Genomic DNA, 55,150 nt, shown 5'->3' on the forward strand with positions numbered 1-55,150 from the left:
GCGCGGGGGCCCCCCCCCAGTCCACGTCCCCCCGCCCGCCCCCCCCCCACCCCTACGCGGGCAACCGGCACAGGTGGGGGGGGTGTCCGGGCGCGGGGGCTGTGGCGGGTCCCCCGCAAACCCCCCACGCTCGTCGAACACCTTCTTCGCCACGAACGTGGCGTTCAGGGCCCGCGGGAAACCGCAGTAGCCGGCGGAGTGCAGCAGCGCCTCGACGATCTGCTGGGGCGTCAGACCCACGTTCAGTGCCGCGTTGACGTGCACCTCCAGCTGGGGCTCGCAGCCGCCGAGCGCGGTGAGCATCCCCAGCGTCACCAACTGGCGGTCCCGCGGGGCCAGTTCGGGCCGGGAGTAGATCTCGCCGAAGCCCCAGGCGACGATCTGGTGGCCCATCTCGGGGCTGATGTCGGCGAGCGAGTCGATGACCCGCTGCCCGACCTCGCCATCGACGCTCCGCAGCACCGCAAGGCCCTGGGCGAAACGCTCTTCACGGGTGGTGCCGTCCGTCATGTCATACCCTCCATTAACCTTCGAATAAGCTGGAATTCATTCCACCACTTTCGGTGATCGCACAACCGGACGTATTCCCCCTCTGTCTAAAAGGGCGCAGTGAATTGCTGCGAATGGACGCACGGGGATGAACCCCCGGACGGGGGGCCCGAATTGCACCGCGGTATGCCAAGACCTCGACGGGCCGCGGCCGGACTCGCGGCGCTGATCACCGCCGTCGTCTTCTGCGCCGCCGACGCCGTCGCCCGCAGCTACCCCTTCGGCCCCCGCACCCGCACCGTCAACGACCTGGGCAACCAGTACGTGCCCCTCCACGCCCACCTGTGGGACCTGCTGCACGGCAGGGCCGACGGCGGGCTCCTGGTCAACTGGCAGTCCGGGTACGGCAGCAGCTTCCTGCCCGACCTCGGCACCTACCTCACCAGCCCCTTCGCCCCGCTCGTGGCGCTGTTCCCGCGGGACGAGATCGACCTCGCGGTGTACGTGATCACCGTGCTGAAGGTCGCGTGCGCCGCGGCCGCCATGGCCTGGCTGCTGCTCGCGCTGCGCCCCGGCCGCTGGTGGGCGGCGGGGCTCCTGGGGGCGTCGTACGCCCTGTGCGGATGGACCGTGGCCGCGGCCGTCTACAACCTCATGTGGCTCGACGGCCTCATCGCCCTGCCGCTGCTGTGCCTGGTCGGCGAATGGATTCTCCAGCGGCGCCGACCGCTTCTCGGGGTGCTGGTCGTGACGGCGGCCTGGATCGCCAACTTCTACACCGCGTACATGGCCACCCTCGCCGCGGGACTCGTCCTGCTGCTGCGCCTCACCCTCTCCGGCCACCCGGCTCGCCGGAAGGCCGCGGTGGCGGGCCGCGCCGGGCTGACCGTGGCGCTCGGGGTGGGCCTGGCCGCACCGGTCGTCTCGGTGATCTACTTCGGCACCACCCACGCCTCCCCGGGCAGGTTCACGCGGTTCAATCCGGTGGGGGGCGAGGACCTGCTGGCCCGGCTGCTGCCGACGACGTACAGCTTCGGTTCGCCGGCGCTCTACGTCGGCACCACCGCCCTGCTCCTCGCCCTCGCCCTGCCCTTCCACCGGGCGGCCCCCCGGCGGGTGCGAGCCGGGTGGAGCCTGCTGGTGACCGCGGTGATCCTGTCGATGCAGTGGGACCCGACCCATCTGCTCTGGCACGCCTTCGCCGCCCCGCAGGGCAGCCCCTACCGGCAGGCCTTCGTGGTGTGCGCGCTGCTGGTGATGGCGGCCTGGCACTCGCTCTCGTACGGCGTGCCCACCCCGCGCGCCCTGGGCGCGGCGGCCGGCCTGCTCGCCCTGCTCGTGGCCGTCGCGAGCCGGAGCGGGCTCGTGCACCAGATCGCGTGGCCGGTCCTGCTGCTCGCCGTCGCGGGCACGGTCGTCGGGCTGGCGCTGCTGGGCGTGGCGAGCGGTAAGGGCGGATGGCGTCCGCTCGGTGAGCGTGCCCGCCGTCTCCTCGGCGTCGGTGACCGTCGTCCGCTCGGTGGCGTTGTCCTGCGTCTTCTCCGCGTCGGCGACCGGCGTGGGCTCGGCAAGGGCGCTCGTCGCCGCGTGCTGGTCGCGTGCGCCGCCGTCCTGCTCCTCGGTACCCAGTTCGGCGAGACTGTCGCCACATCGGCCGTGGCCTCCCGGCTGCGGCTCGCGCATCTGGACGACTACGCGCCCTGGGGCGACCGGCAGCAGCGGCAGGAGGAGGCGGTCGCGGGGGCCGACGGCTGGCCGCGCTACCGCACCGACCCGGGCCGGGAGCAGACCGTCGCCAACGATCCGATGCTCGTGGGCGGCCAGGGCGCCCAGTACTACAGCAGCCACACCTCCGACGTGCTCCTGCGCACCCTCACCGCGCTCGGTGGCGGCTGGACCTCGGGCGGCCGCAGTCTGCAGAGCCTGGACAACTCCGTCACGGACGTGATCTTCTCCGTCGGCGCCCGGGTGCACTCCCCGCCGGACCCGCACCAGAGCCGATACCCGGAGGCGGGCGGTCGGGTGACCGTCACCCGCCAGGACGTGCCGCCCCTGGTGACCGTACGGCCCACGACGACCAGCGGCCCCGCCTTCGGGCCCTCGCCCTACCGCAACCAGGAACTGCTGCTCGGCGCCCGCGTCTACTCCGTGCCCGGCCTCACCGTGCGCCCCGAGACCCTCGCGGCCCGGTGCCCGGCCGGCAGCGAGGTGTATCTCTGGGCCCCGCGCTTCTGGGGCACGGCCCGGCTCGCCGGTGCCCCGGGGCCGGTCGGCCGCTTCAGGGCGGACGCGAGCAGGCGCGCCGCCATGCAGCGCCTCGGCACGGTCCCGCCGTCCGGCCGACTGACGATCGACCTGTCCGCGCACCGCCCCGGCGTGATCCCGGACGGCGCGGTCGGCTGCCTGGACACCGGCGCGCTGCATGACGTCGTCCAGCGGCTCAGGTCCACCGGCGCCACGGAGGTCACCGTCTCCGACGGCACGATCCGGGCGGAACTCCCCGCCGGGAGCACCGGGACCGCGGTCGTCGCGGCCCCCAGGATCGCCGGCTGGCGCTGCGCGGCCGGCGACGCGGCGGGGGAACCCGCGGGGGACTACCACGGGCTGGTGTCCGTGCCCTTGGGCGGCGGGTCGGACTCCGTCACCTGTACGTTCCGTCCACCCGGTCTGCGGCTGGGGCTGACGGTCGGGGGAGCGGCGCTCTTGTCCCTGCTGCTGCTCGCCGCCCTCGGCGTCGTCCGACGATCACCCAAGATTGCATAAACGTGCATCGCTGCGTATAGTCATGCCATCCAAGAGGAGGGTGACATGGCGGTACGTGCGGCAGTGGCCGGAGCGAGCGGTTATGCGGGCGGCGAGGCCCTGCGGCTGCTTCTGGCCCACCCCGAGGTCGAGATCGGTGCCCTGACCGGCAACTCCAACGCCGGCCAGAAGCTGGGCGCCCTGCAGCCGCATCTGCTGCCGCTGGCCGACCGAGTGCTCCAGGAGACCACCCCCGAGGTGCTCGCCGGGCACGACGTCGTGTTCCTCGCGCTGCCCCACGGCCAGTCCGCCGCGGTCGCCGAGCAGCTCGGCCCGGACGTCCTGGTCGTCGACATGGGCGCCGACTTCCGGCTCAAGGACGCGGCCGACTGGGAGCGGTTCTACGGCTCCCCGCACGCCGGGACCTGGCCCTACGGCCTCCCCGAACTGCCCGGTGCCCGTGCCCGGCTCGCGGGGTCCAAGCGCATCGCGGTGCCCGGCTGCTACCCGACCGCCGCCACGCTGGCCCTCTTCCCGGCCTACGCCGCCGGGATCGCCGAGGCCGAGGCCGTGATCGTCGCCGCCTCCGGCACCTCCGGCGCGGGCAAGGCGCCCAAGGCGCATCTGCTGGGCAGCGAGGTCATGGGGTCCATGACGCCGTACGGCGTCGGCGGCGGCCACCGGCACACGCCCGAGATGATCCAGAACTTCAGCGGGGTCGCGGGGGAGCGGATCACCGTCTCCTTCACCCCGACCCTCGCCCCGATGCCCCGCGGCATCCTCGCCACGTGCAGCGCCAAGGCCCGCGCCGGAGTCACCGCCGAGTCCGTCCGCACCGCCTACGAGAAGGCGTACGCCGACGAGCCCTTCGTCCACCTCCTCCCCGAGGGGCAGTGGCCCGCCACCGCGTCCGTCTACGGTTCCAACGCCGTTCAGGTGCAGGTCGCGTACGACGAGACCGCCGGCCGCATCATCGCGATCAGCGCCATCGACAACCTCGCCAAGGGCACCGCCGGCGGTGCCGTACAGAGCATGAACATCGCCCTCGGTCTCGACGAGACCACCGGGCTTTCCACGATCGGAGTCGCACCGTGAGCGTCACGGCAGCCAAGGGATTCCGGGCGGCGGGCATCGCCGCCGGAATCAAGGAGAACGGCAACCCCGACCTGGCCCTCGTGGTCAACGACGGACCCCGCCGCGCCGCCGCCGGTGTCTTCACCTCCAACCGTGTGAAGGCCGCCCCCGTCGTGTGGTCCGAACAGGTCCTCAAGGACGGGCAGTTGACGGCCGTCGTCCTCAACTCCGGCGGCGCCAACGCCTGCACGGGCCCCAAGGGCTTCCAGGACGCCCACGCCACCGCCGAGAAGGTCGCCGACGCTCTCGGCATCGGCGCCATCGAGGTCGCCGTCGCCTCCACCGGCCTCATCGGCGTCCTGCTCCCGATGGACAAGCTGCTGCCCGGCGTCGAGACGGCCGCGGCCCAGCTCTCCGAGCACGGCGGCGAGAAGGCCGCCATCGCCATCAAGACCACCGACACCGTCCACAAGACGTCCGTCGTGACCAAGGACGGCTGGACGGTCGGCGGGATGGCGAAGGGCGCGGGCATGCTCGCCCCCGGCCTCGCCACCATGCTGGTCGTGCTCACCACCGACGCCGACCTCTCAAGTGACGTCCTGGACAAGGCTCTTCGCGCCGCCACCCGCACCACCTTCGACCGCGTCGACTCCGACGGCTGCATGTCCACCAACGACACGGTCCTGCTGCTCGCCTCGGGTGCCGCCGAAGTCACCCCGGCCCACGACGAGTTCGCCGAGGCCGTACGGCAGGTCTGCGACGACCTCGGTCAGCAGCTCATCCGGGACGCCGAGGGCGCCAGCAAGGACATCAAGGTCGAGGTGGTGGGCGCCGCGACCGAGGAGGACGCCGTCGAGGTGGGCCGCTCCATCGCCCGCAACAACCTCCTCAAGTGCGCCATCCACGGCGAGGACCCCAACTGGGGCCGCGTGCTCTCCGCGATCGGCACCACCAAGGCCGCCTTCGAGCCGGACCAGCTCAACGTAGCCATCAACGGCGTCTGGGTCTGCAAGAACGGCGGCGTCGGTGAGGACCGCGACAACGTCGACATGCGCTACCGCGAGGTCCACATCGTGGCGGACCTCGCCGCGGGCTCCGCGACCGCCACCATCTGGACCAACGACCTGACCGCCGACTACGTCCACGAGAACAGCGCGTACTCGTCATGAGCGGCCCCACGCGGAAGCACACCGCCCTCCCCAAGGCCCAGATCCTCATCGAGGCGCTGCCCTGGCTGGTCCGGCACAACGGGAGGACCGTCGTCATCAAGTTCGGCGGCAACGCCATGATCGACGAGGACCTGAAGCGCGCGTTCGCCCAGGACGTCGTCTTCCTGCACCACGCCGGCCTCAAGCCGGTCGTCGTGCACGGCGGCGGCCCGCAGATCAGCGCCGCCCTCGACCAGCACGGCATCGTCAGCGAGTTCAAGGCCGGCCTCCGCGTCACCACCGAGGACGCCATGGACGTCGTACGGATGGTGCTCGCCGGACAGGTCCAGCGCGAGCTGGTCGGGCTCCTCAACCAGCACGGGCCGCTGGCCGTCGGGCTGACCGGCGAGGACGCGCACACCATCACCGCCACCAAGCACCAGCCCGAGATCGACGGCGAGTTGGTCGACATCGGGCGGGTGGGCGAGATCACCGCGATCGACACGGGCGCGATCGAGGCACTCCTCGCCGACGGCCGCATCCCGGTCGTCTCGTCGATCGCCCGGAGCCAGGACGACGGACATGTCTACAACGTCAATGCTGATACGGCGGCTGCGGCACTCGCGGCTGCTCTGGGAGCGGAAACTCTCATGGTCCTCACGGACGTCGAGGGCCTGTACGAGGACTGGCCCCACTCCGACGAGGTGATCAGCCGTCTCACCGCCTCCCAACTGGAGAAACTGCTGCCGGAGTTGAGCTCCGGCATGGTCCCCAAGATGGAGGGCTGCCTGCACGCCGTGCGCAACGGCGTCACCACCGCCCGGGTCATCGACGGGCGGGTCCAGCACTCGATCCTGCTGGAGATCTTCACCGACGAAGGCATCGGCACGATGGTCGTGCCGGACGCGCAAGAGGGGGATGGGGAATGACCGACAATCAGGAGCTCACCCAGCGGTGGCAGGGCTCGCTCATGAACAACTACGGCACCCCGCGCCTCCCCCTCGTCCGCGGTGAGGGCCTCAAGGTCTGGGACTCCGCGGGCAAGCAGTACCACGACTTCGTCGGCGGCATCGCCACCAACGCGCTCGGCCACGCCCACCCGGCCATCGTCGACGCCGTGAGCAGGCAGATCGCGTCCCTCGGGCACATCTCCAACTTCTTCATGGCCGAGCCGACGATCGCCCTCGCCGAACGGCTGCTCCAGCTCTTCGGCCGGGACGGCAGGGTCTTCTTCTGCAACTCCGGCGCCGAGGCCAACGAGGCCGCCTTCAAGATCGGCCGGCTGACCGGGCGCGGTCACATGGTGGCCACGCAGGGCGGCTTCCACGGCCGCACCATGGGCTCCCTCGCCCTCACCGGCCAGCCCGCCAAGCAGACGCCGTTCCTGCCGCTGCCGGGTGACGTCACCCACGTGCCCTACGGTGACGCGCAGGCGCTGGCCGCCGCGGTCACCGAGGACACCGCGTTCGTCGTCATCGAGCCCATCCAGGGCGAGAACGGCGTCGTGGTCCCGCCCGCCGGCTACCTCAAGGCGGCCCGGGCGATCACCGCGGCCAAGGGCGCGCTGCTCGTCCTCGACGAGGTGCAGACCGGCATCGGCCGGACCGGGCACTGGTTCGAGTACCAGGCCCACGAGGGAGTACTGCCGGATGTCGTGACCCTCGCCAAGCAGCTCGGCGGCGGACTCCCGCTCGGCGCGACCGTCGCCTTCGGCCGGGCCGCGGAACTGCTCCAGCCGGGCCACCACGGCACGACCTTCGGCGGCAACCCGGTGGCCTGCGCCGCGGGACTCGCCGTGCTCGACACCATCGCCGGTGAGGGCCTGCTGGAGAACGTGAAGCGGCAGAGCGCCGCGCTGACCGACGGAATCGAGTCGCTGGGGCACCCGCTGGTCGACCATGTCCGGGGCTCCGGGCTCCTCCTGGGTATCGTGCTCACCGAGCCGCTCGCGCCCCAGGTGCAGCAGGCGGCTCAGGACGCCGGTTTCCTGGTGAACGCGCCCGCCCCCGATGTCGTACGGCTGATGCCGCCGCTGAACCTCGGCGACGACGAGGTGGCTGCGCTGCTCCAGGCGCTGCCCGGCGTTCTTGACGCGGCCCACGGGGACGGATGATCCGGAGAAATGAGACGTCGATGAGCCAGGCGCAGGAGCATGAGCAGAACGGGGCGGGCGGGCCTGCGGTGCCGCAGACCCGCACGGCGCGGCACCGCCGGATCGTGGACATCCTCAACCGGCAACCGGTGCGGTCGCAGAGCCAGTTGGCGAAGCTGCTGTCCGACGACGGGCTGAGCGTCACACAGGCGACGCTCTCCCGGGACCTCGACGAGCTCAACGCGGTGAAGATCCGCAACAACGACGGTGACCTGATCTACGCGGTGCCCAGTGAGGGCGGGTTCCGTACGCCTCGGGCGCCGCTCGGGGAGTCCGCGAAGGAAGAGCGGATGCGGCGGTTGTCGCAGGAACTGCTGATCTCCGCGGAGGCTTCGGCGAACCTCGTGGTGTTGCGGACGCCGCCCGGTGCTGCGCAGTTTCTGGCGTCGGCGATTGATCAGGCCGAGCTGCATGACATTTTGGGGACCATCGCGGGTGACGACACGTTGTTGTTGATCAGCCGGGATCCGGTGGGTGGGCAGGCGCTGGCTGAGCACTTGTTGCGGCTGGCTCAGAACGGGCATTGAGCGTTGTCGGGTGCGGGTAGGTGGGGGCTGGTCGCGCAGTTCCCCGCGCCCCTTAAAAGCCTTTCACCCGAGCCTTGCTGCCAAGCCGCCCGTACATCTCACCTCGTCGCCCGCTGTGATCAAGAGTGCCTCTACGTCCGGTAGGCCCTCCAGCCAGCGCAAGCCCTCTCGCGAACCCATTGCGAACGCCGCTGTTGCCCAGCAGTCCGCCCAGGTCACGCTCGGGGTCACCACCGTCACCGCCACCAAGTCGGTGACCGCCGAGCGGCCCGTGCGGGGGTCGACGATATGGGCGCCGCGTTCCGCCGTGCCGGATGTCGCCACGGCCAGTTCACTCACGCCCGCCGCCGAGACCACCGCGGCCAGGCCCCCCGGGCGGAGCGGGTCCGCCACGCCCACCCGCCACGGGCGCTGCGGCCCCGGCGTTCCCAGCAGCTGTACATCCCCGCCGCCGTTGAGGCTGACCCCGGTCGCGCCTGCCGTCATGACGCGTCTGGCCGCGCGCTCCACCGCCCAGCCCTTGACGATGCCCGTCGGGTCGAGCCGGCCCTCGTAGCGGAGGCTGAACCAGCCGTCGCTCAACCGTTCGGCCTCCGCGCCCAGTTCGAGGACCTCGGCGACCTCCGGATCGCACTCCTCGACGGTCAGTTCGCCCTGCGCCAGCCGGGAGATCTGGCTGTCGTCCCGGTAGGTGCTGAACACCGCGTCCACCCGGTGCAGCCCGGCGACCGCCTCCGCGAGTGCCGCCCTGACGGTGTCCGGGTTCCCGCCGCGGACGTCGAAGGAGAAGACGGTCCCCATGACCTCCTCCGCATGACGTACCGCGGCGGGAGCTTCTGCCGGTTCGGCCACGGTGTCAGCCACCGGCCTGGTCCAGCGCCGACTGGAGGGACTTCTTGTAGCCCGCGCTGGTGTAGGTGGCGCCGGACACCGAGTCGATGTCCGCGCTGCCCGCCGCGACCGCCGCCGCGTTGAGCTTCGGCACGGCCAGCTCGGTCTTCTGGGTGCTCTGGCCCCCGCTCGGCGCCTGCACCGCCTCCGCCTTGGTGATCTTCCCGTTGCTCACGGTGATCCGGACCTGGACCGGGCCGTACTGCGTCTGCGCGACCGTGCCGGTGACGGTCTTGGCGCCGGTGCCCTGGGCGGGGGCGGACGCGCTCTGGGAAGGCTGGGAGGGCTGCGCGGACTGCGGCGGCGCCGCGGCGTTCGCCTTGTCGATCGCCGACTGGAGGGACTTCTTGTAGCCCTCGCTCGTGTACGTCGCCCCCGACACCGTGTCGATGTCGGGGCTCTGCAGGGCGACCACCGCCGCGTTGAGCTTCGGCACCGCCAGGTTGGTTTTCTCGGTGCTGGTGCCGCCCTGCGGCGCCTTCACCGCCTCCGACTTGGTGATCTTGGTGCCGTCGACGGTGATCCGGACCTGGACGGCGCCGTACTGGGTCTGCGTGGCGTCCCCGGTGAACGTGCTGGTGCCCGCCGCCTGCGCGCCGCCCTGCGCCGACTCCTGAGCTGCGGCGGGCGGGGCCGCGCCGGCCGCCGAGGCCGGGTCGGACGCCGGCTTCAGCGACAGCAGCAGAACGATCCCGGAGACGGTGGCGGCGCCGGCCAGGACGACACGCCGGATCGGATGACTCTTCCTCATGACTGAATGAACTCCTGAAGTCTGGGGCGGCCGGGCAGAGTGGGGGGCCGTGACGTCCGTGTCGGACCGTCGCTCACATCTCGAACGACTCGTGGTGGATGCGGCGGGCGGGCACTCCCGCGCCGCGCAGGGAGTCGTACACGGACTGCGCGAAGCCGGGCGGCCCGCACAGGAACACGTCGTGGTCGTCGATGTCCGGCAGCTTCTGCTGAAGCCGCTCCGCCGAGATGTCGGGCCGCTCGCCGTCCGGACTGTTGACCGCGTACATCAGCCGGGCGCCCCGCTCGTCGGCGATGGCGGCCAGCTCGTCCCACAGCGCCAGATCCTGGGTGCTGTTGGCCCGGTAGAGGAGGGTGATGTCACCGGACGCGCCGGGCAGCGTCTCGAACAGGGCCCGCATCGGCGTGATGCCGACGCCGCCCGCGACCAGCAGCACCTTGCCGCGGCTGCGGCGCTGGGCGGTCAGGGCGCCGTAGGGACCCTCGGCCCACACCTTCGTGCCGGGCCGCAGCTCGCGCAGCCGGGCGGTGTGGTCGCCGATCGCCTTGACCGTGATCCGCAGCATGTCCGGGCGGGGCGCCGCCGACAGCGAGTACGGGTGGGAGCTGAACCGCATGCCGGGTGCCATGAACCGCCAGCGGAAGAACTGCCCGGCCTCCGCGCCCATCCGGTGCAGCTTCTTCCCGCCGATCAGCACGGACACGATGCCCGGCGCCTCCTCGATGACCGCCTCCACGTACATCCGGTGGCGCAGGTTGAGGCGGAGCGGGGTGAGGATCCGGTACCAGACCACCAGCGCGGTGACGATGCCGTACAGCCCGTACCAGAAGGTCTTCGCGGTCGGCTGGACGGCGAACTCGTTGCCGGTGGTGATCTGGTGCCAGAACGTCAGGAACACCACGGCGTAGGTGAGCAGATGCACGTGGTACCAGGTGTCGTACGGCAGCCTGCGCCGGACACCGCCCACCGACAGGAGGGCGATGAGCACCAGCAGTCCGGTGCCGATGGCCGCCTTGCCCATGTCCGGCAGGGTCGTGACGATGTCCATGAACTGCTGCACGACATCGCCGAGCGTCTTGCCGGCCTGGAGCGCGTACGCCCAGGTGATCAGGAAGACGTGCGCGACGACCAGGCTCACCGTGTACCGGCCGCTCATCGCGTGCCAGCGGGCGACCCGGTCCGAGCCCACCCGCCGCTCCAGCGCCGGCACCCGGGCCATCTGGAGAACGACCAGCGCCATCAGATAACCGGCGAGCAGACCGGTGATCCGGCCCGCGGCCAGGATCCTGGCGGTGTTGTCCGCGAGGGACGGGGTGTTGTCCCACCACAGCCACAGCACCGCCGCCGCACCCGCCCACAGGGCGATCAGCAGCGGGACGGCCGGGGAGCGGCGCGGGCGGATGCGGCGCATCGTCTGGCGGCGGGCGGCGCGGCCGCCTGCGAGCGTCGTGGTCACGGTTCCTCCGGGGACGGATCAAGGGGGGTGGCGTGGTCCCTTGGTCCTCAGGTACGTGTGGCGACGCCCGTGTGTTCAGCCGCTCATCGAGTCCAGTGCGGACTGGAGTGACTGGCGGTAACCGTCACTTGTGTACGTGGCCCCCGACACCGTGTCGATGTCCGCGCTCTGCGCCTGGAGGGCCTCGGTGCGCAGGGTCGGGATGGCGTAGCTGTTGATCTGCTGGTCCCGCGGATTGTCCTGGGGGTACTCGACCGCGGTCACCTCGGTGAGCTTGCCGTTCGTGACGGTGATCCGGACCTGGACCGGACCCCAGCGGGTGTCTACGGAGTCGCCTGTCACGGTCTTCGTGCCGGTGACCTGGGCGCCGCCCGACGGCGCGGAGACGGCCGGCGCGGTCACCGGAGCGGTGTGCGGCTTGAACGACAGCAGCAGCACGACCCCGGAGACGGTGGCGGCACTCGCCAGCACGATCCGGCGCAGGGGGCGGTTCTTCTTCAACGCGTGCATGGCAGCGGCCTTACGACTCTCAGAGTTCGAACGACTCGTGGTGGATACGGCGGTCCGGCACCCCGGCGGTGCGCAGCGCCACGTACAGCTCGCGGGCGAAGCCCTCCGGACCGCAGAGGTAGACGTCCCGGTCGGCGATGTCCGGGAAGGTCGCGCGCAGGGCGGCGGCGGAGAGGTCCGGGCGTTCTCCGTCCGGTCCGTTGAGGGCGTAGCGCACCTCGGCGCCGCGCCAGCGGGCGACGGCCTCCAGTTCGCCACCGAGGGCCAGGTCCTCGGCCGTGCGGGCCCGGTAGAGGAAGGCGACATCGCCGGGCAGCGTCTCGAACAGGGCGCGCAGCGGGGTGACACCCACCCCGGCCCCGATCAGCAGCGAGCGGGAAGCGGTCCGCCGGTCCCCGGTCAGCGAGCCGTACGGCCCCTCCGCCCACACCCGGGTGCCGGGCCGCAGCAGCGCCACGGCCGCGCTGTGGGCGCCGAGCGCCTTCACGGTGATCCGCATCAGGTCCGGGCGCGGCGGCGCCGACAACGAGTACGGCGTCGACGTCCAGCCCAGCCCCTGGCCCAGGAACCGCCAGCGGAAGAACTGCCCGGACCGCGCACCCAGCTCGTCCAGTCGCCGGCCGCGGACGACGACGGAGTACACGCCCGGGGCCTCCCGGTGCACCGACTCCACCCGCAGCCGGTGCCGCAGGTTCAGCCGCACCGGAGCGAGCACCCGGAACCACAACACCAGGGCCGCCACCCCGAGGTACAGCACGTACCAGGCGGTCGTGGCCGCCGTGTGGCCGCTGAAGTCGTCGCCCAGCGTCAACTGGTGGAAGAACGCCAGGAACACGGCCGCGTACGTGAGCAGATGGACGTAGTACCAGAACTCGTAACTGAGCCGGCGGCGCGCGGCACGGGCCGAGGTGATGCCGACCGCGAAGAGGATCAGCGTGCCGAAGGCCGCCTTCAGCATGTCCGGGTAGTCGAGGACCACCGTCACCGTCTCGTGCCAGACCGAGGCCCGGTCCTGGGCGGCGTACCCGAGCAGGATCAGCACGATGTGCGCGACCAGCAGACAGACCGTGTACCGCCCGGCCATCGCATGCCAGCGCGCCACCCGGTCGGAGCCGATCCGCCGCTCAAGGAGCGGCACCCGGGCCATCAGCCCGATCAGCACCGCGCAGACGTACCCGCACAGCAGCCCGGCGATCCGCCCGGCCCCGGTCAGCCAGCCGGCCGTACCGACCACCGTGCCGGTGTCCGCCCACCACAGGCCGACCACGGCCGCCGCCCCCGCCCACAGCACGGCGAGCACCGCGCCCGCGGGGGAGCGTGGTGCGGGTGGCGTCACGGCCGGTGCCGCCCGCCGTTCGTACACGGTGGTCATGTGTGCGCCCCTTCTCCTGCCTGTCTCCTGCCAGGGACGCCACTGTGCCGCCACAACTTCTCAGGACCCTCTGAACCGGCACCCCGCTCAGCCCACTCAGAGCAAACTCAGAGCATCCGGCGGCGCCCTCGGCCCCCGCGAGGGGTGATCCTGGGAGGGCGATGAACACCACCCGCTCCGGCCGCCCGGCCCTCGCCCGCCCCGACGGCACGCCCCTGCGTGTCCTCGTCGTCGACGACGACCCCGATCTCGCCGAGGTGCTCTCCGGCGCCCTGCGCTACGAGGGCTGGGAGGTCCGCACGGCCGGCGACGGCGCCACGGCGGTCACCGCGGCCCGGGAGCTGCTGCCGGACGCGGTCGTGCTCGACGTGATGCTCCCGGACACCGACGGATTCGCGGTGCTGCGCTCCCTGCACACCGTGAAGCCCGATGTGTGCGTGCTGTTCCTCACCGCGCGGGACGCGGTCGAGGACCGCATCACCGGGATCACCGCGGGCGGCGACGACTACGTCACCAAGCCCTTCAGCCTGGAGGAGGTCGTCGCCCGGATCCGCGGCCTGCTGCGCCGTGCCGGCATGGCCCGCCAGCTGGAGGAGGGCCCGCGGCTGACCGTCGGCGACCTGGTCATGGACGAGGAAGCCCGTGAGGTGACCCGGGCGGGTGAGCTCATCGAGCTGTCCCCGACCGAGTTCGAGCTGCTGCGCTTCCTCATGCGCAACCCGCGCCGGGTGCTCAGCAAGACCCAGATCCTCGACCGGGTGTGGTCGTACGACTTCGGCGGTCGCGCCCATGTCGTCGAGCTGTACATCTCCTATCTGCGCAAGAAGGTGGACGCCGGGCGCGAGCCGATGATCCACACGGTGCGCGGGGCGGGCTATGTGCTCAAGCCGGTGACCGGATGAGGCCCGTGCCGCCGCGTACCCTGCGGGCCCGGCTCACCCTCGGCCTGGTGGTGCTGCTGGCGGTGAGCTGCGCCGCGGTCGGCGTGGCCGCCGTCGTCGGACTGCGCGGCTTTCTCACCGGCCGCCTCGACGAGCAGCTGACCGAGGCGGGGAACCGGTTCGCGGTGAGTCTGGAGCACAAAGGAGAGGCCGTGCCAGGCGCAGGCGACCACGACGCCGACGATCGCGGCGACACCCGCCGCCAGGCCACCGGCACCTTCGGCGCCCGGCTGGTCGACGGCACGGCCACCCACGCGGCGGTCGTCCGTCCGAGCGGCACCAAGGACGTCACCCTCACCGAGCGCGACGAGAAGCGGCTCGCCGCGATCCCGGCCGACGGCAGGGGCCACACCGTGGACCTCTCCGCGCTGGACGACTACCGCGTGCTGGTGTCGAGCGGCCTCGACGGCGACACCCTGGTCACCGGCCTGCCGATGGAGCCCGTGGAGGCCACGGTCCACCGGCTCGAACTGCTCGCCGGGATCGTCTTCGGCCTCGCCCTCACCGTCACCGGCGTGGTCGGCGCCTTCTGGGTGCGCTGGTCGCTGCGCCCGCTGAGCCGGGTCGCGGCGACCGCCACCCGGGTCAGCGAACTCCCGCTGGCCAGCGGCGAGGTGGCACTGCCGCCCCGGGCTCCGGAGTCCGACCCCCGCAGCGAGGTCGGCCAGGTCGCCGGCGCCTTCAACCGCATGCTCGGTCATGTCGAGGACGCCCTCACCAAGCGGCACGCCAGCGAGGAGCGGCTGCGCAGCTTCGCGGCCGACGCCAGCCATGAGCTGCGCACCCCGGTCGCGTCGGTGCGCGGCCACGCGGAACTGGCGTTGCTGCACCCGGGCCCGGTCCCGCCGGAGGTCACCCGGGCGCTGGAACGCATCGCCGCCGAATCCTCCCGCATGGGCGAGATGGTCGACGAGATGCTGCTGCTGGCCCGGCTGGACGCGGGCCGCCCCCTGGAGCGCCGCCCGGTCGACCTCACGATGCTGGTCCTGGACGCGGTCACCGACGCCCGGGCCGCGGGCCCCGGCCACCGCTGGACCCTGGAACTCCCCGAGGAACCGGTGACGGTCACCGGCGACGCCCACCGCCTGCACCAGGTGTTGGCCAACCTGTTGGCCAACGCGCGGGGGCACACACCCGTGGGCACCGAGGTGACGGTCTCCCTGGAGACCGAGGACACGTCGGTCGTCCTCACGGTCCACGACGACGGCCCCGGTGTCCCCGAGGACATCCAGCCCGGCGTCTTCGAACGCTTCACCCGAGCCGACCGCCGCCGCACCGACGCCCCGGGGGGCGGCGCGGGCCTGGGCCTGTCGATCGTGGCCGCGGTGGCCGAGGCGCACGGCGGAGACGTGAGCCTGCGGAGCGCGCCGGGCTCGACCACCTTCACCGTCCGGCTCAGTACCGAGTGACCGCCGTGTGCCCGCCCGTCGTACCGATCGCGATGTGCGGCTCCCGCCCGGGATCGGCCCACTTCAGGATCCGGCGCATCGCGTCCGCCGGCAGGGACACACAACCCGCCGTCGCGCCGTCGCCGTTGACGTGCAGAAAGATCCCGGCGCCCCGACCGCGCACCGGATGGCTGTAGTTGAAACCGATCACCATGGCGTACGCGTACTGCTTCTCGTACGCGATCAGATGCTCGGACTCGGCCGCCCGGCAGTCCTTGGCGCGCGGCTCGCTCCAACGGTTGTAGACGCGGGAGTCGTTGTCCTGGCACCACCAGGAACTCGCGCGCACCGGACGGTACTTGTACGAGGTCCCGTTCGGCGCGCCCTTGATGCCGAAGGCGTACGGCAGCTCGTACAGCCCCGCCGGTGTGGTGTTCGTGCCCTGCTTGCGCGAGGTGCCCGCCACGAGCCCGTTCGCCCCGAACCGCGCCTTCGCCGAACCGGCCTTCACCCACTGTCCGTTGTGCAGGTCCCACCAGGTGACGGTCCCGGAGGTGGAGGTGCTCTTGGCGGCCACCGCGGTGATCAGCTGGCTGCCGCCCCCGGTGTCGGCCATGCGTGCGGGAAGCGGGAGGTGCCCGCCGTCGGGAGCGGCGCCGAGCACGAGGAGGGACGCGGACACGAGGGCCGTGGCGACGGCGGGGGAGCCCATGGCTCAGACGGTAGAGGGCGGCAGCGGCAACGGCAGCCCGGGTAGGCCATCCAGGCTCGTCGCGATGTGCTCCTTCTTGGCGAAGTAGGCGCTCAGGGATGCGTCGTCCTCGCGCGCGAAGCGCCGGGCGTGCAGATCGCGGTCCTCGTCGTACGTCATGAAGGGCACCGCGTAGCCACAGGAGTCGCGGATCTGCCGGGCCGTCACGACGATGATCGCCCGCAGGCCGTGCAGGCCCGGGTCGATGTCCGGGAAATGCGTGAGCAGTTCCGTGAAGCGGGGGTCGTCGCGCAGCACCGCCTCGCCCTCGCCGTGCACCCGGACGATGTTGGGCGGGCCCTGGAAGGCGCACCACATGAGCGTGATCCGGCCGTTCTCCCGCAGATGCGCGACCGTCTCCGCGGTGGAGCCGGCGAAGTCCAGATAGGCGACGGTCAGTTCGTCGAGGACCGCGAAGGAGCCCTTGAGCCCCTTGGGGGAGAGGTTGACCGTGCCATCGCCGGAGAGAGGGGCGGTGGCGGTGAAGAAGAGGGGCTGCGCCTCGATGAAAGTGCGCAGCCTGCCGTCTATGCGCTCGTAAGTCTTTCCCATGTCTAACGATTATGGGCGCAGGTCTTTCGCCTGTCTAATGAATTGCGGGGTCCGCTTCCCGGTCCCCGCCGTGGCCGCCCCGGCCGGCGCATCACTCGGGGCGGCCACAGCACCTGTCACGTCACTGGGTGAGCGTGCAGGTGGCCAGGGAACCGAGGCCCTGGGGCTTCTCGGCGGTGCGGCCGATGGAGATGGCGATGCGGTCGATCGTGGACGTCCGCTTGTCCGCCAGCGGGCCGAGGATGGCGTTCTGGACGAAGTTGGGGCCGCCCTGGCCGACCGTGTTCACCAGGCGCGTGTTCGCCTCGTCGATCTGGGTCTGCAGGAGCGCGAGGTTGCGGTCCACCTCGGCCTGCGCGGAGGCCGGGATCGCGGGGAGCTGGGAGGCGACGTCGGGGCAGGTGATGGTGCCGACGCCGGCGTTGTCCGCATCGCCCGCGTCGTTGCCCGCGTCCTCGCCCGCGTTGTCGGTGTCCTGCCCGGCGTCCTGGCCCGTGTCCCCGGCGGCCTCCGAGGCGGGGGCGCTCGGCGTGGCCTCGGCCTCCTCGCCCGTGTCCGCGGCGCCGTCGGCGTTGAGGGTGCAGGGCGCGAGCGCGTCAAGCCCCTGGGGCTTCGCCGCCGTACGGCCGATCGCGGTGGCCATGCGGTTGACGGTCGCGATCCGCTTGTCCTCCAGCGGGCCCAGAATGGCGTTCTGGACGAAGTTGGGTCCGCCCTGGCCGACGGTGTCGACAAGACGCTTGTTGGCCTCGTCGATCTGGGTCTGGAGGAGGGCGAGGTTGCGGTCGATCTCGGCCTGCGCGCTCGCCGGGATGGCGGGGAGCTGGGAGGCGACGTCCGGGCAGGTGATGGTGCCGGGGCTCGCGAGGGTGCGCGCGGTGTTGTCGCCGCTGCTCTTGGAGGACTCCCCGGCGAGGGCGGAACCGGCGATCACCGCACCGGTCAGCACCAGTGCGGTAGCGCTGCCGATGAGCGCGACGCGGCGCTTGTTGTACTTCGGAAGGGCCCTGGACATGCGGATGCCTCACAAGGGTCGGGAGTGTCGTGGTGTTCGTCGTGTGTACAAACGCGGCGCCTGCGTTCGGGGGGAGGTACGAGCAAGCGGTTTCCCATGTTCAAAGGGAACCCCAAAAACACGTCAGATTGACGAATCATGCAGTGGTCTGCATACTCATGCATAACCTTGAATGCGGCGATGAGGAGCAACGCAAGTGAGCAGCAACAGCGGTGACGTCCGGCTCTGGGGCGGCCGTTTCGCCGACGGTCCCGCCGAGGCCCTGGCCAAGCTGTCCGCGTCCGTGCACTTCGACTGGCGGCTGGCTCCCTACGACATCGCCGGTTCGCGTGCCCACGCGCGCGTGCTGCACAAGGCGGGGCTCCTCACCGAGGACGAGCTTCAGCGCATGATCGCCGGACTCGACCAGCTGGAGGCCGACGTCGCCGCCGGTTCCTTCGTCGGCACGATCGCCGACGAGGACGTCCACACCGCCCTGGAGCGCGGCCTCCTGGAGCGCCTCGGCCCCGACCTCGGCGGCAAGCTCCGCGCCGGCCGCTCCCGCAACGACCAGGTGGCCACCCTCTTCCGGATGTACCTGAGGGACCACGCCCGGATCATCGGCGGCCTCATCGCCGACCTCCAGGACGCCCTGATCGGTCTCGCCGAGGCTCACGCGGACGTGGCGATGCCCGGCCGCACCCACCTCCAGCATGCCCAGCCGGTCCTCTTCGCCCACCATGTGCTGGCCCACGCCCAGGCGCTCTCCCGGGACGCCGAGCGGCTGCGCCAGTGGGACGACCGCACGGCCGTGTCGCCCTACGGCGCGGGCGCCCTGGCCGGTTCCTCCCTCGGCCTGGACCCGGAGGCGGTGGCGAAGGACCTCGGCTTCGAGCACGGCAGCGTCGGCAACTCCATCGACGGCACCGCCTCGCGTGACTTCGTCGCGGAGTTCGCCTTCATCACCGCGATGATCGGCGTGAACCTCTCCCGGATCGCCGAGGAGATCATCATCTGGAACACGAAGGAGTTCTCCTTCGTGACCCTGCACGACGCGTTCTCCACCGGCTCGTCGATCATGCCGCAGAAGAAGAACCCCGACATCGCGGAGCTGGCGCGCGGCAAGTCGGGGCGCCTGATCGGCAACCTGACGGGTCTGATGGCGACGTTGAAGGCGCTGCCCCTCGCCTACAACCGTGACCTCCAGGAGGACAAGGAGCCGGTCTTCGACTCCTGCGACCAGCTGGAGGTTCTCCTCCCCGCCTTCACCGGCATGATGGCCACCCTCACCGTCAACCGCGAGCGCATGGAGGAACTGGCCCCGGCCGGCTTCTCCCTCGCCACCGACATCGCCGAGTGGCTGGTCAAGCAGGGCGTCCCGTTCCGCGTCGCCCACGAGGTCGCCGGCGAGTGCGTCAAGGCCGCCGAGGCCGAGGGCAAGGAACTCGACGAACTGACGGACGACCAGTTCGCGAAGATCTCCACCCACCTCACCCCGGAGGTCCGTACGGTCCTCAACGTCAAGGGCGCCCTCGCCTCCCGCAACGGCAGGGGTGGCACGGCCCCGAGCGCGGTGGCGATCCAGCTGGCGGAGGTGAAGGCGAACGTGGAGGCTCAGCACGCCGGGGCCACTGCGAAGAAGCGCTAGGGGCAGCGCCGCCAGGGGCGCGGGGAACTGCGCGAGCAACCACGAACCACCCGCACTCGCACAGCGAACCGCACCACCCGAGCTCTGAACCGAAGGTCATCGCGGGTTAGGTTGGGAACAGCCTTGAGCCGACCCAACGGAGCCCGCGATGCCCTTCGCCCGCCTGGCCACAGCGACCACCCCCACCTGCCACATCGGACTGGGCCTCGCGGCCGTCGGCCGCCCCGGCTACATCAACCTGGGCCGCGACGAAGACCTGGGCCTCGCGGAGAACCGCAGCGTCGAATCGCTGCGCGCCCGCACCCACGAACTCCTCGACGCCGCCTACGCCCAAGGCGTCCGCTACTTCGACGCCGCCCGCTCCTACGGCCGCTCCGAGGAGTTCCTCGCGGACTGGCTCAACGCCGACCCCGGCCGAAACGACGTGGTCATCGGCAGCAAATGGGGCTACACCTACACCGCCGCCTGGACGACGGACGCCGAGAAGCACGAGGTCAAGGACCACGGCCTCGACACCTACGAACGCCAGCGCCGCGAAACCGCCGAGCTCCTCGGCGACCATCTGGACCTCTACCAGATCCACTCGGTGACCCCGGACAGCCCGGCCCTCACCGACAAGGAACTCCACGCCAAGCTCGCCGAGGCCGCCGCCAACGGCATCAGCATCGGTTTCTCCACCAGCGGCCCCGCCCAGGCGGACGCCATCCGGGCCGCCCTGGAGGTGACGGTCGACGGCGCGCCCCTCTTCCGTACCGTCCAGTCGACGTACAACGCCCTGGAGACCTCCGCCGCCCCCGCGCTCGCCGAGGCGCACGACGCCGGGCTCACGGTGATCGTCAAGGAGGGCATGGCCAACGGCAGGCTCGCGGGCCCGCACGCGCCGGACGCCCTGAAGGCCGTGGCCGAGGAGACGTCTCTCGGCTGTGACGCGGTCGCCCTCGCCCTCGTCCTGCGCCGGCCGTGGGCCGGGGTCGTCCTGTCCGGGGCGGCGACCACCGCCCAGCTGGCCTCCAACCTGCACGCGGCCGTCGTGGACCTGGACGAGGACCAGCTCGCGCGCCTCGCCGAGCTGACGGAGGAGCCGCGGGAGTACTGGGAGAAGCGCGGCAGCCTGCCCTGGCACTGAGACAACAGAACCCCTGCTCAGCACCACGCGCATGAGACGTTCACGCCTACTGTGAGACATTGATGTCTCACATGGGTTATGGTTGTCTCATGGCTGTCGACCGAGCTCATGTGCTGCGCAGTGCCGCGGCCCTGCTGACCCGCAAGTCCACCGCGACCATGGACGAGGTCGCCAAGGCCGCGGGGATCAGCCGGGCCACCCTGCACCGGCACTTCGCCGGGCGCGACGCGCTCGTGCGGGCACTTGAGGCGCTCGGCATCGAGGAGTGCGAGGCCGCGCTGGACGCGGCCCGGCTCGACGAGGGCCCGGCGCGGGACGCCGTACACCGCCTCGTCCGCGAGATCGAACCGGCCGCCTCCCTGCTCGCCTTCCTCTACACCGAGAACCAGCTGTTCGAGGGGGAGGGGCAGAACCCCGGCTGGACCCGCATCGACGAGCGCATCGCGGCCCTTTTCCGACGCGGTCAGGCGGCCGGCGAGTTCCGCATCGACCTGACCCCGGCCTGGCTCACCGAGGCGCTGTACGGCCTGCTTGCCTCTGGCGCCTGGGCGGTGATGGAGGGCCGCGTGGCGGCGAAGGACTTCACGTACATGATCGCCGAGCTGCTGCTCGGCGGTGCACTACGTCATCACGACCATCCGAGAGAGGAATCATGACCAGCACCCTGCGGCCGGCGACCACGACCGAGGCGGTGACCAAGCGTCCGGGCCGTTGGCTCGCGCTGTCCGTCCTCGTGCTCGCCGTGCTGCTGGTGGCCGTCGACGCGACCGTCCTCGGTCTCGCGACCCCCTACATCAGCGAGGACCTGAACCCGACCGGCTCCCAGCTCCTCTGGATCGGCGACGTCTACTCCTTCGTCATCGCGGGTCTGCTCGTCTCCATGGGCAGCCTGGGCGACCGCATCGGCCGCAAGCGCATCCTCCTCATCGGAGCGACCGCGTTCGGCGCGATATCGGTCCTCAACGCCTATGCCACGACACCGGAGATGATGATCCTCGCGCGCGCCCTTCTGGGCGTCGCGGGCGCGACCCTCATGCCGGCGACCCTCGCCCTGATCCGCAACCTCTTCCACGACCCGCGGGAACGCAGTCTCGCCGTGGGCATCTGGGGCGCGACGGCCTCCGCGGGCACCGCGATCGGTCCGATCGCCGGTGGCTTCCTGCTCGAACACTTCTGGTGGGGCTCGGTCTTCCTGATCAACCTGCCCGTGATGGCGGTCCTGGTCCTCGTCGGCATCAAGCTGCTGCCGGAGTCGAAGAACCCGAACCCGGGCCCGTGGGACCTGATCAGCGTCGGCCTGTCCCTGGTCGGCATGATCGCGGTGGTGTACGCGGTCAAGGAGACGGCCACGCACGGCTTCGGCTGGGCGATCCTCGGCGTCGGCGCACTCGGCGCGGGGGCCCTGTACTGGTTCGTCCACCGCCAACTGACCCTGCCGACACCCCTGTTGGACATGCGTCTGTTCCGCAACCGCGGTTTCAGCGCGGCGGTCCTCGCCGACCTGCTGACCATCCTCGGCCTGTCCGGCCTGGTCTTCTTCCTCTCGCAGTATCTGCAACTCGTCCAGGGCCGAAGCCCGTTGGAGGCGGGCCTGGCCGAACTCCCCGCGGCCGTGGGCGCGGTGGCGGCCGGCCTGATCGCGGGCTGGGCGGCCCGCCGCTGGTCGGTCCGCGCGGTGGTCTCCGGCGGCCTGGCGGCGGTAGGCGTGGCACTGGCCTCGCTGACCGTCATCGACCAGTCCACCGGCTACCCGCTGCTGGGCACGGCCCTGCTGGTCGTAGGCATCGGCGCCGGCTTCTCCTTCACGGTCACCGCCGACGTCATCCTGTCGAGCGTCCCGAAGGAACAGGCCGGCTCGGCGTCGGCGGTCTCAGAGACGGCGTACGAGTTGGGCGCGGCCCTGGGCATCGCCGTACTGGGCTCGATCGTGACCGGCGTGTACAGGGGCTTCACGGCTCCGGCGGGCACACCGGAGGGCGCCCATGAGTCGCTGGGAGCAGCGGTGGAGTCAGCGGCGGGAATGCCGACGCAGCAGGCGCAAGCACTACTGGCGTCGGCGAGAGAGTCCTTCGTGGACGGCCTGACGATCGCGGCGGGAGCAGGAGCGGCAGTACTGCTCGCCACGGCATGCGCGGCCTGGTTCCTGCTGCGAAACCAACGTCTGGACGGCCGACCCTAAGGGGCGCGGGGAACTGCGCGAGCAACCACAACGCACCCGCAGCCGGAAAACTACGCCGCTTCCTTGGCCTTCGTCGCATACATGTCCACGTACTCCTGCCCCGACAACCGCATGACCTCGGTCATCACGGAGTCCGTCACAGCCCGCAGCACATACCGGTCCCGGTCCATCCCGTCGTACCGGGAGAACTCCATCGCCTCACCGAACCGAACAGTCACCCGCCCAGGGCGCGGCATCCCCGCGCCCCCCGGCTGCAACTTGTCCGTGCCGATGACGGCGAACGGCACCACAGGCGCCCCCGTCATCATCGTCAGCCGCGCGATACCGGTACGCCCCCGGTACAACCGCCCGTCGGGCGACCGCGTCCCCTCGGGGTAGATACCGAAGACCTTCCCCTCCTCCAGCACCCGCCGCCCGGTCATCAGAGCGGCGACGCCGCCACGGCCACCGTCCCGGTCCACCGGAATCATGCCGACGCCGGTGAAGAACCACGCCATGAGCCGGCCCTTCAGGCTCTTGCCGGTGACGTACTCGTCCTTGCCGATGAAGAACACCTGCCGGTCGCAGACGAGCGGAAGGATCATCGAGTCGATGAAGGTGAGGTGGTTGCCGGCCAGGATGACCGGACCGTCTCCGGGGATGTGCTCCGCGCCTTCCACCTGTGGGCGGAACATCAGGCGCATGATCGGTCCGAGCACTGCCTTGATGAGCGCGAAGCGGGACAACGGGCCCTCCGGTGTCAAGGGAATCGGTCTAAGTCTGTGCAGGTGAGGACGATACTCGCGGCCCGGGGGGTCTTGCACATCGGGTTCACCGAGGTCTTACGCAGTGTTGACGCGGGTTTACCTGCGGCGGCGCGCCGAATACCGGTCGTAACCTGGCGGCCATGATGTGACGGACATCGCGCCCAGGGCCTGATGGGCCGTCAACTCCTGCCTCATGGACGACATCCCGCGTCACCCGCGTGTTCCGCCCCGGGTCTCCCCGCGGTCATGTACACGCACCTACGATCGGCCCGCAGTGACGAGCCGACGCAAGGAGGGCGCTCATGGGATCGCAGGATTCTCAGGCCGTGGACGGGCAGACGGGTGTAACCGGACGGCGGGCGCTGCTCGGCGCGGCCGTGCTCGGTGCCGGGGGAGCGGTCCTCGGCCTGTCCGGCACGGCGAGAGCCGCCGAGGCCGCCGGGACCGCCGAGGCCGCCGGAGCGCGGCACGGCGGCGGGCTGAGCAGCCTGCCCGTGCCGACGATCATCGGGCACCGGGGCGCCAGCGGCTACCGGCCCGAGCACACCTTCGGGTCGTACCAGCTCGCCCTCGACCTGGGCGCCCATGTCGTCGAGGCCGGCGACCTGGTGCCCACCAGGGACGGTCACCTGGTCTGCCGTCATGAGCCGGAGATCGGCGGGACGACGGACGTCGCGGACCACAAGGAGTTCACCGACCGCAGGACGACGAAGGTCCTGGACGGTGTCTCCGTCACCGGTTGGTTCACCGAGGACTTCACGCTCGCCGAGCTGAAGACCCTGCGCGCGATCGAGCGCATCCCGGCGAACCGCCCGCACAACACCCTCTACAACGGCCGCTGGGAGATCCCCACCTTCGAAGAGGTCCTGAAGTGGCAGGACGAGCAGAGCCGCAAGCGCGGCCGGCAGGTGTGGATCTACCCGGAGACCAAGCACCCCACCTACTTCCGCAAGCTGGGTCTCGGTCTTGAGGAGCGGGTCGCCAAGCTGCTGCGCAAGCACGGCAAGGACGGCCGCAACGCGCCGGTCATCCTCCAGTCCTTCGAGCCGACCAGCATCCAGCGCCTGAACCGGCTGGTCGACAACCCGCTGGTCGTGCTGCTCTCCTCCGCGACCAGCCGCCCCTGGGACTTCGTCGAGACGGGCGACCCGCGCACGGTCGCCGACCTGATCACGCCCGCCGGGCTGCGGGAGATCGCCGGATACGCCCAGGGCATCGGCCCCACCCTCGACCTCGTCATCCCCAAGGACGCCAACGGCGACCTCACCAGCCCGACCACCCTGGTCGCCGACGCGCACAAGGTGGGCCTGATCCTCCACCCCTACACCATGCGCAACGAGAACCCGTTCCTGCCGACGAGCTTCCGCAAGGGCACCGACGCCGACGCCTACGGCGATGTCTTCGGCGCCTACAGGACGTACTTCGCCACCGGTATCGACGGTGTCTTCACCGACAACCCGGACACCGGCCTGCTGGCCCGCGCGGACTTCGTCAACCGGTGAGCCCCCGGCCCCGGTTGGGGTGACAGCCGGCCGTCCGGGCAACCCGCCGCCCGGACGGCCGCGTCGTGAGGCGTATGACGCGCGACCTGATCACCACCCCGCCGCACGACCCGGTCACCGCACCGCCGCACGACCTGCTCACCGCCCTGCGCCCGCTGCTCACCGCCGAGGCCTTTGCGGAGGCGCACGCCTCCGGTGCCGAACCCGGCGACCTGGAACAGGCGGTCTGGCTCCGCCTCCTGGAGCGCCTCGACACCGACGGTCCGCCCGTGGACCCGCCGGGCTGGCTCCGCCGGGCGGTCCGCTCCGAGGCGCGCCGCTCCCGTCGTACGACGCGCCTCGAACGGCCGTATGAGACGGAACCCGCGGACGACGCCGGTCGCAGTCCTGAGGACCATGCTCTGGCGGCCGCCCGGCGCCGGGCGCTGCGGGACGCCGTACGCCGTCTGCCGGGCCGCTGTCCCCGGCTCCTTGAGGCGCTGCTCTCCCCGATGGACCTCACCTACCGGGAAATCGCGGGGGAGTTGGGTATCTCACAGGGCAGTCTCGGTCCGGAACGTTCCAGATGCCTGGGATGTCTGCGTCGTTTGCTCACACCGGAGGTTGCGGCCCGCGGAGCGCGGGGATAGGAGTGAGGGACGACAGGCGATCAGGTGAGCGGGAGGCGTGCGCACATGGGCATGAGCGTGACCATCTCTGCGGCGACCGTGCAGGACGCGGAGCAGATCTTCAGGTTGCAGTACCTGTGCTTCCAGAGCGAGGCGGCGCTGTACGGCAACTACCGCATCGACCCGCTCGTCCAGAGCCTGGACTCGGTCCGTGAGGAGGTCGCCTCGGACTGCGTCTTCGTGGCCCGGCTCGGCGAGGAGGTCGTTGGCTCGGTCCGCGGCCATGTCACCGAGGACGGCTCGGCCGCCATCGGCAAGCTCTGCGTCCACCCCCGTCTCCAGGGCCACGGCATCGGCGCCCGGCTGCTGCGCGCGGCCGAATCGGCCCTGGCCGAGGAGCGCGGCGCCACCCGGTTCCGCCTCTTCACCGGCCACCGCAGCGAGGGCAACCTGCGCCTGTACCGCAAGGTCGGCTACGAGGCGGTGGGCACGTCCAAGGGCGCGGACGGCGTACCCATGATCGTCCTGGAGAAGCCGGCGGGGACGTACGCGGCTACCGCGTAGCGGTGGCGTTACCCGCCCTCCGCAGCCAGTAGAGGGCGGACAGCGGCAGCAGCACCGGGATGAAGACGTATCCCATGCCGAAGTCCGACCACACGGTGGCGTCGGGGAAGGCGGACGGCTCCACCAGCGTCCACGTACCGACGATCAGCACACCCGCGAGCTCGGCGGCGCAGCACACCTGTGCCGCCTTGCGGGCCGTCTCGCCACCCCGGACGAGCGAGTACGTGATGAACCCGTAGACCAGCCCCGCCAAGGCGGACAGTGAGTAGGCCAGCGGTGCGCGGTCGAACTCGGTGGCGATCTGGTAAGCCGAGCGCGACACCGCGCCGACCACCATCACCCCGTACAGCCAGACCAGCAGCATCCCCGGCCCGCTGATCAGCCGCGCCGGCTTCTCCTCCGTCGCCGTCACGTCAGCCTCCCCAGATGTCATAGAGCCGCACCTCCAGCACGGCCAGCACCACACCGCCCGCGGCCGCCGTCACCGAGCCCCACTTCGAGCGCTCGGTCAGCGACATGAGCCCCGCCGCCGGGACGCACGCGAACGCGCCCACCAGATACGCCACGAAGATCGTCGTCCCCTGCTCCGGCTTCTCGCCGCGGGCCAGCTGCACGATCCCCACGACCAGCTGGACCAGCGCCAGCAGCGACACCACGCCCATCCCGATGAAGTGCCAGTCCTTCGTCGGCTGATCACGGTAGGCGGCCCAGCCGCACCAGGCGGCGAGCAGCAGCGCGGCGACGCCGGTCACGAGCGTCAGGGCATCAAGCATGGGGCGACCCTATTACGGAGCGGAAGACCGGCCGGGGTCGCCCCCGGCCTCGCCTCGACGTCCCGTGCAGCGAGAATCGAGCAGGGTTCGAGTGGTCGGTGCGACCCCGTAGGGTCGACGGCATGAAGATCCGTGCACAGGCCATGCTTTTCGACAACGACGGGACCCTCGTCTCCTCCCTCGCCTCCGTGGACCGCTGCTGGCGGCAGTGGGCCGAGGAGTACGGCATCACGGCCGAGGACTTCGCGCGCGTGGAGCTGCACGGGCGGCCGGCCGTCGAGATAGCCGCCGATCTGCTGCCCGCCGAGATCGTGCCCGAGGCCGTCGCGCGGATCGAGAGGCTGGAGGTGGAGGACGTGCCCAACGACGGTGTCCAGCTGCTGCCCGGCACCCGGGACTTCCTCGCCTCACTGCCCGCCGACCGCTGGGCCGTCGTGACCTCCGCCACCCGCCGGCTCGCCGAGGCCCGCCTCGACGCCGTCGGCATCCTGCCCAAGACCCTCGTCTCCGCCGACGACATCACCCGCGGCAAGCCCGACCCCGAGCCCTACCTCCTCGCGGCCCGCGAACTCGGCGTCGACCCCGCCGACTGCGTCGTCTTCGAGGACGCCCCCGCGGGCCTCGCGGCCGGACGCGCCGCCGGAATGACCACCGTGGCATTGACCACAACCCACCAGGCCCACGAGCTGGCGGCCGACCTGGTGATCGAGAACCTCTCGGCCTTGTCCGCCCTGGTCACGGCGGCCGGTGTGGAGATCTCCACCCGCCCGTGACACCTGTCCGCCGCTGTCCATCATGCGGACAGCGGCGGTTGGTAAGGACCATACGTCTGCTTTACTGATTCCATGACCACGACGAGCGACCGCACCTTTGCGACCGAGGCGACCATGACGCCCGGTGCTCGCTGTATGTGTCGAATGTGCGCCTTCTAGAGGGCCCCCGCACCACCCCCTGAGCCTCGCGCCCCGAAGCGAGCAGCTGTGGCATGTCCGTACCGGCCCCGCCGTACGTGACCGTGCTGCCCCGCGCACACCCGTTCCTCTCGTACCAGGGCACACCCACGCCCGCGTACGAACTCGACAGTGATGGAATCCCAGTGATCACCACCTCGGGCCTGACCAAGGTCTACCGCTCGCGCGGCCGTGAGGTCACCGCCCTCGACGGCGTCGATCTCCACGTCCGCGAAGGCGAGGTCTACGGCGTCATCGGCCAGTCCGGCGCCGGAAAGTCCTCCCTCATCCGCTGCGTCAACCTGCTGGAGCGCCCCACCGCCGGCACGGTCACCGTCGCCGGCCGGGACCTCACCGCCCTCGCCGGGCGCGGCCCGCGGGCCGGCAAGGAACTCCGCGAGGCGCGCAGCCGTATCGGCATGGTCTTCCAGCACTTCAACCTGCTGTCCTCCCGGACCGTCCAGGACAACATCGAGCTGCCTCTCGAGATCCTCGGCAGGTCCGGCAAGGAGCGCTCGCGCAAGGCGCTGGAGCTGCTCGACCTCGTCGGGCTCGCCGACAAGGCGAAGGCCTACCCGGCCCAGCTCTCCGGCGGCCAGAAGCAGCGTGTCGGCATCGCCCGCGCCCTGGCCGGCGACCCCAAGGTCCTGCTCTCCGACGAGGCCACCAGCGCCCTCGACCCGGAGACCACCCGCTCCATCCTCCAGCTGCTGCGCGACCTCAACCGCCAGCTGGGTCTGACCGTCCTGCTCATCACCCACGAGATGGACGTCGTGAAGTCGATCTGCGACTCCGCCGCCCTCATGGAGAACGGCCGCATCGTCGAGTCCGGGACGGTGAGCGAGCTGCTCGCGACCCCCGGCTCCGAACTCGCCACCGCGCTCTTCCCGGTCGGCGGCGAGGCCACCGGCGCCGACCGCACCGTCGTCGACGTCACCTTCCACGGCGAGGCCGCGACCCAGCCGGTCATCTCCCAGCTGTCGCGCACCTACAACATCGACATCTCGATCCTCGGTGCCGCCATCGACACCGTCGGCGGTCTCCAGGTCGGCCGGATGCGCATCGAACTGCCCGGCCGCTACGAGGACAACGTCGTGCCGGTCGGCTTCCTGCGCGAGCAGGGCCTCCAGATCGATGTCGTCGGTGAAGACCTGCTGGTGAAGGAAGGTGCCAAGTGACCTGGTCCGAGATGCAGCCCCTGCTGTCCCAGGCGTGTTGGGACACCCTCTACATGGTCGGCTGGTCCACCGTCATCGCCGTGGTGGGCGGCCTTCCGCTCGGCGTTCTCCTCGTCCTCACGGACCGGGGCGGACTTCTCCAGAACGTCGTCGCCAACAAGGTCATCGGGCAGGTCGTGAACGTCGCCCGGTCGATGCCGTTCATCATCCTGATGGTCGCGCTGATGGGCTTCACCCGCTCCATCACGGGCACCACCATCGGCCGCGAGGCCGCGATCGTGCCGCTCGCCATCGGCGCCATCCCGTTCTTCGCGCGGCTGGTCGAGACGGCGGTCCGTGAAGTGGACGGTGGGCTCGTCGAGGCCGTGCAGTCGATGGGCGGCAACACCTGGACCATCGTCCGCAAGGTCCTCGTACCGGAGTCGCTGCCCTCCCTGATCGCCAGCACCACGACCACGATCGTGGCGCTGATCGGCTACTCCGCCATGGCCGGCACCGTCGGCGCCGGCGGCCTCGGCGACATCGCCATCCGCTACGGCTACCAGCGCTTCGAGACCCAGCTCATGTGGATCACCGTGGCGATCCTCGCGGTCGTCATCTCGCTGATCCAGTTCGCCGGCGACTTCGCGGCCCGCTCGCTGCACAGCCGCGGCGGCAAGACGGGTCCGGCGCCGAAACTGCGGCTGCTGAAGGCCGCGACGGCCGACACCAAGACCGTCTGACCCCACCCCCAAAACTTCCCCGCACACCCATCGCGGGGTCGCTCTGCCCAAAAGGAAAGGCACTTTTCGTGCGTAACACCGCAAAGCTCACGACCGCAGTCCTCGCCGCCGGCGCCCTCACCTTCGGCCTGACCGCGTGCGGCTCCTCGGACTCGGACTCCGCGTCCTCCTCCGACACCAGCGGCCCGCTGGTCGTCGCCGCGAGCCCCGTCCCGCACGCCGAGATCCTCAACTACGTCAAGGACAACCTGGCGAAGAAGGCGGGCCTCGACCTGGAGGTCAAGGAGTTCACGGACTACGTCACGCCCAACACGGCGACGGAGGACGGCTCGGTCGACGCCAACTACTTCCAGAACCAGCCGTACCTCGACGACTTCAACAAGAAGAACGGCACCCACATCGTGCCCGTCGTGACGGTCCACCTGGAGCCGCTCGGCCTCTACTCCCACACGGTGAAGAGCGCCGACGCCCTCAAGAGCGGCGCGACCGTCGCGGTCCCGAACGACAGCGTCAACGAGGCCCGTGCGCTCAAGCTCCTCGCCGCCAACGGGATCATCACGCTCAAGGACGGCGTGGGCAACGAGGCGACCCCCGCCGACATCACCAAGAACCCCAAGAACCTCAAGTTCAAGGAGTTGGAGGCGGCCCAGACCCCGCGCTCCCTGGACGACGTCGACGCGGCCGTCATCAACGGCAACTACGCCATCGAGGCCGACCTCTCGCCCGCCAAGGACGCCCTCGTCCTGGAGTCCGCGACGGACAACCCGTACGGCAACTTCCTCGCGGTGAAGGACGGCAACGAGGACGACCCGCGCGTCAAGAAGCTCGCCAAGCTCCTCACCTCCGACGAGGTCAAGAAGTTCATCGAGGACAAGTACGACGGCTCCGTCATCCCGTCCTTCTGAAACTGACGACGCGTATACCGCGTATCGCCACGCACAGGGTCCGCTCGCTCACCCCGGGTGGACCCTGTAGTGCGGTTCAGTGCTTTCATGCTGCATGCTGGGCAGTTCAGCAGGACCCCGGCAGGACTTGCAGGTTTTCCGAAGGTTACGGAGCGGCGCATGACTAGCACCTTCCCCAACATCTCCATCAGCACGGAGCGGTTGGTGCTGCGTCCCCTCGACGAGGACGACGTGCCGGCGTTGACCGAGATGATGAACGACGAGCAGATCGCCGCCTGGACCGACGTCCCGCAGCCCTTCACCGAGGAGAACGCGCGCGGCTGGATCAGCGAGTACGCGCCCACCGAACGCACGGCGGGCCGCGGACTCGACCTCGCCGTCACCGAGTTCCTCACCCAGCGCCTGGTCGGCATCGTCCAGCTGACGAAGACCAACTGGCACATCCGCGCCACCGAACTGTCGTACATCATCGCCCCCTGGGCCCGCGGCGAGGGCTACGCCTCCGAGGCCGCCCTCGCCACCGCCCAATGGCTGTTCACCGACCAGAAGTTCGAGCGCATAGAGCTCCGCACGGCCGCCGACAACACCGCCTCCCAGCAGGTCGCCCAGAAGATCGGCTGCATCAGCGAGGGCGTCCTGCGCAACGCCTGCATAGCGCGGGTCCGCACCGAGGACGACACCTGGGCCGACGTCCGCACCGACTTCATCGTCTGGAGCCTGCTGCCGGAGGACATCGAGGGCGCGGGGGAGCAGTTGGCCGACACAGGCGGTTTCACCTCGTACGGCGACTGGAACTGAACCAGGAGGGGCGGACGGTACCGCTGTCCGCGTTCGCCGGGTCGACCAGGTACCCTCACGGAACCCGCCCCTGACGACCTGCGCAAACCTGGAGACTGACGAAGATGGCCGACCGGGTCACGGTGATCGGCTGGGACGGCTCGCCGCTGACGGCCGCGGCCCGCGCCGCGCTCGGCGCCGCGACACTGGTGGCGGGCGCCCCCCACCATCTGACGCTGCCCGAGGTACCGGCCGCCGCCGAAGGCATCCGCCTCGGCAGTGTCTCGCTGGCCGCCCGCCGGATCGCCGGCCATCGCGGCACCGCGGTCGTCCTCGCGGACGGTGACCCGGGGTTCTTCGGAGTCGTACGAACCCTGCGCGCACCCGAGTTCGGCCTGGAGGTCGAGGTCGTCCCCGCCGTCTCCTCGGTCGCCGCCGCCTTCGCCCGCGCCGGCATGCCCTGGGACGACGCTCAGGTGGTCGTCGCACACCGCCGCACCCTGCGACGCGCGGTGAACGTGTGCCGCGCCCATACCAAGGTCGCCGTCCTCACCTCACCGGGCGCGGGCCCCGCCGAACTCGGCCTCCTGATGGAGGGCGTCCACCGCACCTTCGTCATCTGCGAGGAACTCGGCACCGACCGCGAACAGGTCACGGTCCTCACCTCCGACAAGGCCGCCGACCACACCTGGCGCGACCCCAACCTGGTCATCGTCATGGGCGGCCCGGTCGCCGCGGCCGACGGCGGCGGCTGGATCGCCGGCCGGGACCCCGGCACCGGGCCGCGCGGCTGGGTCCAGCCCGCCGACGCCTACGACGGTCCGCTCGGGGAGGGCGAGACCGAGGTGCTGCGCGCGGTCCAACTCGCCCGGCTCGGCCCGCGCGTCGGCGACCTCGTCTGGGACATCGGCTGCGGCAGCGGCGCCTTCGCCACCGAGGCCGCCCGGGCCGGGGCCGCCGTCATCGCCGTCGACCGGGACCTCACCGCCTGCGGCCGCACCGACGCCGCCGCCCGCCGCTTCGGCGTCCAGCTCCAGATCGTCCGCGGCACCGCCCCGCACGTCCTGGAGAACCTCCCCGAACCGGACGTCGTCCGGGTCGGCGGCGGGGGAGTGGCGGTCGTCTCGGCGGTCGCCGACCGCCGCCCGCAGCGCATCGTCGCCCATGCCTCGACCCGCGACGAGGCCGAACTCCTCGGCCGCGACCTGACCGAACACGGCTACCGCGTCGAGTGCGCCCTCCTCCAGTCCGTCGAACTCGACACCAGGGCCTGGACGGAGACCGAACGGAGCGTCGCGTTCCTGCTCAGCGGGGTACTGCCCGACCGCACCGGGTGACCCTGTTTGTCCTCCCCGTGATCCTGTTGTCGTACTGCGCGCGGTAGGCTGGCCGACTGTTGTACCGCACCTGGTGGCCCGGCCTTTCGTTCGTCAATGTCCGGAAAACACGCCCGTTTTGGGGTGGGTGTGGTACGGCAGAACCGGAGGACGCGCAACGTGGCGCAGTCCACAGCGGGCTGTCGCGGATCAACCTGTCGCGACGGGGGAACGGCCGGGACAATGCCAGTTAATGGCTTTGTCGTCTTTCTCGGCGGGCCGTTCGTGCCGCTGGGCACGCACGCTCGTTCTTCACTGCGGGGGCGGTCGGTGCGCCGTTCCCGGTGAGCTGGTCGTAGAAGCACTAACCGATGGGCGAGGGGTACGCATGACCGACACCGGCCAGGTCCCGGGCGAGGGGCTGCCGGAGAACGCAGGCATGGTGGAACAGCCGGGCGTCCCCGCGCACGGTGCGTACACCTACCTCTCCGAGACCACCGCCGAGGACGAAGACCTGTTGCTGCTGCCGGGCGCCCAGGGCGCATGGGGCAACGAGGTCGCCCCGCCCGCACCGGAGCCCGTCGTCGAGACCTTGCAGGCGCCGTTCACGGAGCCGACGCAGGAGCCGTACGTGGACGCCGCGCAGGAGCCGTACGCGGACGCCGCGCAGGAGTCTTTCGGGCAGCCCGCGCAGGAGCCCTACGGGGAGTTCGCACAGGGTCCCTCCGCGGAGGCCGTGCACGAGCCCGGTCCGCATGAGACGGCCGGCCGCGACAGTGGTTCCGTCGACCTCGGCGGCGTCCGCCTCCCCAGCTCGCAGCCCGTCCCGTCGGCTCCTACGACGCCGATCCCGCCGATCACCCCCCGCCGACCGCTGCATCTCGGCCCGCCCATCCCCGACGCCTCCGCGAGCCCGGTCCGCTCCCTCGCCGACCGCGGCCCCGCAGGCGCGCCGGCCCGCCACGCGGGTCCGCCGACCACGGGCCCCGAGTACCTCGACGTCCCCCAGCCCCTGCGCGAGATGGCCCCGCAGGGCGCCGTGCCCTGGGGCGCCCCGGGCGTGGTGGCCCAGGCTGCCGAAACGGTTGTTCCGGCGACGGATCATCACGTGGCCCTGCAAACCCCGGAGCCGGTGGGCGCGGCCCAGGCCGCGGTCGCCCGCCTGACGGGTGAGGCGGGGGTTGCCGCGGCTGTGGGGCAGACGGGGGGTGCGGATCCGGAGGGTGTGCAGTCCGAGGCCGCGTATCAGGAAGGCGCGCCGACCGAAGGCGTGCCGTCGGAGGGTGTGCCGTCGGAGGGTACGTATCCGGCGCAGGCTCCGGTCGGCGGTGAGGGTGCGCCGGTCGCCGACGCGGTGTCCGAGACGGACGGTGGGGAGCCGCCGGTGGTCGGGGAGGTTCCGGCCGAAGTTCCGGCCGAGGCTGCCGAGACCGGCGGGGCGGGCCTGCCTGACGCCGATGCCGAGCTGACCGCTGCCGTGGTGAACGGCGATGAGGTCGGTCAGGTCGCCGAGGCCCCGGTCGTGCCGGAGTCGCAGGCGGCGCTGCCGCCGGAGGCCGTCGTGCCCGAGGCCGGGCAGGTCACGGATGCCGTGGCGGCTGAGGAGGCTGGGCGGACTGCCGTGGCTGAGGTCACCGACCCGGCCACCGTGACGGAGCCCGCCGACCCCACCGTCGTGACCGAAGCCATTGCCCCCGCCGCCGATCCCACGGTTGTGCCGGACGGGGCCGCCCCCGCAGTCCCCGGACCGGAGGCCACGGCCACCGAGCCTGACGCCGCCGCCCCCACCGTCCTCGCCGCCGTCCCCGCGCCCGAGGTCACCGAGGCCACCGCTGCCGTAGCCGAGACGGACGCCCCCGCAGAGGCTCCCGTCGACGCCCCCGCCGCCACGCCCGAGGCCCCCGGGGCCGAGACCATGACCGTCTCCGAGCACCCCGCTCCGATCCCGACGCCTGCCCCGGCTCCGGCACCGGACGCCCCCGAAGCCGTACCGACCCCGCAGGCCCCCGAAGCCGTACCGCAGCCCGCGGCGACCTCACCGGCAACCGCCCCCGCGACTCCCGCGACGGACGCCCCCACGGCTCCCGCCACCGACACCCCCGCGACCTCCGCCACCGACACCCCCGCAGCGGCCGTCGTCGGACAGATCGCGCAGCCGGAGGCCACCGCCCCGGCCGCCGAACCCGTCGCCCCCGCGGAGGTCACCGCCGTGGAACCCTCGCCCGAGACCGCCCCCGGCGCCGAGCCGCTGCCCCACCCCGCGGACCTCGCACCGGGCACCCCCGACCAGCAGACCGCTGCCGCCGAGGCGGAAGCCACCCCGCAGCCGGTCGCCGCCCCCGACCCCGCCTCCCAGGCCGCGCACGCACCTGAGCCCGAGGTTCCGGCGACGGACGCGACCCAGCCGGGAGACGACCTCCAAGCCGTTCCGGTTCCGGCTCCCCTCGCCCCTGCCGCGCAGATCGACGTCCCGCAGCCCCCGGCCGCCCCGCACGGCCTCATCGCCGAACCCGCGGGCCCTCAGGTGCTGTTCATGGACCAGGCCACGCCCGCGCAGACCCCCGGCGGCGTCGCCACCCCCCATCCCGGCCAACCCCTGGGCCAGTTCGTCCAGGTGGAGGGTTCCGTGCCGACGACTCCGCACCTCGCTCCCACCCCGCCGCAGCCGCTGATCCTGCCCGCGGAAACCCCAGGGGACGCGGAGGCCCACCAGGACCCGCCCGCCGTCCCCGCACCGCGCGAGGGCGACGACCCGGAACACGTGGAACTCGTACAGAACGCCGACGACCTGGACACCCGGGCCGCCGATCAGGAAGAAAGCACGGCCACCGTGGAAGAAGTACGTCAGTCCACCGGCCCGGCCGCGCCCGCCTACGACGACGCCGAGCGCGAGGCCGTCCTCAAGGTCATGCGCGAGCGCCGCGACATCCGCAACGGCTTCCGCGGCGACCCCATCCCGCACGAGGTGCTGCTCCGCGTCCTGGAGGCGGCCCACACGGCCCCCTCCGTCGGCCACTCGCAGCCGTGGGACTTCGTCGTCATCCGCTCCGCCGACACCCGGCGCAGCATGCACGAGTTGGCCATGCGCCAGCGCGACGCGTACGCCAAGTCCCTCCCCAAGGGCCGGGCGAAGCAGTTCAAGGAACTCAAGATCGAGGCCATCCTCGACACCCCGGTGAACATCGTCGTCACCGCCGACCCGACCCGCGGCGGCCGGCACACCCTCGGCCGGCACACCCAGCCGCAGATGGCGCCGTACTCCGCCGCGCTCGCCGTCGAGAACCTGTGGCTCGCCGCCCGCGCCGAGGGCCTCGGCGTCGGCTGGGTCAGCTTCTTCGACGAGCGCGAGATGGTCCGCGCCCTCGGCCTGCCCGAGCACCTCGAAGTCATCGCCTACCTGTGCGTCGGGTACGTCGACGAGTTCCCGGACGAGCCCGAGCTGATGCAGGCCGGCTGGTCCAAGCGCCGCCCGCTGTCCTGGGTCGTCCACGAGGAGACGTACGGCCGCCGCGCCCTGCCCGGCGAGGAGCCGCACGACCTGCTCGCCGAGACCGTCGCCCAGATCCGCCCGCTGGACGCCAAGGCGCTCGGCGAGGCCTGGGAGCGGCAGAAGCGGATGACCAAGCCGCCGGGCTCGCTCGGCATGCTGGAGATCATCTCCGCCCAGCTGTCCGGCCTGTCCCGCCAGTGCCCGCCGCCGATCCCGGAGCCCGCGGCGGTCGCGATCTTCGCCGGTGACCACGGCGTGCACGCCCAGGGCGTCACCCCCTGGCCCCAGGAGGTGACGGCCCAGATGGTCGCCAACTTCCTCGGCGGCGGCGCGGTCTGCAACGCCTTCGCGAGCCAGGTGGGCGCCGAGGTCTGTGTGGTGGACGTCGGTGTCGCGGCCGACCTCCCCGCCACCCCCGGTCTCCTGCCCCGCAAGGTCCGCGCGGGCACGTCCGACATGACCACCGGACCCGCGATGACCCGCGAGGAGGCCAAGCAGGCCATCGAGGTCGGCATCGAGACGGCCCGCGACCTGGTGGCGGCCGGCAACAAGGCGCTCCTGACGGGCGAGATGGGCATCGCGAACACCACCGCGTCCGCCGCCCTGATCTCGATCTTCACGGACACCGACCCGGCCGAGGTGACCGGCCGCGGCACCGGCATCAACGACGAGACCCTCGCCCGCAAGACCGAGGTCGTCCGGCGTGCCCTCGAACTCCACCAGCCGGACCCCGCCGACCCGATCGGCGTCCTGGCCGCGATCGGTGGCTTCGAACACGCGGCGATCGTCGGCCTCCTCCTGGGCGGCGCCTCCCTCCGCACCCCGGTGATCCTGGACGGCGTCAGCGCCGGTGCCGCCGCCCTGGTGGCCCGCGCCATCGCCCCCGAGGTCCTCGCGGCCTGCATCGCGGGCCACCGCAGCGCCGAGCCGGGCCACGTGGCCGCCCTGAACAAGCTGGGCCTGCGCCCCCTGGTCGACCTCGACCTCCGCCTCGGCGAGGGCACCGGCGCGCTGCTCGCCCTGCCGCTGGTCCAGAGCACGGCGAGGGCGATGCACGAGGTGGCGACGTTCGACTCGGCAGGGGTCACCGAGAAGTAGGACGGAAGCGAGAGGGCTCGGGGAATCCCCCGAGCCCTTTTCTCCGTGGGTCCGCACCCGGCGGCGACGCCCAGCCACCGGACACCCGACCCGCCGAAACCGCCCACCCCTTAAAATCTGCACGTCAGGGCCACCGCCAAGCCCCCGGAGGAGCCGCCCCTCATGGCCGAAAACCCCGCCTACCCCGTAGGCCTCCGCCTCACCGGCCGCAAGGTCGTCGTCCTCGGCGGCGGCCAGGTCGCGCAGCGCCGCCTCCCGGCGTTGATCGCGGCGGGCGCGGACGTCCACCTCGTGTCTCCCGAGGCGACCCCCTCCGTCGAGGCCATGGCGGACGCGGGTGAGATCGCCTGGGAGAAGCGCCCTTATGCGACCGGCGACCTCGCCGACGCCTGGTACGCCCTGATCGCCACCAGCGACACCGAGGCGAACACCGCGGCCTCCGCCGAGGCCGAAGCGCACCGCGTCTGGTGTGTCCGCTCCGACGACGCGGACCAGGCGACGGCCTGGACCCCGGCCACCGGGCACAGCGAGGGCGTCACGGTCGCCGTCCTCACCACGAACGCCAAGGGCCGCGACCCTCGCCACACCGCGGCCATCCGCGACGCGGTCGTGGAGGGCCTGCGCGACGGCACCCTCGTCGCCCCCCACCACCGCACCCGCACCACCGGCGTCGCCCTCGTCGGCGGCGGCCCCGGCGACCCGGACCTGATCACGGTCCGCGGCCGTCGCCTCCTCGCCGAGGCCGACGTCGTCATCGCCGACCGCCTCGGCCCGCGCGACCTCCTCGCCGAACTCCCGCCGCACGTCGAGGTGATCGACGCGGCGAAGATCCCGTACGGCCGTTTCATGGCCCAGGAGGCCATCAACAACGCCCTGATCGAGCACGCCAAGCAGGGCAAGTCCGTCGTACGACTCAAGGGCGGCGACCCCTACGTCTTCGGCCGCGGCATGGAGGAGCTGCACGCCCTGGCCGAAGCCGGCATCCCCTGCACCGTCGTGCCCGGCATCTCCAGCTCGATCTCGGTCCCGGGCGCGGCCGGCATCCCGGTCACCCACCGCGGTGTCGCACACGAGTTCACGGTGGTCAGCGGCCATGTCGCCCCTGACGACGAGCGCTCACTCGTCGACTGGCCGTCGCTGGCCAAGCTCACCGGCACCCTCGTGATCCTCATGGGCGTCGACAAGATCGGCAAGATCGCGGAGACGCTCGTGGCGCACGGCAAGCCGGCGGACACCCCGGTCGCCCTCGTCCAGGAGGGCACCACGGCCGCCCAGCGCCGCGTGGACGCCACCCTCGCGACGGTCGGCGAGACGGTCGTACGCGAGGATGTGAAGCCCCCGGCGGTGATCGTCGTCGGCGCGGTCGTGGGCGTAGGCCCGCAGGCATCCGCGTAACCCCGGGTAACCCAACTCGTACCCAGCCGTTGGCACCGCACCCAGAGCAAGGCAGTATCACCCTGTGGCCGATCTCATCACCGTCGAGGATCCCGACGACCCGCGCCTGCGCGACTACACAGGCCTGACCGACGTGGAGCTGCGCCGCAAGCGCGAACCGGCCGAGGGCCTGTTCATCGCCGAGGGCGAGAAGGTCATCAGACGCGCCAAGGACGCCGGCTACGAGATGCGGTCGATGCTGCTGTCCGCCAAGTGGGTCGACGTCATGCGCGACGTCATCGACGAGCTGCCCGCCCCGGTGTACGCGGTCAGCCCGGAGCTCGCCGAGCGGGTCACCGGCTACCACGTGCACCGTGGCGCGCTCGCCTCCATGCAGCGCAAGCCGCTCCCGACGGCGACCGACCTCCTGCAGGCCGCCCGCCGGGTGGTGGTCATGGAGTCGGTCAACGACCACACCAACATCGGCGCGATCTTCCGCTCGGCGGCGGCCCTGGGCATGGACGCGGTGCTGCTGTCGCCCGACTGCGCGGACCCGCTCTACCGCCGCAGCGTGAAGGTCTCGATGGGCGCGGTCTTCTCCGTCCCCTACGCCCGCCTCGACAGCTGGCCCAAGAGCCTGGAGTCGGTCCGCGAGGCGGGCTTCTCGCTCCTCGCGCTCACCCCGGACGAGAAGGCCAAGACCCTGGACGAGGCCGCCCCGCACAAGATGGAGCGGGTCGCCCTGATGCTCGGCGCCGAGGGCGACGGCCTCTCCACCCAGGCCCTGGTCGCCGCCGACGAATGGGTCCGCATCCCGATGGCCCACGGCGTCGACTCCCTCAACGTCGGCGCCGCGGCGGCGGTCGCCTTCTACGCGGTGGCCACGGGCCGCCCCGCGCTGTAGGCCCGGTGCCGCAGCGCCAGGCGATCGTCGCGGTCCTTTTCCGGGCGGGCCGGGTCCTGGTGATCCGCCGCGCCGCGGGCGTGGCCCGCCCCGGCTACTGGCAGCCCCTGAGCGGCAAGCTCGAACCGGGGGAGACCCAGCGGGAGGCGGTGATCAGGGAGGTCCGCGAGGAAGTCGGCCTGACGGCCGTTCCGCTCGCCAAGGTCTGGGAGTCGGAGACCGACGACGGCGTCTTCCGCCTCCACTGGTGGACGGCCCGCGCCGACGACGGCGAGGTGGTCCCCGATCCCTCGGAGGTAGCCGACACCCGCTGGATCACCCCTGCGGAATTCCCGGCCCTGGACCCGGTGTTCGAGGGTGACCTCGAGTTCTTCGACCGGATCCTCCCGGGCCTCTGACACCTCAGTCGGACGTCTCCAGCGTCGACTCGAACCGCTCGGACATCAACTTCCCCTCGTCCAGCGGCGGATGGTGCACCCGCTGCTGCCGTACGACCTCACGGTCGTCGCCGATGCCCCGCGCGGGCCCCTGACACCCCTGGGCCGCCGCGATGCCGAGCGCCACCAGCAGGGTCACGACCACGAACACGAACAGCCGCTGCCGCAGCAACCGCGGATTGGCGGGCCGCCGGCCCGTCCCCGTGGTCCTGGGTGCCGGACGCCCCGTACCGCTGCGCGGCGCGGGACGGTTCCCGCCCCCGGAACGGGTGGTGTTCCGCGAGGCCGGAGTCGGCCGGGCGCCGGACCGGGAGGTGGGGCCACCCCCGCGCGACGGCGTCCCGTTCCGCGACGGAGCGGGCCCGCGCGAGGAGGACGGCGTACCACCGCGCGGCGCCGGCGTGCGCTGCGTGGGCCCCGGCTGCGCCCCCTGAGGCCGCCGCTGCTGCATCCGCTGCTGGTCGGGATAGCTCTCGGTGACCCGCCCGGCCGGCCGGTCCACATCGGCACCGCGGGGCGCCGGAGGCCGCACATCCGCGAGCCCCTGCGCCTCCCGCGCGGCGATCTCCTTGAGCCGCAACGACAGTTGGAGCGTACTGGGCCGTTCCTCCGGGTCCTTGGCGAGACAGGCACGCACGAGCGGAGCAAGGGCATCCGGTACGCCGTGCAGCTGGGCCTCCTCGTGCACGACCCGGTACAGCATCACCTCGGAACTGCCGTGCCCGAAGGGCGAGTCGCCCATCGAGGCGTACGCCAGCGTCGCGCCGAGCGAGAACACGTCCGTGGCCGGGGTGACGGCCGCGCCCCGCACCTGCTCCGGTGCGAGAAAGCCGGGCGAACCGACCGCGGTACCCACATGCGTGAGCGTCGAGGCCCCGGTCGCCCAGGCGATGCCGAAGTCGATGATCCGCGGACCCTTGGGGGAGAGCAGGATGTTGGACGGCTTCAGATCCCGGTGCACGACACCGGCCTCGTGCACGGCGACCAGCCCCTCCGACAGGGCCGCACCGATCGCGGCGACCTCGGCCGCGACCAGGGAACCCTCGTCGGCGACCTTGTCGTGCAGGGAGGGCCCGGGCACGTACTGGGTGGCGAACCACGGCCGCTCGGCGTCCAGATCGGCGGCCACGAGCCGTGCCGTACAGCCGCCCCTGATCCGCCGGGCCGCCGAGACCTCACGCGCGAACCGGGAACGGAACTCCTGGTCCTCCGCCAGATCGGGCCGGATCACCTTCAGCGCGACCCGCTGCCCCTTCTTGTCGGAGCCCAGGTAGACGACGCCCATACCGCCCGCGCCGAGCCGTCTGTGAAGCCTGAACGAGCCGACGACGCGCGGGTCCTCGCGCCTCAGGCGCATCATCGCCATGTTCATCCCCGCTGCCCGGTCCGTGTGACGTGCCACAGCTTACGTTTATGCGGCCGCCCGCGCGCAGAGGCCGCGCCCTCTCGTCCCGACGGATTGTCAGTGCCCGGTGGGAGAATTGAGGGGTGGTCAGGGAGCGTGCGCTCGGACGGGCTTTGATCTGCGCGCCTTCCCAACCATCCGTCGCAGAAGGGGGATTGAACCCGTGAAGGGTGATCGCGTGGAGATAGTCGTGGACGCAGGGGACACGACGCGTACGTACGAGGTGGTGGCGAGCAGGGCGGGTCGCCGAGTGGAGACGGCGGTCCGCCGAGGTGTGGTGGAAGTGAGCGAAGTCACCCGTAGCGGCTCCGTCGTCCGGACGGCCCGCTTCATGGCGACCCGGGTCCTGGCGCTGGTCGAGCAGCCGGTGCCGCGCGAGGACGGCTCGGAGAAAGCCGGGTAAAGCGGGCGCCCCCTCGGGGAAGACCCGGAGACCTAGGTCCTCGTCTCCACCCAGGGGAGTACTCCGCAGGTCATGGCTCATCCTCCGGGAGGCCCGGCAATCGGTACGAGGGCATGACGTGCAGCGCTCGCCGTCCGCCTAGATTTGAGGTCAAGCGGCGGGTGCAGCACTCGTCCCCCGAGGTCAGACACCCGCCGCTGCCAACGACAACAGAACGGTCAGGAGAGGGACCATGGCCCACACGGCACCGCGGACGATCGTCCGCACACAGGGACGCACCACGTTCCGCCCCCGCCGCACGGGCCGTCGCCACCCCTTGGTGGCGACGCTGATGGCCCTTCCTCCTGCGGTCCTGCTCTTCCTCCTCTTCGGAGGCTGGGAGACCGTGGCCACACAGGCGTCGTCCGTGGGAGTGATGCTGGGGCGCTGAGCGGCGACCCCAGGCCCGGAAGAGCGGTCCGGGCGGGGACATCCACCCATGAAACCCCGTGGGGACGGGGGTGCGGCGGACGGCACAAATGCCGGCGCAGCTGGGGAGCTGCGCCGGCATTGCTTTTCCCCGGCGGCTTTCCGCGATGGGGCCCCGTACCCTCGCAGTCACACCCCGCACCGCCTCCAGGGAGCCCTGTGACCGCCTCCGCCCTGCTGCTCGCCGAGCTCACCACCCGAGCCAGGGTCACGGCCCACTCCGCCACCTCGACCTGCGTCTGCGGCACCAGCACCCTCGCCGACCGGCCCGACGCCACGGTGGTCCGGCATGCCGACACGGTCGCGAAGGCCCACGCACCCGCCACACCACCCGCCGAACTGACCGCCCGCCTCACCACGGCAGCCCGCCTCCCCGGCATCCTCCTCCCGCCGCTCACCCCGACACCGGCGAACCTCCACGGCCGCCTCGTCACGTTCTGGCCCTACGGCGCCCCCGTGGACCCGGAGAACCCGGACGCGGCCCCCTGGGAGGAGGCGGCGGTCCTCCTCGCCCGTCTCCACCGCACCCCCGCCGCCCCTGACCTGCCCCCGATGCGCGGCCCGGCCAAGGCGGCCCAGGCGGTCGACCGCCTCCGCGCGGCCCCTCCCCACGTGGCCACCGACCCGGTGCTGCGCGCCTGGGCCGCCCTTCCCGCTTGGGCCCGCGCCGAGGTGCCCATGCCGGACACCCGCACCCTGTGCCACGGCGACCTCCACCTCGGCCAACTCGTCCGCCACCCCGCGCCCGACGGCCCCTGGCGCCTCATCGACGTCGACGACCTCGGCACCGGCGTCCCCGCCTGGGACCTCGCCCGCCCCGCCGCCTGGTACGCCTGCGGTCTGCTCCCGCCCGACGAGTGGACGCGCTTCCTCGACGCCTATCGCGCCGCGGGCGGCCCGGCCGTACCGCAGGACGGCGACCCCTGGCCCGCCCTGGACGTCCCGGCCCGTGCCCTGACCGTCCAGACCGCGGCACGCGCCCTGGCGAAGGCCCTGACCGCCGGGCGTCCGCTGGACGAGGTGGAACAGTCCCTGATCGACGCATGTGCCCGAATGGGTTCCGCCCCACCCGAGTTGACCGGGACATTCGCGAAGTAGGGTGCAACCGACCGCAGCCGGACAGTGTCTGTCCTGGCGATACATGAAGCAGGACCGACCGGCGAGGAGTTGAGCCGACCATGCAGTGTCCCAAGTGCCATGCACCCATGCACACGTACAACCGCAACGGCGTTCAGATCGAGCAGTGCAGCGGCTGCCGCGGGATATTCCTGGACTACGGCGAGCTCGAGGCGCTGACCCGCCTGGAGTCCCAGTGGAGCCAGCCCGCCCCGCCGCCCCCGGCCGCCCCGCAGGCGTACCCGGCGGCCCCCGCGGCCCCCGCGGCTCCCGCCTGGGGTGCCCCGCAGCACGGCGGTCACTACGGCGGCCACCACGGCCACCACCAGCGGCACAAGAGCTTCGGCCACATGCTCTTCTCCAGCTGACACGAAGAAGCCCCCGGTACAAGGCCGGGGGCTTCGGTGTGTGGACGATACTGGGATTGAACCAGTGACCTCTTCCGTGTCAGGGAAGCGCTCTCCCGCTGAGCTAATCGTCCTCGGGATCACAGTCGAGACTGTGGATCTTGCGTGCGCGATACTGGGATTGAACCAGTGACCTCTTCCGTGTCAGGGAAGCGCTCTCCCGCTGAGCTAATCGCGCGGGTCAGACCTTCGATGACCTCGAAGATCCAGTGGACGATACTGGGATTGAACCAGTGACCTCTTCCGTGTCAGGGAAGCGCTCTCCCGCTGAGCTAATCGTCCTTGGAGGTGGAGACGGGATTTGAACCCGTGTAGACGGCTTTGCAGGCCGTTGCCTCGCCTCTCGGCCACTCCACCAGGAGTGTTGGGGGTTCGGGATGATCCCCCTTGCTCTTCCGAGCGAACGACGAGGTTCGAACTCGCGACCTCAACCTTGGCAAGGTTGCGCTCTACCAACTGAGCTACGTTCGCCTGTCTTTCCGTTCCGCTTGCGCGTCCCGGCGACGTGTTGAACTCTAGCGGATTCCTGGGCCAGCACAAAAACGCGTTTGTGCAGCGTGCTGCGCTGTGCCCGCCAGCACACCTGGTCAGGGGCTCCGGACGGACATGACCAGGTCACCCGCGGGACACCGGCCATAGACTCGACGCGTGCTCGACCTCGCTCCTCTCGCCCGCTTCGGTGACCGTGTCGCCACCGGCCTCCTCGACGTCACCAGCGACCCGGCCGCCCTGGACTCCAGCGGCTTCTGGGCGGTCTGCGCCGACTTCGAAGGCCGTCTGACCTGCGCCCGCTTCCGGGACGTACGCGAGGAGCCGGTCCCCGCCCCGGTGCCGGGGGCGTGGCACGGACCAGCGGTCGGCGACTGGACGTCGTCCCTCGACCGCGCCGGGTACACGGCCGGGGTGCGGCGCATCCGCGAGCACATCGCGGCCGGCGAGGTCTATCAGGCGAACCTCTGCCGCGTCCTGAGCGCACCCGTGGCACCTGACGCCGACGTGGACGCGCTCACCGCCCTGCTGGCCCGCGGCAACCCGGCGCCGTACGCAGGAACGATCCGGCTGCCGGAGCACGGCGTGGAGATATCCACCGCTTCTCCCGAACTGTTCCTGCGCCGCGACGACCGGGTCGTCGAGTCCGGGCCGATCAAGGGCACCGGACGCACCGAGGCGGACCTCCTGGAGAAGGACTACGCCGAGAACGTCATGATCGTGGACCTGGTACGCAACGACATCGGGCAGGTCTGCGCCACCGGCAGCGTGAGCGTCCCCGACCTGTGCGCCGTGGAGAAACACCCCGGCCTCGTGCACCTCGTCTCGACGGTCCGCGGCGAGCTGCGCGACGGCGCCGGCTGGCCGGAGCTGCTGGCCGCCGCCTTCCCGCCCGGCTCCGTCACCGGTGCGCCCAAGTCCAGTGCCCTGCGCATCATCGACGCCCTGGAGACCGCACCCCGCGGCCCGTACTGCGGAGGCGTCGGCTGGGTCGACGCCGACCGGGGTGCCGGAGAGCTGGCCGTCGGCATCCGCACCTTCTGGATCGACCGCGCCGAGGGCGTGTTGCGCTTCGGCACCGGCGCGGGCATCACCTGGGGTTCCGACCCCGAGGGGGAGTGGCGGGAGACCGAACTGAAGGCTGCCCGGCTGCTCGCGGTAGCGTCGGGAACGTACGAGGTGAGTGGAGAGGGACTACCGACGTGAAGATATGGCTCGACGGCGCACTGCAGGACAGCGAGTCCGCCCGCGTCTCCGTCTTCGACCACGGGCTGACCGTGGGCGACGGCGTCTTCGAGACCGTGAAGGCGGTGGACGGCCGTCCGTTCGCCCTGACCCGGCACCTGGACCGGCTGACCCTCTCGGCGCGCGGACTCGGTCTGCCCGACCCGGACCTGGACGAGGTCCGTCGAGCCTGCGCCGCCGTTCTCGACGCCAACCCCATGCCGCTCGGCCGGCTGCGCGTCACCTACACCGGCGGCCACGGCCCGCTCGGCTCCGACCGCGGCGAGCACGGCCCGACCCTGGTCGTCGCCCTGGGTGAGACGACCCGTCGCCCCGACTCCACGGCCGTGATCACGGTCCCCTGGACCCGCAACGAGCGCAGCGCGCTGACCGGCCTGAAGACCACCTCGTACGCGGAGAACGTCGTCGCGCTCTCCCGCGCGCACGGCCAGGCCGCCTCCGAGGCGCTGTTCGCCAACACCGTCGGACAGCTGTGCGAGGGCACCGGGTCGAACGTCTTCGTCGTCCTGGACGGCGAGATCCACACCCCGCCGCTCGCCTCCGGCTGCCTCGCGGGCATCACGCGCGCGTTGACGGTCGAATGGACCGGCGCCAAGGAGACCGACCTGACGCTGGACGTGCTGGAGCGGGCCGAGGAGGTCTTCCTCACCTCCACCCTGCGCGACGTACAGGCCGTGCACCGCGTCGACGGACGCGAACTGCCCGGCACCCCGGGGCCGGTGACCGCCAAGGCCATGCGCGTCTTCGACGAGCGGGCCGGGAACGACCTCGACCCGTAGGGGCTCGGCCCGGAAGGGCGCGTGAATATTCGGCTGCTCCGGGGCACGGCAGCGGGTAGAACACCCGTGATGACCACGACCCTGCGGCCGACCGAGCCGCTCCAGCAGAACGCCGACGGCACGCGTTCGCGCCGCTATCAGGTGTGCGTGAACAGCCGTCCCGTCGGCGCCGTCCACCTCGGCACCTCGCCCGCCTTCGGGCCCTCGGTGGCGCGCATCAACGATCTGCGCATCGAGGAACCCGACCGGCGACGGGGCCGCGGGACGGTGGCCGCGCTGGCCGCCGAGGAGGTCGCGCGCGGCTGGGGCTGCCGGGAGATCGAGATCGGCGTCCCCGGGACCGCCGAGGCGGGCCTGCGCCTCGTCGCGGCGCTCGGCTACGTCCTGCGCAACCGCGGCATGGAGAAGCGGCTCGACGACACCCCGCCCACCCTGCCGGACGGCTACCGGGCGCGGCCCATGACCGAGGCCGACTTCGACACCTGGCGGGCGCACGAGTCGGAGGACTACGTGCGCACCTGGATCGACCGGGGCGTCCCCGAGGCCGAGGCCCGCGCCAAGGCCGAGCGCGACCACGAGATGCTCCTGCCCCAGGGTCTCGCCACCGAGGACATGTGGTTCAACGTCCTCGAACACGAGGGCACGCGCGTGGGCGTCCTGTGGCTCGCCCTGCGCGACGGGACGCCCTTCGTCTACGACGTCGAGGTCGACGCGGACCAGCGCGGCCACGGCCACGGCCGCGCCCTGATGCTGCTCGCGGAGATTCAGGCACACGCCCTCGGCGAGCGCACGCTCGGCCTCAATGTCTTCGCGGACAACACCCCGGCCGAGCGGCTGTACGAGTCACTCGGGTACGAGACGACGCGGTACGCCTACTACAAGCCGCTGCTGTAGCCCTAGGCGTCCTGACCGGCGGCCAGCAGCCGGTCCACGATCTCCTCGATGCGCTCGCGCAGCCCCTCCTGGCTCTTGCCGCCGTCGAGACGCTCGCCGTCCACGACGTACGTCGGGGTGCCGGTCACGCCGATCGCCTTGCCCTCGGCCTGGTCGGCGTCCACGATCAGGATGTGCCGGCCGTCGATCAGCGCGGTGTCGAACTCCTCGGCGTCGAGGCCCAGTTCACGGGCCACCTCGACCAGGAAGGGCTCTCCCTCGCGGTCCAGTTCCTCGACCCGCCCCAGCACGGCCTCGACGTACTCCCACGCCTTGCCCTGCTCCGCGGCCTCCTCGGCGGCCTGCGCCGCCGCGAACGCGTGCTTGTGCTTCTCCAGCGGGAAGTGCCGCAGCCGCAACTCCAGCCGGTCACCGTAGCGGGCGCGCAGGGCCCGGACGTCGTCCAGGGCGCCACGGCAGTCCGGGCACTGAAGCTCGCACCAGACATCGAGCACGGGGACGACGGGACGCACGGGGGAGGAGTCACTCATGCCGCCAGTCTCCCAGCCGCCCCTCGAACAACCGAATCGACCTGCCTCCGAGGCGGTTGGAGGTGGGATGGGAGCGGCCTGCCTCTGATGCGGTTGGGGGGCTTGGGGGATGGGAAGGGCCTGCCCCCTGCGCGATTGGTGGCGCTTGGGCCGCTGAGTCGGCCGGGCTCAGGCGCGGCCGTACGGACTGGGGAAAGAGAGTCGGGCTGGCTGCTGCGAGGCTGGAGGGCTCGGGCGGTCGAATCGGCCTGACCTCGGCGCGGCTGCACGGCCCTGGCCGACCGAGCCGGACTCGGTCGGCCGCGACGCGCGGGGCGGGGGCTCAGGAATTTGAGACGGTCTGGATACGTCCCGCCTCGACCGGCCCTCGACACGATGCGCGGCCCGCCCGCCTGGCCCGTGCCTCGCTGTGCAGCCCTGTCCGTCCGCCCGGCGTCTCGGTGCGCGGCCCTGTGCCTCCGACCGGCATCGTGGTGCGTGCCGACCGGCATCGTGGTGCGTGGCCCCGTGAGTCCGATCCGCGGCTCGGTGTGCAGGTCTGTCTGGCCGCCCTGCGTCTCGGTGTGCAGGCCCGTCCCTCTGATCGGCGTTCTCGGTGCGCAGCCCTGTCCGTCCGCCTCGCGCCTCGGTGCGTGGCCTTGTCCGTCCGCCCTGCACCGCGACGCGTGGCCCCCCTCCCGCCCCGCGCCCCGGCGCGCCACCCACCTCCCGATTCCCTTCAGGTCCGCCCCTCGGTGTGCTCCCGACCGGCACCTGCGGACGATCTGACCCGGAGATGTCCCTGATGTCCCGCCGGAGCATGGCCCCGTGGGGTTCGGGCGGTGCAGGATGGAAGGGACGAAGTGCCCGACCGACCCCTGCCTGGAGGACCGGATGATTGCCGAGACCGTCTGTTCCGCCGTCTCCGTGGCCGGCCTGGGCATCGCGGCGGTCACGGCGTACCGCAAGCGCTACCTGGCCGCCGCCCGCCTCGCCGCCTACTCGCTCGTGCCGATCGGCCTGGTGATGACCGGTGTCGTCGAGTGGCTGGCCGACACCGCGTTCAGCGTCACGGCGTGGGCCGGCTTCGGGGTGCTCGGCGCCGCGTGGCTGCTCCTCTCCGCCACGCGAGCGGTGGAGCGCCGGCGTGGTGGCACCCGCAAGGAGCGCAAAGTGGCCGCCCGCTCCGCCCAGCGGGAGGCGGTCGCCCCGACGGCCTCGGCGCCCTCCCTCGGCCAGGCCGTGCGTCCGGCGCCCCGTCCGGCCGCCGCACCGCGCTCGGAGTCCACGGAGGACTTCAGCGACATCGAGGCCATCCTCAAGAAGCACGGCATATGACGGATGCGGACGGACTGAAACGACACAGGTCCGTACGCATCCGAACGCGGACGTGAACGTTTCGGACCGGAGATCACGGGATCCGGCGAACTCCCCTTGTCATTCGGGCGTGTTGGTGACAGCAGGGGTGCTCTCTGCGTCATCATCGCCCGCGAGATGCTGGACACGACACAGAGCGACACCGCGCCGCCGCAGGACGAGCCGCGTGGATGCCTTTTCGCCCTTTCCCAGCCACCGCTGATGATCTTCCTTGCGGTGATCGGGTGTCTGCTGCTCATGGCTGCGCTGCACGACCTGCTGCTGCTCTGAGCCGTACCCGCGGTACCCGGCGTCACCCGCCGGGTACCGCGTCGACACATCTCCGCGCAGCCCTGGGGCTCAGCCCGCCGCTTCCTTGCGGCGCGCCCGGTACGCGGCCACGTGCAGACGGTTCCCGCAGGTGCGGCTGTCGCAGTAGCGCCGGGACCGGTTGCGGGAGAGGTCGACGAAGGCGCGCCGGCAGTCGGGCGCCTCGCAGCGCCGCAGCCGCTCCTGCTCCCCGGCGACCACGAAGAAGGCCAGCGCCATCCCGCAGTCGGCCGCCAGGTGATCGGCGACGGAGGCACCCGGCGCGAAGTAGTGCACATGCCAGTCGTAGCCGTCGTGGTCCGTGAGCCGGGGCGTGGTGCCCGCGGCGGCCACCAGGTCGTTGATCATCCCGGCAGCGGCCCGGGCGTCCGGGGCCGAGAAGATCGCGGCGAACCGGCCGCGGATCTTGCGCACCGCGGACAGGTCGAACTCCGAGAGGACCCCGACGTCACTGATTTGGTTCTTTCGTACGAAATCCTCGAGAGCAGCGACGTCCGGCAGCGCGTCCGGGGTCGTGGTGTCCTCCGGTGCGGTGTTCACCAGATCCACCACGGCATCGAGGGCACACCGGGTGTCATGGGTGATGAGCACGATTCGCTCCCTGGCCTGGGGGTCGGGCGGGCGCCCGCCCGTGCTGGCCGATCGTAGTGGCTCCACGTGCGCCCGTACCGGCCCCGACCGTGGCGAACCCCACACCGACGGGCCGACGCACACCGGCGCCGCCCCGCGGGAATCCGCGGCGACGGCGCCGGTGTGCGTACCTATGGAGTTGTCTTGGCCCGAGCCGTCACCCCGAGTCGACGGCGCCGGGCGGCTTGGTGAGGCCTCGCCCTAGCTTTCCGCCAGGATGTGCGAGAGCTCCTGATCGAGGTCGAAGTGCCGGTGCTCCGTGCCGGGCGGCACAGCAGCGTCCGTGCGCTTCAGGAACGACTCCAGGGCCCGTGCCGGGGCCTCGAGCAGTGCTTCGCCCTCCGGAGAGCTCAGGGCGATGCACACGACGCCCTGACCGTGACTGCGCGACGGCCAGACTCGGACGTCGCCGGTGCCGGTGGGCCGATGGAGGCCCTCCGCGAGGAGGTCGCGGGCGAACACCCACTCGACGGTCTCCTCGGCACCGGTGTGGAAGGTGGCGTGCACGGCGTAGGGGTCGGCCGTGTCGTACCGCAGGCCTGCGGGGACAGGCAGGGAGGACTCGCTCGACACAACGAGGCGCAGGTGCAGCTCGCAGCTGACCGTGGTGTTCATAAGCGCCAGGGCCTTTCGCTCAGTGTGCGCTCGGGGATTCGCACGTCGGCGAAATCGACATGCCACCTACGGTGCCGTTGTAAACCCCTCTGAGTGTTTTGCGTGCCTTTACGTAACTCTTCCGGCCGAGGTCCTGTTCGCGAGGTACGACCATTCCGGTGACTGGTTTCTCTCCGGTAGGGTTTGGCTGTATGAACACGGGGAGTGACGACCGGGCCGAGGCGGCCTTGGCATCGGACGAGACGCGGACCAGCGAGGCGGAGAGCGGGCACGGGCTCGGCTCGAAAGCGCCCGAATTCATCAAGGCGCGCCGCGTGCTGCACCTGAGCTGGCAGGTCGGGATCTTCATCATCGGCCTGGCGGTCGTGGTCCTGGGCATCATCATGCTTCCGCTGCCGGGGCCCGGCTGGGTCGTGATCTTCGGCGGCATGGCGATCTGGGCGACCGAGTTCGTCTGGGCCCAGCTGGTGCTGCGCTGGACGAAGCGCAAGGTGACCGAGGCGGCCCAGAAGGCGCTCGACCCCAAGGTCCGCCGGCGCAACATCATCCTGACGTCGATCGGCCTGGTGATCGTGGCCGCGCTCGTCGGGGTCTATCTCTACAAGTTCGGCTTCGAGATGCCCTGGAACATCAAGGACCAGTGAGCCGCGACCGGGGGTGCCGGTACCGGTTCGCGCTGGTCACAGGCACCCCCTGACATGGGGTAATGTTCTTCCTGCGTCCGGGCGATTAGCTCAGTGGGAGAGCGCTTCGTTCACACCGAAGAGGTCACTGGTTCGAACCCAGTATCGCCCACCGGATGCGACGGCCCGTCTGCGAGAGCAGGCGGGCCGTCGTCGTTCCCGCCTCCTGACGGGGGAGTCCCTCCCGGCCGTGGAGCCTCCGACGAGTTTCAGCCGGACAATCTCTGGGTCCCACGGGTCAGTTCACGTCCGACCGACCGAACCCCGGCTCCTCACCTGCGACTTCGTCGTGTGTGCTGCGGCACAGTCGGGCGCTGCGTCGTCAACTCGCCGATCAGTCCCGCAAGAAATTCCTGTCCGAATCATTGACGCCCTCCGAGGGGCTTCGTACCTTGTGCCAGCAAGCGCTTACTTGAAACGATTCATGCAGGCGGCAACGACGCTGCGCGGGGAGGGCCCGACTGTGGGAACCAGCAGGAATGTTGAGAGGCGTACGATCCTGAAGGTGGCCGGTGGAGCGGCGGCCACGCTTGGACTGGCCACGACGACGGCGTGCGGAGGCGACAGCGGCTCCGGCGACGGGAATGTGACGCTCCGTTATGCGTGGTGGGGCGGCGAACCGCGCACCATTGCCATGAAGAAGGCGATCGCGGTCTTCGAGAAGAAGTACCCGAAGATCAAGATCAAGCCCGAATTCACCGACTACGCGGCGTTCTGGGAGAAGTTCCAGACGCAGGCCTCCGGTGGAAATCCGCCGGACGTTTTCCAGAATGCCGTCGGATTCCTGCGCAAGTACGACAAGCGCGGAGTTCTGATGGACCTCAAGTCCCAGGCGGACTCCGGGAACCTGGACCTCAAGAACTTCCGCAACGGCGTTCTGGCGAACGGTCAGGTCGACGGCAAGCAGCTCGGCGTCCCCGTCGGCGCCAACACCATGGCGCTCGTCATCGACCTCAAGGCCTTCAAGAAGGCGGGCGTCGAGGCGAAGATGGGCTGGACCTGGGACGAGTACTTCGACGCGCTCCAGACGATCCAGGACAAGCTGAAGATCGCCGGTGACACCGGTTACTTCGGCATCATGTACCTGTACGACCTGTACCTCCGTCAGAACGGCAAGGCGTTCTTCACGGACTCCGACCTCGGCTTCACCGAGGACGATCTGACGCAGTGGTGGTCGGACGGCTACAAGCGCGTGAAGTCCGGGCTGGTGGCCGACCCCAAGAAGATCGAGCAGGTCCAGCCCAAGTCGGGCCTGTCGGCCGGCCTCGCCGCGTCCGAGTTCACCTGGGACAACTTCTCCATCCGCTACGAGGGTGAGGGAGAGTCGGACTACGGGCTCGCTCCGATCCCCACCACGGACGGCAAGGACACCGGCCAGTACCTCGGCTCGCTGATGCTCAGCGCCTTCTCCGGGAGCAAGCACCCCAAGGAAGCCGCCCAGTTCATCAGCTTCATGGTCCACGACCCCGAGGTCGGCAAGATCATGGGCTACGACCGCGGCATCCTCTCCACGACGGAGCAGTACGACGCGTTCGTGCCCACCGACGACAACAACAAGGGCGTCAAGGCGTACGAGGAAGAGGTCGCCAAGGCCGGCGTGCTGGGAAAGATCACCCCGCACCCGTCCGGCGCCGATGTCGTCGAGGCGGCGTTCCTGCGCATCGGCGGTGAGGTCTCCCAGGGCAAGACCAAGCCGGCCGACGCTGCCAAGGCGCTGTTCAGCGAGGCCAAGGCCGCGTTCGCGGGCTGAGGGGACGTACCACCATGACGCTCGTCAAGGAAGCGCCCGTGCGCCCGGCGAAGAAGCGGTCCGCCGCTCCTGTCGCCGGGCGGCGCGGGCGGCGCCGCGAGAACATCGCCGGCTATCTCTTCATGTCGCCGTGGATCGCCGGGTTCCTGGTGCTCACGGCGGGGCCGATGATCGCGTCGCTGTACTACGCGTTCACCCGGTACAACCTGTTCACGCCGCCCGAGTGGGTGGGGCTGGACAACTTCAGGACGATGTTCCAGGACCCGCGCTGGCAGAAGTCGGTCGAGGTCACCCTGAAGTACGTCGTCGTGGCCACCCCGCTGAAGCTGCTGCTCGCGCTCGGTGTCGCGCTGCTGCTCGCACAGAAGCGGCGCGGACAGGGGCTGTACCGGGCCGCGTTCTACATGCCCTCGCTCATCGGCGCCAGCGTCTCCGTCGGCTTCGTGTGGCGGGCGCTGTTCTCGGACGACGCGATCGTGGACCGTACCCAGAAGGTCTTCGGACTCGACGTCGGCGGCTGGATCGGCAACCCCGACTACGTCATCTACGCCCTGGTGGCGCTGAGTATCTGGCAGTTCGGCGCGCCGATGGTCATCTTCCTGGCCGGTCTCAAGCAGGTTCCGCAGGAGCTGTACGAGGCGGCCGAGATGGACGGAGCCGGGCCCCTGCGCCGGTTCTGGAACATCACCCTGCCGATGATTTCCCCCGTGCTGTTCTTCAACGTGCTGTTGGAGTCGATCCACGCGTTCCAGGTGTTCGGGTCCGCGTACGTCGTCTCCAACACCCAGTGCGGGCCCGCCGACGCCACCCTCGTCTACACCTGTTACCTCTACCAGAAGGGCTTCAAGGAGGCCCAGATGGGCTTCGCCTCCGCGATGGCCTGGACGCTGGTGGTCGCGGTGGCGCTCGTCACGGCGGTCCTGTTCTGGTCGCAGAAGAAGTGGGTGCACTACGAGGAGGCCGCCAAGTGACCAGTACCGCCACTACCCCTGTGGTGCGGAGCGCGAGCGAGCGGCGGCGTTTCGGGTCGGTCGCCTGGCACGTGGGGGCGCTCGCCGTCCTCGCGGTCGTCCTCTACCCGGTGATCTGGGTGCTCGGTGCCTCGTTCAAGCCGAGCAAGGACATCATCGCCAGCATCGACCTGCTGCCGACCAAGCCGGTCTGGGAGAACTTCTCAGGGCTCGCCGACGGTATCTCCGGCATCTCCATCGGCACCTTCTTCACCAACTCCCTGCTGTACGCCGGACTGGCCGTGGCCGGGGTCGTGCTGTCCAGCTCGCTGACCGCGTACGCCTTCGCCAAGATCCGGTTCGCGGGGCGGAACCTGCTGTTCACGATGATGATCGGCACCCTGCTGCTGCCGTATCACGTGCTGCTCATCCCGCAGTACGTGATGTTCCGCAAGCTGGAGCTCACCGACACCCTGGTGCCGCTCGTCGCGGGCAAGTTCCTGGCCACGGAGGCGTTCTTCGTCTTCCTCATGGTGCAGTTCATGCGCGGGCTCCCCAAGGAGCTGGACGAGGCCGCCAAGCTGGACGGCTGCGGGCACTTCAGGACCTACTGGTCCATCGTGCTGCCGCTGACCCGCCCGGCCCTCATCACCAGCGCCATCTTCACGTTCATCAACGCCTGGAACGACTTCATGGGGCCGTTGATCTACCTCAACACCCCGGACAAGTACACCGTCTCGCTCGGCCTGATGATGTTCCGCGACCAGGAGGGCATCTCCAACTACGGCAGCATGATCGCGATGTCGTTGGTGGCACTCGTGCCCGTCATCGCCTTCTTCATGGCCTTCCAGCGGTATCTCATCGACGGCATGGCGACGTCCGGACTGAAGTGAGGCGGTTCTCCCCATGGCCCAAGCGCGTGTGAAGGCCCGCAGGCTGTCCTTCCTCGGAGGCGAGCGGTTCGCCGTGTTCGCCGAGTGTCTGCTCACCGGGGTGTGGATCGCGGTGGCCTCGCTCGGAGTCGTCACCTACCCCGCGGCCTTCGCCGCCGGCGCCCGGCATCTTCGACGCCGTACCGGTCACGAG

The 55,150-nt window shown here is 71.1% G+C and carries 54 protein-coding genes, 6 tRNA genes and 1 pseudogene (1 of these 61 cut by a window edge); 40 read left to right on the forward strand and 21 right to left on the reverse strand.

Translation table 11 applies throughout. The features are described 5' to 3' along the window. Positions 1–123: 123 nt before the first annotated feature. Positions 124–510, reverse strand: a pseudogene (locus ACIHIX_RS20725) (carboxymuconolactone decarboxylase family protein); the annotation flags it as partial. Between the two features lie 165 nt (positions 511–675). Here ACIHIX_RS20725 and ACIHIX_RS20730 point away from each other — a divergent pair. From ACIHIX_RS20730 to ACIHIX_RS20755, 6 genes are read left to right on the forward strand one after another with little or no spacing between them, the layout of a single operon-like run. After that, positions 676–3,252 (forward strand): YfhO family protein, encoded by a 2,577-nt coding sequence (locus ACIHIX_RS20730; protein WP_399958064.1) that lies wholly within the window; start codon positions 676–678, stop codon positions 3,250–3,252. A 45-nt stretch (positions 3,253–3,297) separates the two neighbouring features. Beyond that, positions 3,298–4,326 carry an N-acetyl-gamma-glutamyl-phosphate reductase gene (gene argC, locus ACIHIX_RS20735; RefSeq protein ID WP_399958067.1) on the forward strand — a complete coding sequence of 343 codons (1,029 nt, stop codon included), beginning with the start codon at positions 3,298–3,300 and terminating at the stop codon, positions 4,324–4,326. After that, positions 4,323–5,474 carry a bifunctional glutamate N-acetyltransferase/amino-acid acetyltransferase ArgJ gene (argJ, locus tag ACIHIX_RS20740; RefSeq protein WP_399958070.1) on the forward strand — a complete coding sequence of 384 codons (1,152 nt, stop codon included), beginning with the start codon at positions 4,323–4,325 and terminating at the stop codon, positions 5,472–5,474. Before argC ends, argJ begins: the two co-directional genes overlap by 4 nt. Next, a complete protein-coding gene (gene argB, locus ACIHIX_RS20745; RefSeq protein WP_399958073.1) occupies positions 5,471–6,382 on the forward strand; it encodes an acetylglutamate kinase in 912 nt (303 codons plus the stop codon). The genes argJ and argB overlap by 4 nt, the downstream gene beginning before the upstream one ends. Continuing rightward, positions 6,379–7,566 (forward strand): acetylornithine transaminase, encoded by a 1,188-nt coding sequence (locus ACIHIX_RS20750; protein ID WP_399958076.1) that lies wholly within the window; start codon positions 6,379–6,381, stop codon positions 7,564–7,566. Before argB ends, ACIHIX_RS20750 begins: the two co-directional genes overlap by 4 nt. Before the next feature lie 20 nt (positions 7,567–7,586). After that, entirely contained in the window at positions 7,587–8,132 is a 546-nt protein-coding gene (locus ACIHIX_RS20755; protein WP_329341213.1) for an arginine repressor, read from the forward strand. A gap of 63 nt (positions 8,133–8,195) precedes the next feature. Here the strand turns inward: ACIHIX_RS20755 and ACIHIX_RS20760 are convergent, their stop codons facing one another. The 5 genes from ACIHIX_RS20760 to ACIHIX_RS20780 form a co-directional block, all read right to left on the reverse strand. Further along, positions 8,196–8,996, reverse strand: coding sequence for an FAD:protein FMN transferase (locus ACIHIX_RS20760; protein ID WP_399958079.1), 801 nt, complete (start codon positions 8,994–8,996; stop codon positions 8,196–8,198). Next, positions 8,989–9,774: an FMN-binding protein gene (locus tag ACIHIX_RS20765; protein WP_399958082.1), complete on the reverse strand. Its 786-nt coding sequence runs from the start codon at positions 9,772–9,774 to the stop codon at positions 8,989–8,991. The genes ACIHIX_RS20760 and ACIHIX_RS20765 overlap by 8 nt, the downstream gene beginning before the upstream one ends. A gap of 73 nt (positions 9,775–9,847) precedes the next feature. Next, positions 9,848–11,230, reverse strand: coding sequence for a ferric reductase-like transmembrane domain-containing protein (locus tag ACIHIX_RS20770; RefSeq protein WP_399958085.1), 1,383 nt, complete (start codon positions 11,228–11,230; stop codon positions 9,848–9,850). 75 nt (positions 11,231–11,305) lie between these two features. Beyond that, positions 11,306–11,740, reverse strand: coding sequence for an FMN-binding protein (locus ACIHIX_RS20775; RefSeq protein WP_399958088.1), 435 nt, complete (start codon positions 11,738–11,740; stop codon positions 11,306–11,308). Positions 11,741–11,759: 19 nt separating this feature from the next. Next, positions 11,760–13,112, reverse strand: a complete 1,353-nt coding sequence (locus ACIHIX_RS20780) for a ferric reductase-like transmembrane domain-containing protein (RefSeq protein WP_399958091.1) — start codon at positions 13,110–13,112, stop codon at positions 11,760–11,762. Between the two features lie 161 nt (positions 13,113–13,273). Here ACIHIX_RS20780 and ACIHIX_RS20785 point away from each other — a divergent pair, with 161 nt between their 5' ends. After that, positions 13,274–14,014, forward strand: coding sequence for a response regulator transcription factor (locus ACIHIX_RS20785; RefSeq protein ID WP_399958094.1), 741 nt, complete (start codon positions 13,274–13,276; stop codon positions 14,012–14,014). Continuing rightward, positions 14,011–15,462, forward strand: a complete 1,452-nt coding sequence (locus tag ACIHIX_RS20790) for a sensor histidine kinase (protein ID WP_399958097.1) — start codon at positions 14,011–14,013, stop codon at positions 15,460–15,462. Before ACIHIX_RS20785 ends, ACIHIX_RS20790 begins: the two co-directional genes overlap by 4 nt. Here ACIHIX_RS20790 and ACIHIX_RS20795 read toward each other — a convergent pair. From ACIHIX_RS20795 to ACIHIX_RS20805, 3 genes are all read right to left on the reverse strand, one after another. Further along, positions 15,449–16,153 (reverse strand): L,D-transpeptidase, encoded by a 705-nt coding sequence (locus ACIHIX_RS20795; RefSeq protein WP_399958100.1) that lies wholly within the window; start codon positions 16,151–16,153, stop codon positions 15,449–15,451. The two genes, ACIHIX_RS20790 and ACIHIX_RS20795, sit on opposite strands and share 14 nt — an antisense overlap. 3 nt (positions 16,154–16,156) lie before the next feature. Continuing rightward, the gene (locus ACIHIX_RS20800) at positions 16,157–16,744 is read right to left on the reverse strand and encodes a pyridoxamine 5'-phosphate oxidase family protein (RefSeq protein ID WP_399958103.1); all 588 of its coding nucleotides are present in this window, start codon (positions 16,742–16,744) and stop codon (positions 16,157–16,159) included. A 121-nt stretch (positions 16,745–16,865) separates the two neighbouring features. Further along, complete coding sequence (locus ACIHIX_RS20805; protein ID WP_399958106.1) at positions 16,866–17,759, reverse strand: hypothetical protein; 894 nt, start codon at positions 17,757–17,759, stop codon at positions 16,866–16,868. A gap of 196 nt (positions 17,760–17,955) precedes the next feature. Between ACIHIX_RS20805 and argH the strand changes: the two genes are divergently transcribed. From argH to ACIHIX_RS20825, 4 genes are all read left to right on the forward strand, one after another. Continuing rightward, complete coding sequence (gene argH, locus ACIHIX_RS20810) at positions 17,956–19,386, forward strand: argininosuccinate lyase (protein ID WP_399958109.1); 1,431 nt, start codon at positions 17,956–17,958, stop codon at positions 19,384–19,386. 148 nt (positions 19,387–19,534) lie between these two features. Beyond that, positions 19,535–20,512, forward strand: coding sequence for an aldo/keto reductase (locus ACIHIX_RS20815; RefSeq protein ID WP_399958112.1), 978 nt, complete (start codon positions 19,535–19,537; stop codon positions 20,510–20,512). 89 nt (positions 20,513–20,601) lie between these two features. Continuing rightward, the gene (locus ACIHIX_RS20820; protein WP_399958114.1) at positions 20,602–21,168 is read left to right on the forward strand and encodes a TetR/AcrR family transcriptional regulator; all 567 of its coding nucleotides are present in this window, start codon (positions 20,602–20,604) and stop codon (positions 21,166–21,168) included. After that, entirely contained in the window at positions 21,165–22,691 is a 1,527-nt protein-coding gene (locus ACIHIX_RS20825; RefSeq protein WP_399958117.1) for an MFS transporter, read from the forward strand. The genes ACIHIX_RS20820 and ACIHIX_RS20825 overlap by 4 nt, the downstream gene beginning before the upstream one ends. Positions 22,692–22,741: 50 nt before the next feature. On the opposite strand, the gene ACIHIX_RS20830 is transcribed toward ACIHIX_RS20825, so the two are convergent. Further along, complete coding sequence (locus ACIHIX_RS20830; protein ID WP_399958579.1) at positions 22,742–23,416, reverse strand: lysophospholipid acyltransferase family protein; 675 nt, start codon at positions 23,414–23,416, stop codon at positions 22,742–22,744. A gap of 323 nt (positions 23,417–23,739) precedes the next feature. On the opposite strand from ACIHIX_RS20830, the gene ACIHIX_RS20835 reads away from it, so the two are divergent. The 3 genes from ACIHIX_RS20835 (at position 23,740) to ACIHIX_RS20845 (ending at position 26,111) form a co-directional block, all read left to right on the forward strand. Then, entirely contained in the window at positions 23,740–24,939 is a 1,200-nt protein-coding gene (locus ACIHIX_RS20835; RefSeq protein WP_399958120.1) for a glycerophosphodiester phosphodiesterase, read from the forward strand. Between the two features lie 74 nt (positions 24,940–25,013). Next, positions 25,014–25,568, forward strand: a complete 555-nt coding sequence (locus tag ACIHIX_RS20840) for an RNA polymerase sigma factor (RefSeq protein ID WP_399958123.1) — start codon at positions 25,014–25,016, stop codon at positions 25,566–25,568. Between the two features lie 45 nt (positions 25,569–25,613). Beyond that, on the forward strand, positions 25,614–26,111 hold the full coding sequence (locus ACIHIX_RS20845; RefSeq protein ID WP_329341235.1) for a GNAT family N-acetyltransferase: 498 nt from the start codon (positions 25,614–25,616) through the stop codon (positions 26,109–26,111). Here the strand turns inward: ACIHIX_RS20845 and ACIHIX_RS20850 are convergent. Next, the gene (locus ACIHIX_RS20850) at positions 26,101–26,523 is read right to left on the reverse strand and encodes a hypothetical protein (protein ID WP_399958126.1); all 423 of its coding nucleotides are present in this window, start codon (positions 26,521–26,523) and stop codon (positions 26,101–26,103) included. The genes ACIHIX_RS20845 and ACIHIX_RS20850 overlap by 11 nt on opposite strands. A gap of 1 nt (position 26,524) precedes the next feature. Continuing rightward, complete coding sequence (locus ACIHIX_RS20855; protein WP_109500094.1) at positions 26,525–26,884, reverse strand: hypothetical protein; 360 nt, start codon at positions 26,882–26,884, stop codon at positions 26,525–26,527. Between the two features lie 122 nt (positions 26,885–27,006). Between ACIHIX_RS20855 and ACIHIX_RS20860 the strand changes: the two genes are divergently transcribed. From ACIHIX_RS20860 to ACIHIX_RS20905, 10 genes are all read left to right on the forward strand, one after another. Continuing rightward, the gene (locus ACIHIX_RS20860; RefSeq protein ID WP_399958130.1) at positions 27,007–27,657 is read left to right on the forward strand and encodes an HAD-IA family hydrolase; all 651 of its coding nucleotides are present in this window, start codon (positions 27,007–27,009) and stop codon (positions 27,655–27,657) included. A gap of 323 nt (positions 27,658–27,980) precedes the next feature. Next, a complete protein-coding gene (locus ACIHIX_RS20865) occupies positions 27,981–29,012 on the forward strand; it encodes a methionine ABC transporter ATP-binding protein (protein ID WP_399958582.1) in 1,032 nt (343 codons plus the stop codon). Continuing rightward, positions 29,009–29,734 (forward strand): methionine ABC transporter permease, encoded by a 726-nt coding sequence (locus tag ACIHIX_RS20870; protein WP_079311824.1) that lies wholly within the window; start codon positions 29,009–29,011, stop codon positions 29,732–29,734. Before ACIHIX_RS20865 ends, ACIHIX_RS20870 begins: the two co-directional genes overlap by 4 nt. A gap of 68 nt (positions 29,735–29,802) precedes the next feature. Continuing rightward, the gene (locus tag ACIHIX_RS20875) at positions 29,803–30,639 is read left to right on the forward strand and encodes a MetQ/NlpA family ABC transporter substrate-binding protein (RefSeq protein WP_399958134.1); all 837 of its coding nucleotides are present in this window, start codon (positions 29,803–29,805) and stop codon (positions 30,637–30,639) included. Positions 30,640–30,798: 159 nt separating this feature from the next. Then, positions 30,799–31,437 (forward strand): GNAT family N-acetyltransferase, encoded by a 639-nt coding sequence (locus ACIHIX_RS20880; RefSeq protein ID WP_399958137.1) that lies wholly within the window; start codon positions 30,799–30,801, stop codon positions 31,435–31,437. A gap of 104 nt (positions 31,438–31,541) precedes the next feature. Further along, a complete protein-coding gene (cbiE, locus tag ACIHIX_RS20885) occupies positions 31,542–32,753 on the forward strand; it encodes a precorrin-6y C5,15-methyltransferase (decarboxylating) subunit CbiE (protein ID WP_399958140.1) in 1,212 nt (403 codons plus the stop codon). Positions 32,754–33,120: 367 nt separating this feature from the next. Beyond that, entirely contained in the window at positions 33,121–37,320 is a 4,200-nt protein-coding gene (gene cobT, locus ACIHIX_RS20890) for a nicotinate-nucleotide--dimethylbenzimidazole phosphoribosyltransferase (RefSeq protein ID WP_399958143.1), read from the forward strand. A gap of 162 nt (positions 37,321–37,482) precedes the next feature. Further along, complete coding sequence (cobA, locus tag ACIHIX_RS20895) at positions 37,483–38,715, forward strand: uroporphyrinogen-III C-methyltransferase (RefSeq protein WP_399958146.1); 1,233 nt, start codon at positions 37,483–37,485, stop codon at positions 38,713–38,715. A gap of 64 nt (positions 38,716–38,779) precedes the next feature. Continuing rightward, positions 38,780–39,598, forward strand: coding sequence for a TrmH family RNA methyltransferase (locus tag ACIHIX_RS20900; RefSeq protein ID WP_399958149.1), 819 nt, complete (start codon positions 38,780–38,782; stop codon positions 39,596–39,598). Between the two features lie 5 nt (positions 39,599–39,603). Next, positions 39,604–39,996 carry an NUDIX domain-containing protein gene (locus tag ACIHIX_RS20905; protein ID WP_399958152.1) on the forward strand — a complete coding sequence of 131 codons (393 nt, stop codon included), beginning with the start codon at positions 39,604–39,606 and terminating at the stop codon, positions 39,994–39,996. 4 nt (positions 39,997–40,000) lie between these two features. Here ACIHIX_RS20905 and ACIHIX_RS20910 read toward each other — a convergent pair whose 3' ends face one another. Continuing rightward, positions 40,001–41,407: a protein kinase gene (locus ACIHIX_RS20910; protein ID WP_399958585.1), complete on the reverse strand. Its 1,407-nt coding sequence runs from the start codon at positions 41,405–41,407 to the stop codon at positions 40,001–40,003. A 196-nt stretch (positions 41,408–41,603) separates the two neighbouring features. On the opposite strand from ACIHIX_RS20910, the gene ACIHIX_RS20915 reads away from it, so the two are divergent. From ACIHIX_RS20915 to ACIHIX_RS20930, 4 genes are all read left to right on the forward strand, one after another. After that, the gene (locus ACIHIX_RS20915) at positions 41,604–41,843 is read left to right on the forward strand and encodes a hypothetical protein (protein ID WP_046261530.1); all 240 of its coding nucleotides are present in this window, start codon (positions 41,604–41,606) and stop codon (positions 41,841–41,843) included. A 232-nt stretch (positions 41,844–42,075) separates the two neighbouring features. Continuing rightward, positions 42,076–42,273 carry a hypothetical protein gene (locus tag ACIHIX_RS20920; protein WP_059196429.1) on the forward strand — a complete coding sequence of 66 codons (198 nt, stop codon included), beginning with the start codon at positions 42,076–42,078 and terminating at the stop codon, positions 42,271–42,273. Between the two features lie 197 nt (positions 42,274–42,470). Further along, positions 42,471–43,409 (forward strand): phosphotransferase family protein, encoded by a 939-nt coding sequence (locus ACIHIX_RS20925; protein WP_399958156.1) that lies wholly within the window; start codon positions 42,471–42,473, stop codon positions 43,407–43,409. A gap of 80 nt (positions 43,410–43,489) precedes the next feature. After that, a complete protein-coding gene (locus tag ACIHIX_RS20930; protein WP_399958158.1) occupies positions 43,490–43,795 on the forward strand; it encodes a zf-TFIIB domain-containing protein in 306 nt (101 codons plus the stop codon). Between the two features lie 41 nt (positions 43,796–43,836). Here the strand turns inward: ACIHIX_RS20930 and ACIHIX_RS20935 are convergent. The 5 genes from ACIHIX_RS20935 to ACIHIX_RS20955 form a co-directional block, all read right to left on the reverse strand. Continuing rightward, positions 43,837–43,908 (reverse strand) — tRNA-Val (locus ACIHIX_RS20935). Positions 43,909–43,940: 32 nt separating this feature from the next. Further along, positions 43,941–44,012: transfer RNA gene (locus ACIHIX_RS20940), tRNA-Val, on the reverse strand. 32 nt (positions 44,013–44,044) lie between these two features. Then, positions 44,045–44,116, reverse strand: a tRNA-Val gene (locus ACIHIX_RS20945). A 1-nt stretch (position 44,117) separates the two neighbouring features. After that, positions 44,118–44,191 (reverse strand) — tRNA-Cys (locus tag ACIHIX_RS20950). A gap of 41 nt (positions 44,192–44,232) precedes the next feature. Continuing rightward, positions 44,233–44,305, reverse strand: a tRNA-Gly gene (locus ACIHIX_RS20955). Positions 44,306–44,482: 177 nt separating this feature from the next. Here ACIHIX_RS20955 and ACIHIX_RS20960 point away from each other — a divergent pair. The 3 genes from ACIHIX_RS20960 to ACIHIX_RS20970 all read left to right on the forward strand — a co-directional run bounded on the left by ACIHIX_RS20960 (position 44,483) and on the right by ACIHIX_RS20970 (position 47,241). Beyond that, positions 44,483–45,529, forward strand: coding sequence for a chorismate-binding protein (locus tag ACIHIX_RS20960; protein WP_399958161.1), 1,047 nt, complete (start codon positions 44,483–44,485; stop codon positions 45,527–45,529). Further along, positions 45,526–46,347: an aminotransferase class IV gene (locus tag ACIHIX_RS20965; RefSeq protein WP_399958164.1), complete on the forward strand. Its 822-nt coding sequence runs from the start codon at positions 45,526–45,528 to the stop codon at positions 46,345–46,347. Before ACIHIX_RS20960 ends, ACIHIX_RS20965 begins: the two co-directional genes overlap by 4 nt. Before the next feature lie 69 nt (positions 46,348–46,416). Beyond that, entirely contained in the window at positions 46,417–47,241 is an 825-nt protein-coding gene (locus tag ACIHIX_RS20970; RefSeq protein ID WP_399958167.1) for a GNAT family N-acetyltransferase, read from the forward strand. A gap of 2 nt (positions 47,242–47,243) precedes the next feature. Here the strand turns inward: ACIHIX_RS20970 and ACIHIX_RS20975 are convergent, their stop codons facing one another. Next, positions 47,244–47,771 carry a DsbA family protein gene (locus tag ACIHIX_RS20975; protein ID WP_399958170.1) on the reverse strand — a complete coding sequence of 176 codons (528 nt, stop codon included), beginning with the start codon at positions 47,769–47,771 and terminating at the stop codon, positions 47,244–47,246. A gap of 873 nt (positions 47,772–48,644) precedes the next feature. On the opposite strand from ACIHIX_RS20975, the gene ACIHIX_RS20980 reads away from it, so the two are divergent. Both ACIHIX_RS20980 and ACIHIX_RS20985 read left to right on the forward strand, forming a co-directional pair. Continuing rightward, entirely contained in the window at positions 48,645–49,088 is a 444-nt protein-coding gene (locus ACIHIX_RS20980; protein ID WP_399958173.1) for a hypothetical protein, read from the forward strand. Between the two features lie 156 nt (positions 49,089–49,244). Next, a complete protein-coding gene (locus ACIHIX_RS20985; protein ID WP_170068264.1) occupies positions 49,245–49,397 on the forward strand; it encodes a hypothetical protein in 153 nt (50 codons plus the stop codon). 69 nt (positions 49,398–49,466) lie between these two features. Here the strand turns inward: ACIHIX_RS20985 and ACIHIX_RS20990 are convergent, their stop codons facing one another. Continuing rightward, positions 49,467–50,027 (reverse strand): CGNR zinc finger domain-containing protein, encoded by a 561-nt coding sequence (locus ACIHIX_RS20990; protein WP_399958176.1) that lies wholly within the window; start codon positions 50,025–50,027, stop codon positions 49,467–49,469. A gap of 240 nt (positions 50,028–50,267) precedes the next feature. After that, positions 50,268–50,681, reverse strand: coding sequence for an SsgA family sporulation/cell division regulator (locus ACIHIX_RS20995; RefSeq protein WP_004002642.1), 414 nt, complete (start codon positions 50,679–50,681; stop codon positions 50,268–50,270). 191 nt (positions 50,682–50,872) lie between these two features. Here ACIHIX_RS20995 and ACIHIX_RS21000 point away from each other — a divergent pair, with 191 nt between their 5' ends. From ACIHIX_RS21000 to ACIHIX_RS21025, 6 genes are all read left to right on the forward strand, one after another. After that, on the forward strand, positions 50,873–51,325 hold the full coding sequence (locus ACIHIX_RS21000) for a TIGR02611 family protein (RefSeq protein ID WP_399958179.1): 453 nt from the start codon (positions 50,873–50,875) through the stop codon (positions 51,323–51,325). 79 nt (positions 51,326–51,404) lie between these two features. Continuing rightward, a tRNA-Val gene (locus ACIHIX_RS21005) sits at positions 51,405–51,476 on the forward strand. 351 nt (positions 51,477–51,827) lie between these two features. Further along, the gene (locus ACIHIX_RS21010; RefSeq protein WP_399958181.1) at positions 51,828–53,114 is read left to right on the forward strand and encodes an ABC transporter substrate-binding protein; all 1,287 of its coding nucleotides are present in this window, start codon (positions 51,828–51,830) and stop codon (positions 53,112–53,114) included. Between the two features lie 14 nt (positions 53,115–53,128). Further along, positions 53,129–54,085 carry a carbohydrate ABC transporter permease gene (locus ACIHIX_RS21015; protein ID WP_399958183.1) on the forward strand — a complete coding sequence of 319 codons (957 nt, stop codon included), beginning with the start codon at positions 53,129–53,131 and terminating at the stop codon, positions 54,083–54,085. Then, positions 54,082–54,957, forward strand: a complete 876-nt coding sequence (locus tag ACIHIX_RS21020; protein WP_399958185.1) for a carbohydrate ABC transporter permease — start codon at positions 54,082–54,084, stop codon at positions 54,955–54,957. The genes ACIHIX_RS21015 and ACIHIX_RS21020 overlap by 4 nt, the downstream gene beginning before the upstream one ends. 13 nt (positions 54,958–54,970) lie before the next feature. After that, positions 54,971–55,150: the 5' portion of a hypothetical protein gene (locus ACIHIX_RS21025; protein WP_399958187.1), read on the forward strand. 414 nt of this gene lie beyond the right edge of the window; the window shows 180 of its 594 coding nt (coding positions 1–180); the start codon lies at positions 54,971–54,973; the stop codon falls past the right edge of the window.

The organism is Streptomyces sp. NPDC051913, assembly GCF_044593635.1.
GTDB lineage: Bacteria > Actinomycetota > Actinomycetes > Streptomycetales > Streptomycetaceae > Streptomyces.

Excerpts from the sequence above, each read along its gene's own strand:
- ACIHIX_RS20730 (WP_399958064.1), top strand. The coding sequence starts at position 676 with ATGCCAAGACCTCGACGGGCCGCGGCCGGACTCGCGGCGCTGATCACC.
- argC (WP_399958067.1), top strand. The coding sequence starts at position 3,298 with ATGGCGGTACGTGCGGCAGTGGCCGGAGCGAGCGGTTATGCGGGCGGC.
- argB (WP_399958073.1), top strand. The coding sequence starts at position 5,471 with ATGAGCGGCCCCACGCGGAAGCACACCGCCCTCCCCAAGGCCCAGATC.
- ACIHIX_RS20750 (WP_399958076.1), top strand. The coding sequence starts at position 6,379 with ATGACCGACAATCAGGAGCTCACCCAGCGGTGGCAGGGCTCGCTCATG.
- ACIHIX_RS20755 (WP_329341213.1), top strand. The coding sequence starts at position 7,587 with ATGAGCCAGGCGCAGGAGCATGAGCAGAACGGGGCGGGCGGGCCTGCG.
- ACIHIX_RS20765 (WP_399958082.1), bottom strand. The coding sequence starts at position 9,774 with ATGAGGAAGAGTCATCCGATCCGGCGTGTCGTCCTGGCCGGCGCCGCC.
- ACIHIX_RS20775 (WP_399958088.1), bottom strand. The coding sequence starts at position 11,740 with ATGCACGCGTTGAAGAAGAACCGCCCCCTGCGCCGGATCGTGCTGGCG.
- ACIHIX_RS20780 (WP_399958091.1), bottom strand. The coding sequence starts at position 13,112 with ATGACCACCGTGTACGAACGGCGGGCGGCACCGGCCGTGACGCCACCC.
- ACIHIX_RS20785 (WP_399958094.1), top strand. The coding sequence starts at position 13,274 with ATGAACACCACCCGCTCCGGCCGCCCGGCCCTCGCCCGCCCCGACGGC.
- ACIHIX_RS20790 (WP_399958097.1), top strand. The coding sequence starts at position 14,011 with ATGAGGCCCGTGCCGCCGCGTACCCTGCGGGCCCGGCTCACCCTCGGC.
- ACIHIX_RS20795 (WP_399958100.1), bottom strand. The coding sequence starts at position 16,153 with ATGGGCTCCCCCGCCGTCGCCACGGCCCTCGTGTCCGCGTCCCTCCTC.
- ACIHIX_RS20800 (WP_399958103.1), bottom strand. The coding sequence starts at position 16,744 with ATGGGAAAGACTTACGAGCGCATAGACGGCAGGCTGCGCACTTTCATC.
- ACIHIX_RS20805 (WP_399958106.1), bottom strand. The coding sequence starts at position 17,759 with ATGTCCAGGGCCCTTCCGAAGTACAACAAGCGCCGCGTCGCGCTCATC.
- ACIHIX_RS20815 (WP_399958112.1), top strand. The coding sequence starts at position 19,535 with ATGCCCTTCGCCCGCCTGGCCACAGCGACCACCCCCACCTGCCACATC.
- ACIHIX_RS20820 (WP_399958114.1), top strand. The coding sequence starts at position 20,602 with ATGGCTGTCGACCGAGCTCATGTGCTGCGCAGTGCCGCGGCCCTGCTG.
- ACIHIX_RS20825 (WP_399958117.1), top strand. The coding sequence starts at position 21,165 with ATGACCAGCACCCTGCGGCCGGCGACCACGACCGAGGCGGTGACCAAG.
- ACIHIX_RS20835 (WP_399958120.1), top strand. The coding sequence starts at position 23,740 with ATGGGATCGCAGGATTCTCAGGCCGTGGACGGGCAGACGGGTGTAACC.
- ACIHIX_RS20840 (WP_399958123.1), top strand. The coding sequence starts at position 25,014 with ATGACGCGCGACCTGATCACCACCCCGCCGCACGACCCGGTCACCGCA.
- ACIHIX_RS20845 (WP_329341235.1), top strand. The coding sequence starts at position 25,614 with ATGGGCATGAGCGTGACCATCTCTGCGGCGACCGTGCAGGACGCGGAG.
- ACIHIX_RS20855 (WP_109500094.1), bottom strand. The coding sequence starts at position 26,884 with ATGCTTGATGCCCTGACGCTCGTGACCGGCGTCGCCGCGCTGCTGCTC.
- ACIHIX_RS20860 (WP_399958130.1), top strand. The coding sequence starts at position 27,007 with ATGAAGATCCGTGCACAGGCCATGCTTTTCGACAACGACGGGACCCTC.
- ACIHIX_RS20880 (WP_399958137.1), top strand. The coding sequence starts at position 30,799 with ATGACTAGCACCTTCCCCAACATCTCCATCAGCACGGAGCGGTTGGTG.
- cbiE (WP_399958140.1), top strand. The coding sequence starts at position 31,542 with ATGGCCGACCGGGTCACGGTGATCGGCTGGGACGGCTCGCCGCTGACG.
- cobT (WP_399958143.1), top strand. The coding sequence starts at position 33,121 with ATGACCGACACCGGCCAGGTCCCGGGCGAGGGGCTGCCGGAGAACGCA.
- cobA (WP_399958146.1), top strand. The coding sequence starts at position 37,483 with ATGGCCGAAAACCCCGCCTACCCCGTAGGCCTCCGCCTCACCGGCCGC.
- ACIHIX_RS20910 (WP_399958585.1), bottom strand. The coding sequence starts at position 41,407 with ATGAACATGGCGATGATGCGCCTGAGGCGCGAGGACCCGCGCGTCGTC.
- ACIHIX_RS20920 (WP_059196429.1), top strand. The coding sequence starts at position 42,076 with ATGGCCCACACGGCACCGCGGACGATCGTCCGCACACAGGGACGCACC.
- ACIHIX_RS20930 (WP_399958158.1), top strand. The coding sequence starts at position 43,490 with ATGCAGTGTCCCAAGTGCCATGCACCCATGCACACGTACAACCGCAAC.
- ACIHIX_RS20970 (WP_399958167.1), top strand. The coding sequence starts at position 46,417 with ATGACCACGACCCTGCGGCCGACCGAGCCGCTCCAGCAGAACGCCGAC.
- ACIHIX_RS20975 (WP_399958170.1), bottom strand. The coding sequence starts at position 47,771 with ATGAGTGACTCCTCCCCCGTGCGTCCCGTCGTCCCCGTGCTCGATGTC.
- ACIHIX_RS20980 (WP_399958173.1), top strand. The coding sequence starts at position 48,645 with ATGATTGCCGAGACCGTCTGTTCCGCCGTCTCCGTGGCCGGCCTGGGC.
- ACIHIX_RS20985 (WP_170068264.1), top strand. The coding sequence starts at position 49,245 with ATGCTGGACACGACACAGAGCGACACCGCGCCGCCGCAGGACGAGCCG.
- ACIHIX_RS20995 (WP_004002642.1), bottom strand. The coding sequence starts at position 50,681 with ATGAACACCACGGTCAGCTGCGAGCTGCACCTGCGCCTCGTTGTGTCG.
- ACIHIX_RS21000 (WP_399958179.1), top strand. The coding sequence starts at position 50,873 with ATGAACACGGGGAGTGACGACCGGGCCGAGGCGGCCTTGGCATCGGAC.
- ACIHIX_RS21015 (WP_399958183.1), top strand. The coding sequence starts at position 53,129 with ATGACGCTCGTCAAGGAAGCGCCCGTGCGCCCGGCGAAGAAGCGGTCC.